General features: G+C 71.4%; 51 protein-coding genes and 1 pseudogene (2 of these 52 only partly in view). 33 read left to right on the plus strand and 19 right to left on the minus strand.

Translation table 11 applies throughout. From position 1 onward, the window contains the following. Positions 1 to 127 carry the final stretch of an RraA family protein gene (locus tag ACFV57_RS05590; RefSeq protein WP_385226000.1) on the plus strand. Its footprint begins 581 nt before the window's first position, so only the last 127 of its 708 coding nucleotides appear in the window; the start codon falls outside the window, past its left edge; the stop codon is at positions 125 to 127. Between the two features lie 53 nt (positions 128 to 180). Here ACFV57_RS05590 and ACFV57_RS05595 read toward each other — a convergent pair whose 3' ends face one another. The 5 genes and pseudogenes from ACFV57_RS05595 to ACFV57_RS05615 all read right to left on the minus strand — a co-directional run bounded on the left by ACFV57_RS05595 (position 181) and on the right by ACFV57_RS05615 (position 4,493). Next, on the minus strand, positions 181 to 624 hold the full coding sequence (locus ACFV57_RS05595; protein ID WP_385226002.1) for a hypothetical protein: 444 nt from the start codon (positions 622 to 624) through the stop codon (positions 181 to 183). A gap of 125 nt (positions 625 to 749) precedes the next feature. After that, entirely contained in the window at positions 750 to 1,454 is a 705-nt protein-coding gene (locus ACFV57_RS05600) for a transcriptional regulator (RefSeq protein ID WP_385226004.1), read from the minus strand. Positions 1,455 to 1,568: 114 nt separating this feature from the next. Beyond that, a pseudogene (locus ACFV57_RS05605) lies at positions 1,569 to 3,482 on the minus strand (beta-N-acetylglucosaminidase domain-containing protein); the annotation flags it as partial. 184 nt (positions 3,483 to 3,666) lie between these two features. Continuing rightward, on the minus strand, positions 3,667 to 3,843 hold the full coding sequence (locus ACFV57_RS05610; RefSeq protein WP_385226006.1) for a DUF6126 family protein: 177 nt from the start codon (positions 3,841 to 3,843) through the stop codon (positions 3,667 to 3,669). Positions 3,844 to 3,863: 20 nt separating this feature from the next. Beyond that, complete coding sequence (locus tag ACFV57_RS05615; RefSeq protein WP_385226008.1) at positions 3,864 to 4,493, minus strand: helix-turn-helix domain-containing protein; 630 nt, start codon at positions 4,491 to 4,493, stop codon at positions 3,864 to 3,866. A gap of 170 nt (positions 4,494 to 4,663) precedes the next feature. Here ACFV57_RS05615 and ACFV57_RS05620 point away from each other — a divergent pair, with 170 nt between their 5' ends. The 3 genes from ACFV57_RS05620 to ACFV57_RS05630 all read left to right on the plus strand — a co-directional run bounded on the left by ACFV57_RS05620 (position 4,664) and on the right by ACFV57_RS05630 (position 7,499). Next, on the plus strand, positions 4,664 to 5,104 hold the full coding sequence (locus tag ACFV57_RS05620) for a ribonuclease domain-containing protein (protein ID WP_385226010.1): 441 nt from the start codon (positions 4,664 to 4,666) through the stop codon (positions 5,102 to 5,104). Between the two features lie 387 nt (positions 5,105 to 5,491). Then, positions 5,492 to 6,160, plus strand: coding sequence for a bifunctional 4-hydroxy-2-oxoglutarate aldolase/2-dehydro-3-deoxy-phosphogluconate aldolase (locus tag ACFV57_RS05625; protein WP_385226012.1), 669 nt, complete (start codon positions 5,492 to 5,494; stop codon positions 6,158 to 6,160). Positions 6,161 to 6,302: 142 nt separating this feature from the next. After that, entirely contained in the window at positions 6,303 to 7,499 is a 1,197-nt protein-coding gene (locus tag ACFV57_RS05630) for a cytochrome P450 (RefSeq protein ID WP_385226014.1), read from the plus strand. Positions 7,500 to 7,560: 61 nt separating this feature from the next. Here the strand turns inward: ACFV57_RS05630 and ACFV57_RS05635 are convergent, their stop codons facing one another. Then, positions 7,561 to 8,019, minus strand: a complete 459-nt coding sequence (locus ACFV57_RS05635; protein ID WP_385226016.1) for a hypothetical protein — start codon at positions 8,017 to 8,019, stop codon at positions 7,561 to 7,563. 128 nt (positions 8,020 to 8,147) lie between these two features. Further along, positions 8,148 to 9,491, minus strand: a complete 1,344-nt coding sequence (locus tag ACFV57_RS05640; protein ID WP_385226018.1) for an MFS transporter — start codon at positions 9,489 to 9,491, stop codon at positions 8,148 to 8,150. Positions 9,492 to 9,599: 108 nt separating this feature from the next. Here ACFV57_RS05640 and ACFV57_RS05645 point away from each other — a divergent pair, with 108 nt between their 5' ends. The 13 genes from ACFV57_RS05645 to menC all read left to right on the plus strand — a co-directional run bounded on the left by ACFV57_RS05645 (position 9,600) and on the right by menC (position 23,237). Next, the gene (locus ACFV57_RS05645) at positions 9,600 to 10,499 is read left to right on the plus strand and encodes a LysR family transcriptional regulator (protein ID WP_385226020.1); all 900 of its coding nucleotides are present in this window, start codon (positions 9,600 to 9,602) and stop codon (positions 10,497 to 10,499) included. A 116-nt stretch (positions 10,500 to 10,615) separates the two neighbouring features. Further along, the gene (locus ACFV57_RS05650) at positions 10,616 to 11,452 is read left to right on the plus strand and encodes a transporter substrate-binding domain-containing protein (protein WP_385226022.1); all 837 of its coding nucleotides are present in this window, start codon (positions 10,616 to 10,618) and stop codon (positions 11,450 to 11,452) included. Between the two features lie 97 nt (positions 11,453 to 11,549). Next, complete coding sequence (locus ACFV57_RS05655; RefSeq protein ID WP_385226024.1) at positions 11,550 to 12,323, plus strand: GntR family transcriptional regulator; 774 nt, start codon at positions 11,550 to 11,552, stop codon at positions 12,321 to 12,323. A gap of 123 nt (positions 12,324 to 12,446) precedes the next feature. After that, the gene (locus ACFV57_RS05660) at positions 12,447 to 13,466 is read left to right on the plus strand and encodes a sugar ABC transporter substrate-binding protein (RefSeq protein WP_385226118.1); all 1,020 of its coding nucleotides are present in this window, start codon (positions 12,447 to 12,449) and stop codon (positions 13,464 to 13,466) included. Positions 13,467 to 13,590: 124 nt separating this feature from the next. After that, positions 13,591 to 14,604, plus strand: coding sequence for a sugar ABC transporter substrate-binding protein (locus ACFV57_RS05665; RefSeq protein WP_385226026.1), 1,014 nt, complete (start codon positions 13,591 to 13,593; stop codon positions 14,602 to 14,604). Beyond that, positions 14,601 to 15,671: an ABC transporter permease gene (locus ACFV57_RS05670; protein WP_385226028.1), complete on the plus strand. Its 1,071-nt coding sequence runs from the start codon at positions 14,601 to 14,603 to the stop codon at positions 15,669 to 15,671. The genes ACFV57_RS05665 and ACFV57_RS05670 overlap by 4 nt, the downstream gene beginning before the upstream one ends. Beyond that, positions 15,668 to 16,621 (plus strand): ATP-binding cassette domain-containing protein, encoded by a 954-nt coding sequence (locus ACFV57_RS05675; protein ID WP_385226030.1) that lies wholly within the window; start codon positions 15,668 to 15,670, stop codon positions 16,619 to 16,621. The genes ACFV57_RS05670 and ACFV57_RS05675 overlap by 4 nt, the downstream gene beginning before the upstream one ends. A 290-nt stretch (positions 16,622 to 16,911) precedes the next feature. Beyond that, positions 16,912 to 18,033, plus strand: a complete 1,122-nt coding sequence (locus tag ACFV57_RS05680) for an ROK family glucokinase (RefSeq protein WP_385226031.1) — start codon at positions 16,912 to 16,914, stop codon at positions 18,031 to 18,033. Further along, on the plus strand, positions 18,030 to 18,689 hold the full coding sequence (locus tag ACFV57_RS05685; RefSeq protein WP_385226033.1) for a hypothetical protein: 660 nt from the start codon (positions 18,030 to 18,032) through the stop codon (positions 18,687 to 18,689). Before ACFV57_RS05680 ends, ACFV57_RS05685 begins: the two co-directional genes overlap by 4 nt. 386 nt (positions 18,690 to 19,075) lie before the next feature. Beyond that, positions 19,076 to 20,098 carry a dipeptidase gene (locus ACFV57_RS05690; protein ID WP_385226035.1) on the plus strand — a complete coding sequence of 341 codons (1,023 nt, stop codon included), beginning with the start codon at positions 19,076 to 19,078 and terminating at the stop codon, positions 20,096 to 20,098. Between the two features lie 158 nt (positions 20,099 to 20,256). Next, positions 20,257 to 21,339, plus strand: coding sequence for a M20 family metallopeptidase (locus tag ACFV57_RS05695; protein ID WP_385226120.1), 1,083 nt, complete (start codon positions 20,257 to 20,259; stop codon positions 21,337 to 21,339). Continuing rightward, the gene (locus ACFV57_RS05700) at positions 21,336 to 22,103 is read left to right on the plus strand and encodes a GNAT family N-acetyltransferase (protein WP_385226037.1); all 768 of its coding nucleotides are present in this window, start codon (positions 21,336 to 21,338) and stop codon (positions 22,101 to 22,103) included. The genes ACFV57_RS05695 and ACFV57_RS05700 overlap by 4 nt, the downstream gene beginning before the upstream one ends. Positions 22,104 to 22,127: 24 nt before the next feature. Continuing rightward, positions 22,128 to 23,237, plus strand: coding sequence for an o-succinylbenzoate synthase (gene menC, locus ACFV57_RS05705; protein ID WP_385226039.1), 1,110 nt, complete (start codon positions 22,128 to 22,130; stop codon positions 23,235 to 23,237). 73 nt (positions 23,238 to 23,310) lie between these two features. On the opposite strand, the gene ACFV57_RS05710 is transcribed toward menC, so the two are convergent. Continuing rightward, positions 23,311 to 24,153: a helix-turn-helix transcriptional regulator gene (locus tag ACFV57_RS05710; protein WP_385226041.1), complete on the minus strand. Its 843-nt coding sequence runs from the start codon at positions 24,151 to 24,153 to the stop codon at positions 23,311 to 23,313. Between the two features lie 254 nt (positions 24,154 to 24,407). Between ACFV57_RS05710 and ACFV57_RS05715 the strand changes: the two genes are divergently transcribed. Next, entirely contained in the window at positions 24,408 to 25,313 is a 906-nt protein-coding gene (locus ACFV57_RS05715) for an NAD(P)H-binding protein (protein WP_385226043.1), read from the plus strand. 51 nt (positions 25,314 to 25,364) lie between these two features. Here the strand turns inward: ACFV57_RS05715 and aztA are convergent, their stop codons facing one another. Further along, positions 25,365 to 26,060, minus strand: coding sequence for a zinc ABC transporter ATP-binding protein AztA (aztA, locus tag ACFV57_RS05720; protein WP_385226045.1), 696 nt, complete (start codon positions 26,058 to 26,060; stop codon positions 25,365 to 25,367). Between the two features lie 57 nt (positions 26,061 to 26,117). On the opposite strand from aztA, the gene aztB reads away from it, so the two are divergent. From aztB to ACFV57_RS05745, 5 genes are all read left to right on the plus strand, one after another. After that, entirely contained in the window at positions 26,118 to 27,008 is an 891-nt protein-coding gene (gene aztB / locus ACFV57_RS05725) for a zinc ABC transporter permease AztB (protein ID WP_385226047.1), read from the plus strand. Then, complete coding sequence (locus tag ACFV57_RS05730) at positions 26,992 to 28,224, plus strand: hypothetical protein (protein ID WP_385226049.1); 1,233 nt, start codon at positions 26,992 to 26,994, stop codon at positions 28,222 to 28,224. Before aztB ends, ACFV57_RS05730 begins: the two co-directional genes overlap by 17 nt. Before the next feature lie 56 nt (positions 28,225 to 28,280). Further along, positions 28,281 to 29,174, plus strand: a complete 894-nt coding sequence (aztC, locus tag ACFV57_RS05735) for a zinc ABC transporter substrate-binding protein AztC (RefSeq protein ID WP_385226122.1) — start codon at positions 28,281 to 28,283, stop codon at positions 29,172 to 29,174. 67 nt (positions 29,175 to 29,241) lie between these two features. After that, on the plus strand, positions 29,242 to 30,429 hold the full coding sequence (gene aztD, locus ACFV57_RS05740) for a zinc metallochaperone AztD (RefSeq protein WP_385226051.1): 1,188 nt from the start codon (positions 29,242 to 29,244) through the stop codon (positions 30,427 to 30,429). 234 nt (positions 30,430 to 30,663) lie between these two features. Further along, positions 30,664 to 32,280 carry a PucR family transcriptional regulator gene (locus ACFV57_RS05745; protein ID WP_385226053.1) on the plus strand — a complete coding sequence of 539 codons (1,617 nt, stop codon included), beginning with the start codon at positions 30,664 to 30,666 and terminating at the stop codon, positions 32,278 to 32,280. 179 nt (positions 32,281 to 32,459) lie between these two features. Here the strand turns inward: ACFV57_RS05745 and ACFV57_RS05750 are convergent, their stop codons facing one another. The 3 genes from ACFV57_RS05750 to ACFV57_RS05760 form a co-directional block, all read right to left on the minus strand. Beyond that, positions 32,460 to 33,572, minus strand: a complete 1,113-nt coding sequence (locus ACFV57_RS05750) for a serine hydrolase domain-containing protein (protein WP_385226055.1) — start codon at positions 33,570 to 33,572, stop codon at positions 32,460 to 32,462. A gap of 1,255 nt (positions 33,573 to 34,827) precedes the next feature. Continuing rightward, positions 34,828 to 35,361, minus strand: coding sequence for a hypothetical protein (locus ACFV57_RS05755; protein ID WP_385226057.1), 534 nt, complete (start codon positions 35,359 to 35,361; stop codon positions 34,828 to 34,830). Positions 35,362 to 35,424: 63 nt separating this feature from the next. Beyond that, positions 35,425 to 36,114, minus strand: coding sequence for a helix-turn-helix domain-containing protein (locus tag ACFV57_RS05760; RefSeq protein WP_385226059.1), 690 nt, complete (start codon positions 36,112 to 36,114; stop codon positions 35,425 to 35,427). A gap of 284 nt (positions 36,115 to 36,398) precedes the next feature. On the opposite strand from ACFV57_RS05760, the gene ACFV57_RS05765 reads away from it, so the two are divergent. Beyond that, positions 36,399 to 37,094: an aldehyde dehydrogenase family protein gene (locus tag ACFV57_RS05765; protein ID WP_385226061.1), complete on the plus strand. Its 696-nt coding sequence runs from the start codon at positions 36,399 to 36,401 to the stop codon at positions 37,092 to 37,094. On the opposite strand, the gene ACFV57_RS05770 is transcribed toward ACFV57_RS05765, so the two are convergent. Continuing rightward, the gene (locus tag ACFV57_RS05770) at positions 36,995 to 38,251 is read right to left on the minus strand and encodes an alpha/beta hydrolase (protein ID WP_385226063.1); all 1,257 of its coding nucleotides are present in this window, start codon (positions 38,249 to 38,251) and stop codon (positions 36,995 to 36,997) included. The two genes, ACFV57_RS05765 and ACFV57_RS05770, sit on opposite strands and share 100 nt — an antisense overlap. A 122-nt stretch (positions 38,252 to 38,373) precedes the next feature. Between ACFV57_RS05770 and ACFV57_RS05775 the strand changes: the two genes are divergently transcribed. The 6 genes from ACFV57_RS05775 (at position 38,374) to ACFV57_RS05800 (ending at position 43,795) form a co-directional block, all read left to right on the plus strand. After that, positions 38,374 to 38,835, plus strand: coding sequence for a MarR family winged helix-turn-helix transcriptional regulator (locus ACFV57_RS05775; protein ID WP_385226065.1), 462 nt, complete (start codon positions 38,374 to 38,376; stop codon positions 38,833 to 38,835). A gap of 554 nt (positions 38,836 to 39,389) precedes the next feature. Beyond that, positions 39,390 to 40,883 (plus strand): ATP-binding protein, encoded by a 1,494-nt coding sequence (locus tag ACFV57_RS05780; protein WP_385226067.1) that lies wholly within the window; start codon positions 39,390 to 39,392, stop codon positions 40,881 to 40,883. A gap of 54 nt (positions 40,884 to 40,937) precedes the next feature. Further along, on the plus strand, positions 40,938 to 41,324 hold the full coding sequence (locus tag ACFV57_RS05785; RefSeq protein WP_385226124.1) for a roadblock/LC7 domain-containing protein: 387 nt from the start codon (positions 40,938 to 40,940) through the stop codon (positions 41,322 to 41,324). Next, positions 41,321 to 41,692 (plus strand): DUF742 domain-containing protein, encoded by a 372-nt coding sequence (locus tag ACFV57_RS05790; protein WP_385226069.1) that lies wholly within the window; start codon positions 41,321 to 41,323, stop codon positions 41,690 to 41,692. The genes ACFV57_RS05785 and ACFV57_RS05790 overlap by 4 nt, the downstream gene beginning before the upstream one ends. After that, positions 41,673 to 42,296 carry an ATP/GTP-binding protein gene (locus ACFV57_RS05795; RefSeq protein WP_385226071.1) on the plus strand — a complete coding sequence of 208 codons (624 nt, stop codon included), beginning with the start codon at positions 41,673 to 41,675 and terminating at the stop codon, positions 42,294 to 42,296. The genes ACFV57_RS05790 and ACFV57_RS05795 overlap by 20 nt, the downstream gene beginning before the upstream one ends. Beyond that, on the plus strand, positions 42,293 to 43,795 hold the full coding sequence (locus ACFV57_RS05800) for a cytochrome P450 (protein ID WP_385226073.1): 1,503 nt from the start codon (positions 42,293 to 42,295) through the stop codon (positions 43,793 to 43,795). Before ACFV57_RS05795 ends, ACFV57_RS05800 begins: the two co-directional genes overlap by 4 nt. 25 nt (positions 43,796 to 43,820) lie before the next feature. On the opposite strand, the gene ACFV57_RS05805 is transcribed toward ACFV57_RS05800, so the two are convergent. Then, positions 43,821 to 45,059 (minus strand): pyridoxal phosphate-dependent aminotransferase, encoded by a 1,239-nt coding sequence (locus ACFV57_RS05805; protein ID WP_385226075.1) that lies wholly within the window; start codon positions 45,057 to 45,059, stop codon positions 43,821 to 43,823. Positions 45,060 to 45,064: 5 nt separating this feature from the next. Further along, a complete protein-coding gene (locus ACFV57_RS05810) occupies positions 45,065 to 46,171 on the minus strand; it encodes a tryptophan dimethylallyltransferase family protein (RefSeq protein WP_385226077.1) in 1,107 nt (368 codons plus the stop codon). A 736-nt stretch (positions 46,172 to 46,907) separates the two neighbouring features. Between ACFV57_RS05810 and ACFV57_RS05815 the strand changes: the two genes are divergently transcribed. Next, the gene (locus ACFV57_RS05815; protein WP_385226079.1) at positions 46,908 to 47,552 is read left to right on the plus strand and encodes a hypothetical protein; all 645 of its coding nucleotides are present in this window, start codon (positions 46,908 to 46,910) and stop codon (positions 47,550 to 47,552) included. A gap of 71 nt (positions 47,553 to 47,623) precedes the next feature. Here ACFV57_RS05815 and ACFV57_RS05820 read toward each other — a convergent pair whose 3' ends face one another. Genes ACFV57_RS05820 through ACFV57_RS05830 form a run of 3 tightly spaced genes read right to left on the minus strand, consistent with a single transcriptional unit; the run spans position 47,624 to position 52,532 of the window. Next, positions 47,624 to 49,054, minus strand: a complete 1,431-nt coding sequence (locus ACFV57_RS05820; protein ID WP_385226081.1) for an MFS transporter — start codon at positions 49,052 to 49,054, stop codon at positions 47,624 to 47,626. Beyond that, entirely contained in the window at positions 49,051 to 51,063 is a 2,013-nt protein-coding gene (locus ACFV57_RS05825; RefSeq protein WP_385226083.1) for a PEP/pyruvate-binding domain-containing protein, read from the minus strand. Before ACFV57_RS05825 ends, ACFV57_RS05820 begins: the two co-directional genes overlap by 4 nt. Then, positions 51,060 to 52,532 carry an acetyl-CoA carboxylase biotin carboxylase subunit family protein gene (locus ACFV57_RS05830; RefSeq protein ID WP_385226085.1) on the minus strand — a complete coding sequence of 491 codons (1,473 nt, stop codon included), beginning with the start codon at positions 52,530 to 52,532 and terminating at the stop codon, positions 51,060 to 51,062. Before ACFV57_RS05830 ends, ACFV57_RS05825 begins: the two co-directional genes overlap by 4 nt. A gap of 402 nt (positions 52,533 to 52,934) precedes the next feature. Here ACFV57_RS05830 and ACFV57_RS05835 point away from each other — a divergent pair, with 402 nt between their 5' ends. Beyond that, positions 52,935 to 54,242, plus strand: a complete 1,308-nt coding sequence (locus ACFV57_RS05835; RefSeq protein ID WP_385226087.1) for a PAS domain S-box protein — start codon at positions 52,935 to 52,937, stop codon at positions 54,240 to 54,242. Positions 54,243 to 54,284: 42 nt separating this feature from the next. Here the strand turns inward: ACFV57_RS05835 and ACFV57_RS05840 are convergent, their stop codons facing one another. Then, positions 54,285 to 54,593, minus strand: coding sequence for an ArsR/SmtB family transcription factor (locus tag ACFV57_RS05840; RefSeq protein ID WP_385226126.1), 309 nt, complete (start codon positions 54,591 to 54,593; stop codon positions 54,285 to 54,287). Positions 54,594 to 54,654: 61 nt separating this feature from the next. Here ACFV57_RS05840 and ACFV57_RS05845 point away from each other — a divergent pair, with 61 nt between their 5' ends. Further along, positions 54,655 to 55,627, plus strand: partial view of a zinc-binding dehydrogenase gene (locus ACFV57_RS05845; RefSeq protein WP_385226089.1) — the 5' portion only. Its footprint extends 74 nt past the window's final position; 973 of the gene's 1,047 nt are visible here — the first part of the coding sequence; it begins with the start codon at positions 54,655 to 54,657; its stop codon lies off the right edge, out of view.

The raw sequence follows: 55,627 nt of genomic DNA on the forward strand, positions 1-55,627 counted from the left end.
CATCCGGGCCGGGGTGCCGCTGCGCCGGCAGCTGGACTTCGCCGCCTATCTCGCCGGGCGCCGGCAGAACCCCGCACTGACATTCCGCGACCATCTGCGCGCGGTGGGCGGGGCCGTTGAGGAATGACGGCTCCGCACGCGGGCGCCGGGAACACCAGCGGTGCGAAAGCGCCGCCGCCGCTAATTCTTCGGGCACAGATGGGTGTGCACGGCCTGCAGAATCTTCTCCGACTGCGCCGCGTCGAATTGCGTGGCCCCCGAGAAACGCTGCCGCGTCAGGTCCACCTGCTTGGCGTGGTCCTTCGGGAAGGAGTGGATCGAGCCGCAGGTGCTTCTGCCGCGGCTGACCGCGCGCTCCGGCTTGCCGTTCACGATGTCCCGGGAAATCGCGTCCAGGGCGGCTATGTAGCGCGCCTGTGTCGCGGCGTTCGGCTTCGGGGGAATTCCGAGGCGCTGCTCCGCGTCCTCGATGGCCTTGGACGGCGCCGCGTCCCCCGACGCGGTACCGGCGCCCGTGGCCGCGGCGGCCGGCCGGTTCTCGCTCTTGGCGCCGCCTCCGCACGCGGTGAGCCCCGCGGCGGCGACGAGAGCGGCGGACACGGCAATGGTGGTGCGGTGGTTCACGATTCTCCCCTGACCCGTGGACATGAGCGGTCATTCTGACAGGGAAAACGCCTGGTGCTAAGGGGCATTGGAAAAAATGAAGTTCCCTGTTCTCACAGGTGCCGCGGTGCGCCGGGCGCTGGCGGTCATTCCGCGAGGGCCGTCCAGAACATCAGCTCGTACGCCTGGAGCAGCCGGCCGTAACGGTGCGCGAGGCGGGGCGTCACCCGCGACGTGTCGAGGCCGTACCGGACGGCGGCGCGGGCGAGTGCGGTGAGTTCCGCGGCGGGTTCGGCGAAGAAGTCGAAGAACGCGCACGCCGCGCCGGGAAAGGCGTAGCGGGTACGCAGCGCGTGCGCGACGGTGGCGCAATATCCGCCCCAGGCCGCGAAGTTGGCGCTCAGGGCGATCACCACGTCGACGGGCTCGGCGTCCAGCGCCAGCCGCGCCACATACGACGGATACGCCTGGCACCCGGGCCGCGGCTCGTAGTCCCGTACGGCGCCGGCGCCGAGCCCGCAGGCGTCCGCGAGGCCGCCCAGCGCGCCGAGCGCCATCGACTCGCCCTCGGCCAGCGCCTCGAAGAAGGCCGTCACCGGCGGGTCGCCGTCGGCGCGCCGCGCCAGGTGGCGGAAGCTGCGCCGGTCCGAGGCGATGATCTGGTGCTGTTCGAGGGCCAGCACCGCGAACACCTCGCGCGGCGCCTCGCCCGCGGCGATCCGGGCGACCAGGGGATTGCCCGCCGCGCCGGGCGCCAGTTCGCGTACCGCGGACTCCAGGAGGTCTTCGGCGGTGGGCGCCCCGGGTGCTCCCGGCCTGCCCGAGGCGGACGCGTCGTTCTCACGGGCCATGATCGGGCCTCCCCGCGTGCGGTCTCGTGCGCACCGGCAAGTCTAGAGCGCCGCACGGCCCGTACGGGGAGGCCGACACGGTCAGCGCGAGGGGGACGCTCCCCGCGCACGGCCGTCCTGTTCGGCGATGGCGTCCGCGACGAAGGTGTCCACCACGCCGTTCGCGACGAGGACCGGCACGCGCTTGCCCTTCATGTCGACGTAGACGTGCGACTTCGCCTCCGCGACCAGCGCCGGGAGCTGTGCGCGCAGGCGCTGCGCCGTCGCCTCGTCGCCCGTACGGGACGCCTGGACCATGCGCAGTGCCGTGCGGGCCGCGTGGCCCCACGCGGCCGTCGCGTCGAGCCAGGGCTCGCTGTCGGCGACGAAGCCACGGTCGGGCAGGGAAGCGCGCAGTACGGCCGGTGCCTGCTGGAGTTCGCGCAGCGCCGCGTCCAGGCGCGCCGCGCTGCCGCCGTCCCGGAAGCGCCGTATCGCGGCGGCGAGCTCTGGGGACTGCTGGGGGTTGAGGGCGGAGCCGTAGTGGGCGTCGGCGAAGGCGCGCAGGGCCCGCTCGGTGCGCGGGCTGCCGCCGGACAGCTCCCGGAGCGCCGCGGTCCAGGAGGCGCGGGCGTCGTAGGCGTGGTCGTTCCAGGCGTAGTCGGCCACCGTGTACAGGGCGATCTTGGAGGCGGCGGGCTGGATCATGGGATTGGCCGTGATCCCGGCGAGCCGTCCGGGCAGTCCCCGCTCCCGCCCGCTGAACGGCCCGAGCAGCAGCCGGTCGGTGACGTAGTCGTTGACCGGATAGTTGTCCCAGGTGAGGATCGGGTGCCCGAAGACCTGCCGGGCCGCGTCCGCCTGCGCGTTGGTCATGACCGGCGCGATCACGCCCACCCCGGTCCACTCCACGAGCACGTCCGGGTCCAGCTTCGTGCGCAGTGCCGCCTTGTAGGGCGTCGCCCGCACGTCGTAGTACTCGGTCGGCACCATCTGGAGCCGCTGCGCCCCTTCGTCCCGGCGCGGGGCGACGAACTCCCGGTTCACCCGGTTGAGGAGGTGCGCCTGGGCGGCCCCGGCGGCGGCACCGCCCGTGCCGAAACGTTCCTTGTCCGCCGCGCAGTTCCAGTCCGTGTAACTGATGTCGTCCAGCGGCACCGCGAAGGTCCGTACACCGATGTCCCACAGCGCCTGGAACTTGCCGGTCAGCACCTTCAGGTCGGCGTCCGAGCCGTAGCAGACGGACAGGCCGGGGGAGAGCGCGTAGCTGAACTCCACATGGCGGGCCCGCGCGCGGTCCACCAGCTCCTTGATCTGCGCGAGCCGGTCCGCCGGATAGGGCGAGCGCCACTTCTCGCGCAGGTACGGGTCGTCCTTGGGCGAGTAGACGTAGGTGTTCATCTTGTGCGCGCCGTAGAAGTCGAGCTGGTCCAGGCGCGCGGCGTGGGACCAGGGGGTGCCGTAGAAGCCCTCGATGACGCCGCGCAGCGGGGTGGCGGGCCAGTCGCGTACGGCGGTGGCGCGGACCCGGGCGCCGGGGCGGTCGCGGCGCGGGAGCAGTTGGCGCAGCGTCTGGGCGGCGTAGTACGTGCCGGTGGCGTCCGCGCCGGCCAGCGCGATCCGTCCGCCGCCGACGGCGAGGGCGTACCCCTCGGCGGGCAGCCCGGCTGTGCCCCGCGCGCCGAGGTCCGCCAGGGTCCGCGCGGCGCCCGCGCCGTCCACGTACACGGTCAGGTTCCGGCCGCCGGGCGCCCGCGCCGCCCGTACGACCCGGTCGGCGCCCGCCCGTTCCAGCGCCCGTTCGACGACCTCCAGCGCCGGTCCGTCCGCCTGCGGTCCGGCCACGACGGTGACGGTCGGGGTGATGGTGACCCGGCCGCCCAGGGCACGGACGGACTGCGGGGCCGGGGTGATGGCGGCCCCGCCGGCCGCCGGTCTGTCCCGGCCGCCGCCGGGGCCGGTGGAGGCGGCGGCGGGCGGGATGGTCAGGGGGGCGACGGCCAGGGCCAGGGCGAGAGCGGCGGTGGCCGCGGTGCGCGTACGGTGCATCGTTCGGTCCTCCTCGGTACGACGAGGTGCGCGAAACCGGCGTGGTGCGCGAACCGGCGTGGTGCGTGTGCGCCGGGCGACAGCAGGGTTCACCCGGCACCGGCGGAGGACAATGGATTTTTGCGCCGGGTGGATGGACGTTCCGGCTCAGGGTGTACGAGTCGGCCCGCCCGTCACGGCCCCCTCAGCGGTTCTTCGCGATGATGAAGATGATGCTCATGAAGGCCAGCAGGACGTGGGTGGCCACGACGTAGATGAAGACGCGTACGTAGACGCCCCGCGGCGGTTTGTTCTCCACGTACTTCCGCGCGGGGGCGGGGGACGTCGCGGGGGCGGCCTGGGGGGTCGGGTCGTCGGACATGGCAGAGGTTCCTTCCTCGGTCACAGGCCGCGGCGCGGTGCGTTGTCGCCGAGGCACAGCTCGGCCGCGCCGCTCTGCAGCAGCGTGTGGACGAACAGCAGCTCCGTGCCCCCGCGTGTGGCGGCGGCGATGCGGTGCGGGGTCAGCGAGTCGAAGTGGGCCGCGTCGCCGGGGTCCAGGACGTGGGCCGTCTCGCCGAGCGTGAGCCGCAGCCGCCCCTTGAGGACGTACAGCCACTCCTCGCCCGGGTGCACCCGCACCAGGTCGCCCTGCGCGCGCTGCGGTACGTGCACCCGCAGCGCCTGCATGGCCCGCCCGGCGCCGCCCAGCGTCCAGTACGTCCAGCCGCCCGCCTCGGACGGCTCGGCGCGGCCGGCCCGCACGATCGGGTCCCGCTCCGGCGCCGTCTCGCCGAGCAGATCGGATACCGTTGTTCCGTACATCCGGGCCAGGGCCAGCAGCATCGGCAGCGACGGCTGGCGCTGGTTGGTCTCCAGCCGGGACAGGTGCGCGGGCGACAGTCCCACCCGCCGGGCGGCCGTCTCCAGCGTGAGGCCGGTACGGCGCCGCAGCTCGCGCAGCCGGGGCGCGACGGAGGGCAGCTCGTCGGGGAGGTCGCCCGGGGCGGGCCCGGCAGCGGTGTCGCTCATGTATCCGGTATAGCCAGCTTTCGCCTCTCGGGCAAAAGTTTTGCCTCACAGGCAAGTCACTGCTTCCGGGACATATCGCTCGCCCGTCCGTGCGCCCTCCGGTGAACTCGTGGGAAACATCCGCTCCTTGGCATTGACAGGTACCTGTCTACGCGCGTCATGCTGGGTCCATGAAGATCCCCCCACGCATCACCCGGTTCGGCGCCGTCGGCGCCCTCGCGTCGGCCCTGCTCGTCGGCGGGCCCGCCGTCGCCGCCACACCCACGACGGCCGCCGCCCCCGTGGCGCACACGGCCACCGCCCGCCCGGCCGCGCACGTCGCGTCGGTCGGCGACATCTGTTATTCGAAGCTGCCCTCGCAGGCCCACGACACCCTGCACCTGATCGCCAAGGGCGGCCCCTTCCCGTACCCGAAGGACGGGACGGTCTTCAGCAACCGGGAAGGCATCCTCCCCGCCCAGGGCAAGGGCTACTACCACGAGTACACCGTGAAGACGCCGGGCTCCCCGGACCGCGGGGCCCGGCGCATCGTGACCGGTGAGAAGAAGAACGAGGACTACTACACCGCCGACCACTACAAGTCGTTCGACCTGGTCGACCGGAGCTGCTGAAACGATCATCCGGTCGGCGCGGCGGAGGGCGGGGCGCTTCCCCGGCCTCCGCCGCCGCGTTTGGCGCCGCAGTGGCCGACATTCCCGGTCGGCGAGGGCCGGGGCGGCCCGGCCCGGAAGCCGTCACCGCCGGTGCCGCGGCCCTTCCGCCCGGTCGGTTCCCGGCGTTCGGCGGGCACCGGAACACACCCCCGCGAGAGGATTGTCAGTGGTCCCCGGTAGCGTTTCGGTAGAAACGACGAATGGGCGGGCAACGGTGGCAAAGGGACCAGGAGGTGGTCACCTGCGGCGCGGCACGGCCCAGGAGGCGCCGTGTGCCCGGCTGTTCCGCGGGGGCGCGGCGACGGGGTTTTCAGTCGATTGAGACAAGGAAGGCGGCGAACTGCCGTGTACCGCTGGGAGATCACCCGGGCCGCTCTGGCGCAGCGCGTTTTCGCCGTCGTCCGCAGCGAGACCTACGACGAGGCCAGCGCCACCGCCGACACCCTGCTGTCCGCCGGGATCACCAGCCTGGAGATATCCCTGACGACGCCGTTCGCGCTGGAGGCCGTCACCACCCTCAGCCGTGAGCTGGGCAACGACGCCGTCATCGGCGCCGGCACGGTCCTGGACGCCGTCTCGGCCCGGATGGCCGTGGACGCCGGCGCCCGCTTCCTGGTCTCGCCCAGCCTGGACGCCGAGGTCATCCGCACCGGCCACCGCTACGGCGTCCCGGTCTTCCCCGGCGTCGCCACCCCCACCGAGATGGTGCGCGCCCTGGAGCTGGGCGCCGACGCGCTCAAGCTCTTCCCCGCCTCCGCCCACCGCCCGGACTGGCTCCGCGACGTCCGCGCCGCACTGCCGCAGGCGCCGGTGCTACCGACCGGCGGCGTGACGGTGGACAGCGCGCCCGAGTGGATAGCCGCCGGCGCGGTGGCCGTGGGCATGGGCTCGGCGCTCTCGGAAGGCGACCGCGAGACGGTCGCCAAGCGCGCCACCGACCTGCTCGCCCGCCTCGCGGATGCCGCGCCGCAGCCGCCCGCCGGACCGGGGACGCCGGGCCTCTACGATCTCTGAGGCCGCCCCGCCCGCCCGGATACCGCAGGTGAAGCACTCCCCACGGATGACGTGGGGTCACCCGGCTCCTCCGTGGGGCCGATGCCGCCCGCCCGCGGTGTACGTACGGTGACGGAAATGCCTACGAGGGGCGGACAGGACCATGCCGGAAATCATCGACCTGGGCGCGTACGGCCCGGACTTCGTCACCGACCCGCATCCGTACTACGCCAAGCTGCGCGCCCAGGGCCCGGTCCACCGGGTCCGCATCCCCGAGTACATGGACGTGTGGCTCGTCGTCGGGCACGAGGAAGCGCGGGCCGCGCTGGCCGACCCCCGGCTGGCCAAGGACTGGTCCCACGCCGCCGCCCCCGTCCTGGGCCCCGAGGAGGACGAGTGGCAGCTGATGAACATGCTCGACGCCGACCCGCCACAGCACACCCGGCTGCGCAAGCTGGTGGCCCGGGAGTTCACCTCCCGCCGCGTCGAGGCGCTGCGCCCCCGCGTCCAGCAGATAACCGATGACCTTCTGGACGCCATGCTGGCCGCGCCCGAAGACCGCGCCGACCTCGTCGAGGCGCTCGCCTTCCCGCTCCCGATGACCGTGATCTGCGAACTGCTCGGCGTGCCCGACATCGAGCGGGACACCTTCCGCGTCTGGTCCAACGAGCTGGTCTCGCCGACCAGTCAGGAAGCGTCGATGGCGGCCGCCCGCGACATGGCCGCGTATCTGGACGTCCTGATCGAGGCCAAGCGGCAGTCGCCGGGCGAGGACCTGCTGAGCGCGCTGGTGCGCACCAGCGACGAGGACGGCGACCAGCTCTCCCGCCAGGAACTTGTCGGCATGGCCTTCCTGCTCCTGGTCGCGGGCCACGAGACCACCGTCAACCTGATAGCCAACGGCACACGCGCGCTGCTCCAGCACCCCGAGCAACTTTCCGCCCTGCGCGCCGACTTCTCCCTCCTGGACAACGCCGTGGAGGAAATGCTGCGCTACGACGGCCCCGTGGAGAACGCCACCTTCCGGTTCGCCGCCGAACCCGTCGAAATCGGCGGCACGGTCATCCCGGCCGGCGAGGTCGTTGTCGTCTCACTGGCGGCGGCGGGCCGGGACGCCGAGCGCTTCACGGCCCCCGACACCTTCGACATCACCCGCGAGACGCGCGGCCACATCGCCTTCGGCCACGGCATCCACTTCTGTCTCGGCGCCCCGCTCGCCCGTATGGAGGGCCGCATCGCGGTCCGCACCCTCCTGGAGCGCTGCCCCGACCTGGCGCTCGACGTCGAGAACGAGGCGCTGACCTGGCGCCCGGGGATGACGATCCGCGGCCCCCACCACCTGCCGGTGCGCTGGCGCTAGGTTGTGCTGTTCGCAAAGGTGCGGGGCCCGCGTGAGCGGCGGCCCCGCACCGGTGTGACCACTACTCCGTCGGGATCGGGCCCACGTACTCCAAGGTCCAGGTTTCCTGGAACTCGGGCTTCGGCGGTACGAGGGTGATCTGCGCGCCGCGGTGTCCGGCACGCAGGGCGAGCCCCTTGTCCGACAGGATCTTGACGCCGCCGATGACCTGGTCGAAGGAGAACTGCGACCACTCGGCGCGCGGCACGCTGTTGACGAAGACCTTGTCCTCGGGCACGACGAGGCCCGCGGCCGGGTGGTAGGCGAGGTGGATCACGTACGGCGATCCGGTCTGGGCTTCCTGCCCGGCCTCGAGGTGGTCGATGATCCACTCCTGCTCGATCGGGAGCGGGTTGAAGCGGTCGGTGATGACGGGAGCACCGTGCTTGACCGCGTACTCGGTGGCCGTCAGCAGGCTGCCGGGGCCGATGATGTGCGCGTGGATCTTGTACTTGCCGGGCTTGACCGGGATCGGAGCCATGGACGGATGTCCTCTCTCACGGAACGCGTGGAGCGACGACTGCACGCAACCAGCACAGGCTTCCCACCTTTGCCGCCCGGCACGCAGGGGCAAATGCAGCCAAGCCGACTACGGCGCGGACTGTTCGGTCACGGGTGCGAGCGCGGTGGTGCGCCACCGGGCGTACCGCCCCGGCATGCCCGCCGCGCCCGCCCTCCGGGCCGCAGCGGTGCACCGGCCGGGACGGTGAGCGCGATCAGTACCGCGACGGCGCCGAAGGCGCCACCGGCCCCCAGCCAGGGCGCGGCCAGGCCGACACCGGCCGAGCCGAGCCCGGTGCCGCCGTCGTAGGCCATGTTCCACGCGGTGCCCGCCGCGCCGCCGCCGTCCGGCCCCGACCGCCGGAACATGAGCACCAGGGTCTCGTTCTGCAGGGCGCCGTCCGCCAGCCCGAACAGCGCCACCATCGCGAGCGCCACCGGCACGGTGCCCTCCTGGCCGGCCGTCAGCGCGAGGACCGCGACGGCCGGCGCGCAGACCGCGGCGGCGGGCAGCACCAGCCGCCCCGGCCCCCGCCGGTCGCTCCACACCCCCGCCGCCCACCGGCCCGCGATCATCGCGACGAAGAGCACGAGCAGCGCGGTGGGCGCCAGGGCCGGGCGGGCCAGCACGAACGGCAGGAAGGATGTGAGCCCGCCGAGCGCGACCGAAGCGGCGGCCAGCAGGAGTGCCGGCCGGAGCAGCGGACCGTAGTTCCTGGCCACCGACGGCGCCACCGACGGCGCCACCGACGGCGCCACCGACGGCGCCACCGACGGCGCCGCCGAAGCGGGCCGGGACACCGGCCCGGGCTGCTCCGCGGGCGCCGCGGGCCGCCCGGACATCGCCAGCACCAGCGGCGCGGCCACCACGCTCAGCACGCCCGCCGCCGCGAAGACCGCGCCGAAATTCCCGTTCCCGGCGAGCCACGCCCCCAGCGGCAGAACGACCACCTGGGGCAGCCCCACCGCGACGCCGTACCAGCCGACGGCCCGTCCCCGCTGCTCCGGCGGCACCAGCTCGGCGACCAGTGCGCTGCCCGTCACCGCCACCACGCCGAAGCCCACCCCTCGTACGGCCGAGACCGCCAGCACCCACCCGAGCCCGGACGACAGCGCGTAGCCGAACGTCGGCAGCCCGAGCAGCAGGGCACCCGCGCACAGCAGGTGGCGCAGGGTGAAGCGCCGGGTCAGCCGCCCCATGCACAGCTGTACGGCCACGGTCGCCGCCATCGTGACGGCGGTCGCCGCGCCCGCCCCGCCCTCGCCCGCCGTGCCCCGCGCGGTCCACAGCGGGACGACGGTCAGCATGGGGGCGTAGTTGGCGAACGTGCCGAGGGTCGCCAGCAGCAGGAGCAGGAAGTCCCGCCCGGCCAGGCCCTGGGCGGGCCGTCGGGCGCGGCCTGCCGGACCGGGCCGCCGCCGGGACACGAAGAGGGAGGTGAACGCAGCCATGCCTGCCGTTCTACGGCCCCCGCGAGCATCGCGTCCAACGAACGCTTGTGATCCATCGCATCGCCGCAGCCGATCCGAGGCCGTCCGCCGGGCCCTACGATCCGGTTCATGGAGCTGAAGCACCTGACGACCTTCCTGGCCGTGGCCCGGCACCTGAGCTTCACCCGCGCCGCCCAGGAACTCGGTTATGTCCAGTCCAGCGTCACCGCCCAGATCAAGGCGCTGGAGAAGGACCTCGGCAGTCACCTCTTCGACCGGCTCGGCCGGCGCGTCACCCTCACCGACGCCGGGCGCGAACTGCGCGGTCACGCACGCAGGATGCTCGCGTACGCGGACGAGGCCCGGGAGGCCGTACGCGGCGCGGACGACCCGGACCAGGTCCGCGGCACCCTGCGCATCGCCGCCCCCGAGACGCTGTGCGCGTACCGCCTGCCGCCCGTACTGCGCACGCTCCAGGACCGATTCCCCCTGCTGCGCGTCGTCTTCGGCCCCGACAGCAGGACGACGCTGCTGACCAGTCTCCGCGACGGCACCCTGGACGCGGGATTCCTGCTGGAGGAGTCCGTGCGCGACCCGGTCGCGCTCGCCGAACGCCTCACGGACGAACCGATGGTCCTGGCCGCGCACCCCGGCCACCCGCTCGCCCGCCGCGCCCGGGTCCGTACCGCCGACCTGGCCGAACAGACCCTCCTGCTGATGGACCACACCTGCGCCCAGCGCGAGCTGATGGACCGGGAACTGCGGTCGGCGGGCATCCGGCCCGCCGTGATGGAGTTCCTGAGCGTGGAGGCACTCAAGCGCTGCGCGGCGGCCGGGCTCGGTGTGGCGCTGCTGCCCGCCGTCGCGGTGGCGGACGAGACGGCGCGCGGCGAGGTGGCCGTGCTGCCGTGGACGTACCGGCCCGCGCTCGGCGTCCACCTCGTACGGCACCGGGAGCGCCACCCGACCGCCGTCCTCACCGCCCTCGCCGGTATCGCCCGCGAACACTGGGCCCCTGACGCGGGGTGACGGCCCGTCGGCCGTCCCACCAGCCGGTCACGCCCTTCACTCCCGTCCCGCCCTCTGCCACGCTGACGGCCCGGTCCGCCCGTTGCCCACGCCCCGCCGCGTACAGGAGCCGCCCCATGCGCCGCGCCGCCGCCCTCTCCGTCCTGACCTGCGCACTCGCCCTCACCGCCGCCGCACCGACGACCGCCCCGGTGGCCCGCCCCGACCGGCCGTCCGCCGCCGCGCACCCCTCGGCGCGTCCCGCCACCCTCCTCGACACCGTTCCCCGCCGTGGCATCCTCCGCGTCTGCACCACCGGCGACTACCGCCCCTTCACCCACCGCGACCCGGCGACCGGGGCGTACAGCGGTGTGGACATCTCCATGGCGCGCGATCTGGCCGAGAGCCTGGACGCCGAGCCGCGGTACGTGGCCACGACCTGGGCGAAACTGGTCGGCGACCTGGCGGCGGGGCGCTGCGACATCGCCATGGGCGGTGTGTCGATCACGCTTTCGCGTGCCCGCGAGGCGGCCTTCAGCGAGCCCACCCGCACCGACGGCAAGACGCCCATCGTGCGCTGCGCGGACCAGGACAAGTACCGCACCCTGCGGCAGATCGACCGGCCGGGCACCACCGTCGTCGTCAACCCCGGCGGCACCAACGAGCAGTTCACCCGCTCCGTCATCAAGCACGCGACCATCAAGCCGCACCCCGACAACACCACCGTCTTCGACGAGATCATCGCCGGCCGCGCGGACGTGATGATGACGGACGCGAGCGAGACCCGCTACCAGTCCACGATCCATCCCGAACTGTGCGCGGTCCATCCGGACCGGCCCTTCACCTTCTCCGAGAAGGCCTACGCCGTACCGCGCGCCGACACCGAGTTCAAGGAGTACGTCGACCAGTGGGTCCACCTGGCGACACACGACGGCACGTACAAGAAGTACGAGGACGCCTGGATGACCAGGTGATCCACGGGACGGGTACGTACCAGGCCTGGTGGTGATTGTCCGGACAATGTGACCTCCGGACTTCCCGTCATCTTCTCCGCCGGTTACGCTCCCAGCCGTGGGGAAACGCGATACAGACTCCGAGGGCGCCGAGAGCCCCGTCCAGTTCAGCGTGGACCGGAGCAGCCCGGTCCCGCTGTACTTCCAGCTGTCCCAGCAGCTGGAGGCGGCCATCGAGACCGGCAGGCTGGCCCCGGGCAGCCTGCTCGGCAACGAGATCGAGCTGGCCGGGCGCCTCGGGCTGTCCCGGCCGACCGTCCGCCAGGCCATCCAGTCGCTGGTGGACAAGGGGCTGCTGGTGCGGCGCCGCGGCATCGGCACGCAGGTCGTGCACAGCCAGGTCAAGCGCCCCCTGGAGCTGAGCAGCCTCTACGACGACCTGGAGGCAGCCGGGCAGAAGCCCGCCACCCGCGTGCTCCTCAACACCACCACCGAGGCCACCGCCGAGATCGCCGCCGCGCTCGGCGTCGCGGAGGGCGCCGAGGTCGCGCTCGTGGAGCGGCTGCGGCTCACGCACGGTGAGCCCGTCGCCCACCTGCGCAACCACCTCCCCGTCGGACTCCTCGACCTCGGTACCGCACAGCTGGAGGAGACCGGCCTGTACCGCCTGATGCGGGCGGCCGGCATCACGCTGCACAGCGCCCGCCAGACCGTCGGCGCGCGCGCCGCGACGGCCGAGGAGGGCGGGCGGCTCGGCGAGCCCGAGGGGGCCCCGCTGCTGACGATGCAGCGTACGACCTTCGACGACACCGGCCGCGCGGTCGAGTTCGGCTCGCACGTCTACCGGGCCTCGCGGTACGCCTTCGACTTCCAGCTGCTCGTACGGCCCTGAGGCCGCCGCGCCGGCCCCGGGTCGGGTCAGAATGTTCTGACAAAGTATTGACGGGGCTCGGCGCCCGCCGCTAGAACTCCTCCAGCCGCAGTCGGGCGGCGCGGGAGAGAGGGCGGTCCCATGATGCGTACCGTGCGCAAGACCCGTACCACCGAGCGCCGCGCCACCGGCACCGCGGCGGCCGTCGGCATGGTCCTCGCGCTCGCCGCGGGATGCAGCGGCTCCGGTGGCAAGGAGGCGCAGGACAAGGCGAGCGCCCCCGGAGGCCGGCCCGTCGACACGCCCCGTAGCACCATCGGCATGGTCAGCCACTCGGGCGAGGGCGACACCTTCTGGGACATCGTGCGCAACGGCGCCGAGCAGGCCGCCGCCAAGGACAACGTGAAATTCCTGTACGCCAACGACAAGGAGGGCGGCAGGCAGGCCGAGCTGGTGCAGTCCTACCTCGACCAGAAGGTCGACGGGCTGATCGTCACCCTCGCCAAGCCGCAGGCGCTGGCGGCCGTCGTCCGCAAGGCCGTCGCCCAGGGCGTCCCGGTCATCACGATCAACTCCGGCGGACAGTTCTCGGCCGCGTACGGCGCCCTGACCCACATCGGGCAGGACGAGACCGTCGCGGGCCGCGCCGTCGGCGAGGAGCTGAACCGGCGGGGCCGGAAGAAGGCGCTGTGCGTCGTCCACGAGCAGGGCAACGTCTCCCTGGAGGACCGCTGCGCCGGGGTCCGCGCGAGCTTCTCGGGCCGGGTGGAGAACCTGAACGTCGACGGGACGAACGCGCCGGCCTCCCGGTCCTCCGTACAGGCCGGGCTCCAGTCGGACCGCGGCATCGACTCCGTCGTCACCCTCGGCGCGCCGATGGCCGCGATCGCCGTCAAGGCCCGCGACGAGGCCGGCAGCACGGCGCGGATCGGGACCTTCGACCTGAATCCGTCGGTGGTCGGGCTCCTCAAGAAGAAGGACATCGACTTCGCCGTGGACCAGCAGCCCTACCTTCAGGGGTACGAGGCGGTGGACCTGCTGTGGCTGCACCGGGCCAACGGCAACGTCCTCGGCGGCGGCAAGCCGGTGCTGACCGGCCCGGCGATCGTCACCGGCAAGGACGTACCGAAGCTGGTGGAGTACACCGGGCGCGGGACCCGATGACCTCACGCGGAACAGGCGTAACGGATACTTGGGCGGCCGGGACCGATCATTTTCGGCCCAAACCCGGCACAGCGCCCACGGCGCACAGTGACAGCAACGACAGCAACGAGAAGGGCACGACCTCGTGGCAAGGGTTCGGACAGGGGTACGCGCGGTGACCGCGGTGCTGGCAGCGGTGGTCGCCGCGTCCCTGGCGGGGTGCAGCAGCACCGGCGGCAAGCGCGCCGAGGAAGCACGCGCCGCCCAGACCGCCGGCGGCAAGGCGGCCGTCAACACCCCCAGGTGGACCTTCGCGATGGTCACCCACTCGGGCGATGGCGACACCTTCTGGGACATCGTGCAGAACGGCGCCCAGCAGGCCGCCCTCAAGGACAACATCAAGTTCGTCTACGGGCACGACAAGGAGGCACAGCGGCAGAGCCAGCTGGTGCAGTCCTACATCGACCAGAAGGTGGACGGGCTGATCGTCACGCTCGCCAAGCCCGACGCCATGAAGGACGTGGTCGCGCGGGCCGAGAAGGCCGGTATCCCGGTGATCACCGTGAACTCCGGGGCCGAGGCGTCCAAGGCGTTCGGCGCCCTGACCCACGTCGGCCAGGACGAGACCGTGGCCGGTGAGGCCGTCGGCGAGGAGCTGAACGAGCGGGGCCGCAAGAAGGCGCTGTGCGTCCTGCACGAGCAGGGCAACGTCGGCCACGAGCAGCGCTGCGACGGCGCGAAGAAGACCTTCAAGGGCGAGATGCAGAAGCTGTACGTGGAGGGCACCAACATGCCCGACGTCCAGTCCACCATCGAGGCCAAGCTCCAGTCGGACCGCGGCATCGACTCCGTGGTGACCCTGGGCGCGCCGTTCGCGCCGACCGCCGTCAAGGCCAGGGAGCAGGCCGGCAGCGACGCCGAGATCGACACCTTCGACCTGAACGCCAAGGTCGCCGACGGCCTCAAGGACGGCTCCCTCGGCTTCGCCGTCGACCAGCAGCCCTACCTCCAGGGCTACCAGGCCGTCGACCTGCTGTGGCTCTACAAGTACAACGCCGACGTCCTCGGTGGCGGCAAGCCGGTCTTCACCGGACCCCAGGTGATCACCAAGAAGGACGCGGCGGCCCTGCAGGAGTACACGAAGCGGGGGACCCGATGAGCACCGCGGACACACCCGTGCGGGACAGCGGGCCGCAGCCCGGCGGCGGGCCGGACGAACGGCTGGTGCACCGGTCACCGGCGCGCCGCCTGATGAGCCGCCCCGAGCTGGGCGCGGTGGTCGGCGCCGTGGCGGTCTTCCTCTTCTTCTCCTTCGCCGCCGACACCTTCCTCCAGGCGTCCAGCCTCTCGACCGTGCTGTACGCGTCGTCGACGATCGGCATCATGGCCGTGCCGGTGGCGCTGCTGATGATCGGCGGCGAGTTCGACCTGTCGGCCGGTGTCATGGTCGTCAGCTCGGCGCTCGTCTCGTCGATGTTCAGCTATCAGATGACGGCGAACGTCTGGGTGGGCGTCGGGGTGTCGTTGCTGGTCACCCTGGCCATCGGGGTCTTCAACGGCTTCCTTTTGACCCGCACGAAGCTGCCCAGCTTCATCATCACGCTCGGTACGTTCTTCATGCTGACCGGCCTCAACCTGGGCTTCACCAAGCTGATCAGCGGCACCGTCTCGACGAAGTCCATCGCCGACATGGAGGGCTTCGACTCCGCCCGCACCCTCTTCGCGTCCCACCTGAGCCTCGGCGGCGTGGACATCCAGGTCACGATCCTGTGGTGGATCGGCCTGGTCGCGCTCGCCACCTGGATTCTGCTGCGCACCCGCGTCGGCAACTGGATCTTCGCGGTGGGCGGCGGCGCGGACGCCGCGCGGGCGGTCGGCGTCCCGGTCACCAAGACCAAGATCGGCCTGTACATGGGCGTGGCGCTGGCGGCCTGGATCTCCGGGCAGCACCTGCTGTTCTCGTACGACGCGATCCAGTCGGGCGACGGCGTCGGCAACGAGTTCCTCTACATCATCGCGGCCGCGGTCGGCGGCTGCCTGATGACCGGCGGCTACGGCTCGGCGATCGGCGCCGCCGTCGGCGCCTTCATCTTCGGCATGGCCAGCAAGGGCATCGTGTACGCGCAGTGGAACCCGGACTGGTACAAGTTCTTCCTCGGGGCGATGCTGCTGCTGGCCACGCTCCTGAACGCATGGGTCCGCAAGCGGGCGGAGGCGACGAAATGAGCACCCCGGACGAATCCCCGGACACAGCCCCGGACGGGACTCCGGACACCCAGGAGAGCGCGGCGGGTGCCGGGGGCGCCGAGCGCGCGGACACGCCGGAGGCCGCACCGGCCGCGGACGCCCCGCCCGCGGCGGACGCCGCCCCGCCCCTCGCGGAGCTGACCGACGTCAGCAAGTTCTACGGCAACATCAAGGCGCTCGAAGGCGTCTCGCTGGAGGTGCACGCGGGCGAGATCACCTGTGTGCTCGGTGACAACGGCGCCGGCAAGTCCACCCTCATCAAGATCATCGCGGGGCTGCACCAGCACGACGCGGGCAGCTTCGCGATCGAGGGCGAGCAGACCCGGCTGACCTCCCCGCGCGAGGCACTGGACCGCGGCATCGCCACCGTCTACCAGGACCTCGCCGTGGTCCCCCTGATGCCGGTCTGGCGCAACTTCTTCCTCGGCTCCGAGCCCACCAAGGGCGCCGGCCCCTTCAAGCGGCTCGACGTCCAGCTGATGCGCGAGACCACCCGCGCCGAGCTGCTGCGCATGGGCATCGACCTGCGCGACGTGGACCAGCCCATCGGCACCCTCTCCGGCGGCGAGCGGCAGTGCGTGGCCATCGCCCGCGCCGTCTACTTCGGCGCGAAGGTGCTGGTCCTGGACGAGCCCACGGCGGCGCTCGGCGTCAAGCAGTCCGGCGTCGTCCTGAAGTACGTCGCGGCCGCGCGGGACGCCGGGCTCGGCGTGGTGTTGATCACCCACAACCCGCACCACGCCTACCTCGTCGGCAACCGTTTCGTCCTCCTCAAGCGGGGCACGATGGCGGGCCGCCACACCAGGTCCGAGATCGGCCTGGACGAGCTGACGCGCCAGATGGCGGGCGGCAGCGAGCTGGAACAGCTCAGCCACGAACTGGCCCGCGCGCCCGAGCCCAGCCACCTCGGCGGCCACCCCACGCACTGAGCGGACGGCGGCCCGCGGGCGGCGGCGCGGGTTCCGGCGGGCCCGCGCCGCCATGCGCCGCATACCGCTGTTAGGGCACAATCGCACCGGACCGTGCACGTCACCGCCGCCGGCACGGCTCCGCGCACCCGGGGCCCGGCTCCGGGAGCGCGCCCGTACCCGTACGGCACCGAACGAGCACGACACCGGACCATGCACGCCCGAGGCCCCGGCCTCCCGACACCCGCAGGGACGAGACGACTCTTGCGAGCACGCAGCCGCCGCCACCGCAACGGCGAAGAGGTGGGTCGATGAGCACGTACCGGGACCGGGTGCACCGAGGATCGGCCAGAGCGACCGTGCTGCGCACGGTGGGCACCCGCGAGCGGCGCTCCCACCTGAGCGCGCCCCGCGTACCGACCGTCGGCATCGACATCGGCGGGACGAAGGTGATGGCCGGCGTCGTCGACGCGGACGGCGTGATCCTGGAGAAGGTCCGTACCGAGACCCCCGACAAGTCCAAGAGCCCCAAGGTCGTCGAGGACGTCATCACCGAACTGGTGCTGGACCTCTCCGACCGGCACGATGTGCACGCGGTGGGCATCGGCGCGGCCGGCTGGGTCGACGCCGAGCGCAGCACCGTCCTGTTCGCCCCCCACCTGAACTGGCGCAACGAGCCGCTGCGGGACCGCCTCGCGGGCCGCCTGGCGGTCCCCGTCATGGTCGACAACGACGCCAACACGGCCGCCTGGGCCGAGTGGCGCTTCGGCGCGGGCCGCGGCGAGGACCACCTCGTCATGATCACGCTCGGTACCGGCATCGGCGGCGCGATCCTGGAGGACGGGGCGGTCAAGCGCGGCAAGTACGGCGTGGCCGGCGAGTTCGGCCATATGCAGGTGGTGCCGGCCGGGCACCGCTGTCCGTGCGGCAACCGCGGCTGCTGGGAGCAGTACAGCTCCGGCAACGCGCTGGTCCGCGAGGCCCGCGAGCTGGCCGCCGCGGACTCCCCGGTCGCGTACAACATCATCGACCGGGTCGGCGGCCGCATCCCCGACATCACCGGCCCGCTCATCACCGAGCTGGCCCGCGAGGGCGACGCCATGTGCGTCGAACTGCTCCAGGACATCGGCCAGTGGCTGGGTGTCGGCATCGCCAACCTGGCCGCCGCGCTGGACCCCTCCTGCTTCGTGATCGGCGGCGGCGTCAGCGCCGCCGACGACCTGCTCATCGGCCCCGCCCGGGACGCCTTCCGGCGGACCCTGACCGGCCGCGGCTACCGCCCCGAGGCCCGTATCGCCAAGGCTCAGCTGGGCCCCGAGGCCGGCATGGTCGGCGCCGCCGACCTGGCGCGCCTGGTGGCCCGCCGCTTCCGGCGCGCCAACCGCCGGCGCGTGGAACGCTATGAGCGCTACGAACGATCGGGCCGGCGATGACGGAGGCGGCCGACCCAGCCATGACCGAGGACCACGACCCGGCCCGGCACGAACCGGGGCAGGCCGCCCGCGAGGCGCCGGAACGCCCGGAGCCGCCCACCGCGCCCGTGACCGGGTCCGGCGCGTCCGCGCGCCCCCCGGCGAGCCGGCGCCGCCGCTGGCTGACCGCGCTGGTGATCTTCCTGCTGATCGCCATTCCGGCGGGGTACATCGTCATCTCCGCCGAGCAGAGCCGCGACAGCGGCCAGAGCAAGGAGGAGGAGGCCGCCGCCACCGGCCTCTACAACGACTACCCCTCCAAGGTGCAGCAGCGCATCTACAACGTCCCGGTCCCCGCCGGGTCCACGCCGGTCTACTACTACGAGGCCAACGCCTGGCACCGCAGCTCCCTCTACGTCCAGTTCCGTACCAACGAATGGGGCCTGGAGCACTACCTGAAGTGGGCCGGGGCCAGCCGCGACGCCCTCAAGGACGGGGAGATCACCATCACCGGGTCGCAGGCGGCGAAGGTCGGCTGGGACCTGAGCGGCGGCCAGTGGGCCGGCACGTCCGTCAAGGCCGGGGACCCGCACCCGAGCCAGAACATCACCGTGAACTTCGACGAACCGGAGCACCCGGTGGTCTACGTCGTCTCCACGGTCGCCTTCAAGCGCTGAGGACCGCCCCGCCCGTCGGGCGGCAGGCGCAGTACCGCGAGCAGGCGGGCCGGCGGCAGCGCGTCGGCGAAACCGCCAACCGGCCGTGGAGACCGCGCCCGCCGCCGAAGACGAGGCGCGCCGCCGCCGGACCTTTCGCCCGCTGAATTCATCCGTCGTACGACGAGTACCTTCCCGTGCCCCCTCCCGGCCCGCCGAGATGCAGGCCGGGCGGCACCCTGCAACCGCGCCGCGGCCGGGATTTGTCCGTACGTCCAAGGAGTGGCCCGCCGGTTCGTTTTCCCGGACCAAGAAACCGGAGACCGCCGTGCGTACCGTGCGACGCGGCGGCCCGTCACGCGGGCCGCCGCGCCACGTCCGCCGCCTGCCACGCGAAAGGCTCCGTCGTGTCCTTGGACCTGCACCGCCGCGCCATCGTCGCCGACGCCCACAACGACCTCCTCATGGCCGTGGTCGCGCGCTCCCCGGAACGCTGGGGCGGCTTCTTCCGGGACCGGTGGCTGCCGCAGCTGCGCGAGGGCGGCATCGACATCCAGGTCCTGCCGGTGTTCATCGACGACCAGTACCGCCCCGAGGGGGCGCTCCGGCAAACCCTCCGCATGATCGAGTGCGCCCATGTCCTCGCCGAGGCCAACGCCGATCAGGTCGCGCTGTGCGCGGACGGCGCCGACATCGACGAGGCCCTCGCCGAGAACAAGATCGCCCTGGTGCTCGCCCTGGAGAGCGCGCCGGGCATCGACGCCTCCGTCGAACTGATCCCCACCCTCTTCCGGCTCGGCGTACGCATCGCCTCGATCGCCCACTGGGGACGCACCCCGCTCGCGGACGGCAGCCGGGAGGACGCCACCGGCAGCCGGCTGACCGCCCCCGGCGTCCAGGCGCTGCGCGAGATGGAACGCCTGGGCATGCTCTTCGACATCTCCCACCTGGGGGCCGCCGGCGTCTCCCACGTCCTGGAGCTCGCCACCCGCCCGCTGATCGCCACCCATTCCTGCGCCCGTGCCCTGCGCGATCACCACCGCAACCTCACCGACGACCAGATCCGCGGCGTGGCCGGCACCGGCGGCATCGTGTGCGTGAACTTCGTCCCGGACTTCCTCACCGACGACGAGGCGAAGGTGGGCGTCGACCGGGTCGTCGACCACATCGAGCACATCGTCTCCGTGGCCGGGATCGACCACGTCGGCCTCGGCTCGGACTTCCTGCGCGAGGTGGTGGCGGACGTCACCCCGCCCTGCTGCGAGAACGCCGACGACGAGGACCCGCGGTTCGACTTCGCCGACCTGGCGGGCCCGGCCGACATGCCCCTGGTCACCGAGGCGATGGTCCGCCGGGGGATGCCCGAGGCGGACATCGTGAAGGTGCTCGGCCAGAACATGCGACGGCTCATGAGCAAGCACCTCGCCTGACGCCGCCCCAGCAAGACCCGATCGCGGGCACCGCGGGCCAGGCCTCATCCGCCACACCGGCCTGCCGGACGATCCCACACCTGACGGAGGACTCACCCGTGCCGCACGACCCAGCACGCCCATCCGCGCCGACGGACGCCACACCGGCCCTGGCCGCCATGCTCACCGACCTCGAAGAGCTCGTCACCTGCGAGTCCTACTCGGCCGACTTCGCGGCCGTGGCCCGCAGCGGCCGGGTGGTCGCCGAGCAGGGCCGCCGGCTGCTCGGCGCCACGCCCCGGACGCTGGTCCTCGAAGGCGTCACCCACGTGCAGTGGACCTTCGGAACGCCGCGCGTCCTGCTGCTGGGCCATCACGACACCGTCTGGCCGACCGGCTCCCTCAAGGACCACCCCTGGTCGGTGGAGCAGGGGATCGTCCGCGGCCCCGGAGTCTTCGACATGAAGGCCGGCCTGGTCCAGATGTTCCACGCCCTCGCCGCACTGCCCTCCCTCGACGGCCTCTGCGTCCTGGTCACCGGCGACGAGGAGACCGGCTCGGCCACCTCCCGTACGCTCATCGAGGACATCGCACGCCAGTGCTCGGCCACGCTCGTCCTGGAGCCCTCGGCCCCCGGCGGAGCCCTGAAGACCGGCCGCAAGGGCGTATCCCTCTACGACATCACCGTCCGCGGCCGCGCGGCACACGCCGGACTGGAGCCGGAGAAGGGCGTCAACGCGGCCACCGAACTCGCCCATCAGATCCTGGCCCTGAAAGGTGTCGCCGACACCGTCACGGCCGCCACCGGGCCCGGTACGAGCGTCACTCCCACCTTGCTGCGGGCCGGCACATCGGACAACACCGTGCCCGCGAAGGCCGAGCTGAACGTGGACGTCCGCGTGCCGAACGCCGCGGCGCAGGAGGCGGTCGACCAGCTCATCAGGGCCCTGGAGCCGCGGGTGCCCGGCGCCCGCCTGCAGATCGACGGCGGCCCCAACCGGCCGCCCCTGGACCCCGACGCGTCCCGGAAGCTGTTCGCCCTGGCCACCGAACAGGCCGCCCGGCTCGGCCTGGGCCCGCTGCGCCAGGCGGCTGTCGGCGGCGCCTCCGACGGCAACTACACCGCCGGGGTCGGCTGCCCCACCCTCGACGGCCTCGGCGCGGTCGGCGACGGCGCGCACGCCGACCACGAGCACGTCATCGCCGCCGCCATGCCGGCCCGCAGCCGGCTCCTGGCCCACCTCCTCGGAGCGCTGCGATGAAGGAAGCCACCATCCGGGAACTCCACCTCATGGAGGACCTCGACGCCGTCAGCCTCCTCTACGCCGACATCTGGGGCACCGAGCCCGACAAGTCACCCATCTCCGCCGAGGTCATGCGGGCCCTCTCCCACGCCGGCAACTACGTGGCCGGGGCGTACGAGGACGGCCGGCTGGTCGGGGCGTCCGTCGCCTTCTTCGGCGAACCCGTGGGCACCAGCCTGCACTCCCACATCACCGGCGCCGTCATGGGGCGGGGCGTGGGCCTCGCCCTCAAGCTGCACCAGCGGCAGTGGGCGATCGCCCGCGGCCTGCGGCGCATCACCTGGACCTACGACCCGCTCATCCGCCGCAACGCCTACTTCAACCTGGTCAAACTCGGCGCCCGGCCGGAGCAGTACCTGACCTCCTTCTACGGCCCGATGGACGACGTCATCAACGGCGGCGACGAGTCCGACCGGGTCGTGGCCGCCTGGGACCTCACCGCGCCCGCCCCGCCCGAGACGACCGAGCTGCCCCCCGGCGCCGCGCACGGCCTCCGTGACCACGAAGGCCGCCCGGAGCCCGGCCCGACCGACGCCGAAACCGTACTCATCGACCTGCCCGACGACATCGAGGCCCTGCGCCGCACCGACCCCGGCGCCGCCCAGGCCTGGCGCCGGGCCGTCCGGCAGACCCTGGGCGGCCTGCTCGCGGAAGGCGCCCGCGTCGTCGGCCTCCACGAACGGCGCCGCTACGTGGTCCAACGCCCCACCATCCACGCCTGACCACCCGCAGAGGAGCCACCAGCAGTGAAGACGAAGATCTCCGGCATCGAGCTGCGCCGGATCGCGATGCCGCTCGTCGCCCCGTTCCGTACCTCCTTCGGCGTCGAGACCAGCCGCGATGTGCTGCTGGTCCGTGTCGTCACCTCGGACGGCGAGGGCTGGGCCGAGTGCGCGGCCATGTCCGAGCCCCGCTACTGCTCCGAGTACGTCGACGGCGCTGTGGACGTCCTGTGCAACTTCCTCATCCCCGCCTTGCCGAAGGACGGCGTGGACCCGCACACGGTGGGCCGGGTCCTGGAGCCCTTCACCGGCCACCGCATGGCGAAGTCCGCGCTGGAGACGGCGGTGCTGGACGCCCTGCTCCGCGGCGCCGGCGAGTCCTTCGGCTCCCACCTGGGCGCCGCCCGCGACCGGGTGCCCTGCGGCGTCTCGGTCGGGATCATGGATTCGGTGCCCGAACTCCTCGACGCCGTGGCCGGATACCTCGACGAGGGCTACGTCCGGATCAAGCTGAAGATCGAGCCCGGCTGGGACGTCGAGCCCGTACGCGCGGTACGCGAGCGCTTCGGCGACGACCTGCTCCTCCAGGTCGACGCCAACGCCGCGTACACCCTGGTGGACGCCCGGCAGCTGGCCGAACTCGACAACTTCGGCCTCCTGCTGATCGAACAGCCGCTGGCCAACGACGACCTGGTCCAGCACGCCGCACTGGCGAAGCTGCTGCGCACCCCGATCTGCCTGGACGAATCCATCGAGTCCGCCACCGACGCCGCGGCGGCCATCTCCCTCGGCGCCTGCTCCATCATCAACATCAAGCCGGCCCGGGTCGGGGGCTATCTCGAAGCCCGCCGCATCCATGACCTGGCCCGTGCCCACGGCATCTCCGTCTGGTGCGGCGGCATGCTGGAGACCGGCATCGGCCGCGCCGCCAACGTCGCCCTGGCCGCCCTGCCCGGCTTCACCCTCCCCGGCGACACCTCCGGCTCCCGCCGCTACTTCGCCACCGACATCACGGAGCCCTTCGTCCTCACCGACGGCCACCTCCAGGTCCCCACCGGCCCCGGCCTCGGCGTCGAGCCCCTGCCCGACGTACTCAACGAGGTCACCACCTCCACCGAATGGATTTCCCTGTAGCCGCACATCGGCCCGCGGACCCGGGGCGTCGGGGGCCGAGTGATCGCGGCCCTCGATCGGACAACGCGCCCTCTTACAGGCGGAGCAGGGCGTTCGAGGTCGCGTCGTCCGCCGGATGGAAGGCCCAGATCCGGTGGCCTTCGCTTCCCGGCAATTCCAGGACATGCTGGTCGAGCGCGAGCGATCCGGCCCTCGGATGCCGAAAACGTTTGTGGTCCATCGCCTTCTCGTAAAGATGGTGCTCGCCCCAGGCGGATCGGAAGACATCGCTGTACGCGGTCAGCTCGTCCAGGAGCTGTCCCAGCCGCACCGATCCCGTTTCCGATCCGGCCTGTGCGCGTAGGGCCGCCACCATGCAGCGGGCGACTTCGGGCCACTCGGTGAAGAATGTCCGGGCCCCCGGGGCGAGGAACACCAGGCGGGCGTAATTGTCCCGGGGCTCCAATCCCTCGTGGAGGAGACCGCCGAGTGTGTTGCCGCCCACGATGTCGAGCCACCGGTTCACCAGCAGGGCGGGCACCGTCATGGAGCCGAGCAGCCGGTGCACGGCCTCAAGGCGACCCGTTTCCATGCCGGCCCTTACCCCGCCCTTGGCGGCGGAACTCCCCTCGGCGGCGGAATTCCCCGTGACGGAGAGTTCTCGCAGGTGACGTGCTGCCACGGCGTCCAGCAGCAATGCCTTGCACAGGCCCTCCACCACCGCGCGGGACGGCCGGCGTTCCCTTCCCTGTTCGAGACGTACGTAATAGTCGGTGCTGATCCCGGCGAGGAACGCCACTTCGTCCCGCCGCAGCCCCGGCACCTGACGCTGCGCTCCCGCGGCCAGCCGGTGCTGTTCGGGCCGTATCCGATTCCGTCTGGCGCGCAGGAATTCCGCCAGCGGTTCGCCCGCGTCGTGGTCCCTGGAAACCTTCATGCCACCAGCTTAAGGACGAGACGTTTTCCCCCGGGCAGGAACCGACCGGCGGCTGCGTTTGCGGGGTGGGTGCAGCACTCCTACCCGCCCGGTTCTCCGGATGGCTAACGTGCCGAACGCCTACCGAATGGCCTGGACATCTGCCGGACACCGGCCCCGCCTCCCTGCCCGCCCCCGGAAAAGCGCCAGGGCACCGGGCGATCGCGGCCGGCCTCCGGCACCAGCACAGCACGCCAAGGGAAAGAGAATCATCGATGTTCGTCATTACCGGCGCCAGTGGCCGCACCGGACGGGCCGCCGCCGAGTACCTGCTCACGGCCGGACACCGCGTCCGGGCCGTCGGCCGTTCGGCCCGGCGGCTCGCCGACCTTGCCGCGCGGGGCGCCGAGGTGCGGCAGGCCGACCCGACCGACCCCGTGGCACTCGCGGACGCCTTCCGCGGCGCGGACGGAATCTACGCGGTGATCCAGCCCAACTACATCCCCGACCACCCCGACTTCGGCGCCTTCCAGGACCAGGTGGCGGCCTCCCTGACCAGGGCGGTCGCCGAGTCCGGCGTGCGGCGCGTCGTCGGGCTCAGCAGCTGGGGAGCCCAACACGCCGAAGGTACCGGGCCGGTCAGGGGACTCCACCGCTTCGAGCGGCGCCTCTCGGCCGTCCCCGAGGCCGACACGCTGTGGCTGCGAGCCGGCTATTTCATGGAAAACCTGCTGGACCACATCGGCACGGCCAGGACCCACCACCGCATCAGCGCCCCCTTCGAGCCCGGCGTACCCCTGCCCTTCGTCACCACCCGCGACATCGGGGCCCGGGCAGGGGAGGAACTGGCCACCGGAACCTGGCACGGTACGGAGGTCCTGGAACTCCAGGGCGAACGCGACGTGACCATGCGCGAGGCCGCGAGCGTGATCGCGAACGCGGTGCGTGCGGACGACTTCACCTATGTGCAGACCAGCATCGCCGACTTCCACGCCGAACTCCTCGGCAAAGGCGTGTCCGTCGACGTCGCGGACATGATGGCCGAGGTCGGCGTATCCGTGAACTCCCGGCACACGCGGATGCAACAGCCGCGTACCGCCCGCACGTCCACGCCCACCTCCATCGAACGGTTCATCGAGGAAGAATTCGCTCCCCGATACCGCGCGGCCGTATCGGACTGAGGGCCCCGGCGGCCTCGCACCCCCCAACAAGTGCATTCATCGCGGGAGTTGTCAGGACAGCCCCCAGAACTGTCGCAGCGCGCCGTCCGTGAGCATCTCCCGTGGCCTCCCTTCCCCGACGTTCCGGCCGTCCCGCAGCAGGACGCAGTGATCGGACTCCCTGGCGGCGGTCAGGTCATGCGTGGCGTGGACGACCGTCACCCCGTCGGCGGCGACCTCGCGGAGTACGGTCGCGATGCTGCCCCGGGCGGTCACGTCCAGCCCGGTCGTCGGCTCGTCCAGCAGGATGAGACCGGCCTCCTGCGCCAGCCCCTGGGCCACCAGGGCGCGCTGCCGCTGGCCTCCCGACAGCTCACCGAGCTGCCGGGAGGCCAGGTCGCCGATGCCCAGCCGCTCCATGCTGGCGTCGACCACGTCGCGGTCCCCGGCGGTGAGCCGCCGCCAGGCACCCCGGTGGGCCCAGCGGCCCATGGTCACCGTCTCGCGGACGGTGAGCGGCAGCGCGTCGGAGACGGCGCTGCGCTGTACGACGAAGCACGGCCGGGAAGGGTGGCTCCGCTCGATGGTGCCGGCGGTGGGCGGGTGCACACCGGCCAGCACGCTCAGCAAGGTCGACTTCCCCGAACCGTTCGGCCCGACGACGGCCGTGATCGCCGACTTCGGTACGGAAGCGGTGAGTTGGCGCAGGACCGGGCGGCGGGCGTACCCGGCGGTGACGTTGCGGAGCGAGACCTCGCAGGTGCTCATGGAGCCGGACCCTCCTTGTGTTGAAATGAAAACCATTTCCATTGTAGCCTGCTGCGCATGGAGTGGTTGACCGGCCCGTTCGAAGTGGCCTTTGTTCAGCGGGCGCTGTGGAGTGGGATTCTGGTCTCCTTGATCTGCGCCACCACCGGCACCTGGGTCGTGCTGCGAGGCATGACCTTTCTCGGCGACGCCATGTCGCACGGGATGCTGCCCGGAGTGGCGATCGCCTCGCTCTGCGGCGGCAATCTGCTCATCGGCGCCGCGGTGAGCGCCGGTGTGATGGCCTGCGGAGTGACGGTTCTCGGACGCTCGCGGCGCCTCACCCAGGACACCGGCATCGGCCTGCTGTTCGTCGGCATGCTGTCGCTGGGCGTGATCATTGTTTCGCGGTCCCAGTCGTTCGCCGTGGACCTCACCGGGTTCCTCTTCGGCGACGTGCTGGCGGTACGCGAGCAGGACCTGGTGAATCTCGGTGTCGCGCTGTGCGTGGCCACGCTGGTCTCGGTGTTGGGATACCGGTCCTTCCTGGCCCTCGTCTTCGACGAGCGAAAGGCCCACACCCTCGGACTGCGTCCCCGATTGGCGCACGGATTGCTGCTGGGGCTCGTCACTCTCGCGATCGTCACGTCCTTCCACGTGGTCGGCACGCTGCTGGTGTTCGGGCTCCTGATCGCCCCGCCCGCGGCGGCGTTGCCGTGGGCGCAGCGGGTCCCGTGGGTGATGTGCGGAGCCGCCCTGTTCGGTATCGGCGCGACGTTCCTCGGACTGCTGCTGTCCTGGCATCTCCGGACGGCGGCAGGGGCGACCATCGCGGCCGTCGCGGTTCTGCTGTTCCTTCTCTCCGCGCTCGCCGCCGGCTTCCGGCGTCGCCGGGTCAGGAATCCGCAACCGCTCTCGGCACTCGAAAGTGAAGGGAATACAGACACCTGTCATGGCCTGGAATCATAAGAAGGGCGCGCCCGCGTACGGGGCTTCCCTGGCGCTGGGACTTTTGCTCACGGGATGTTCCGGCGGCGGGGGAGGGGCGGGAGAGCAGAGCGACAAGAAGCCCTCGGCCTCCTCTGCGCCGCACGGGTACATCGAGGGAGCACAGGAAACGGCCGAGCAGCAGTCCCGTCTCGTACTCGCCGACGGCGCGAGCGGCGCTCTGAAGGTGCTCGACCTCATCGACGGGAAGACCCGGCCGCTGGGGAAGGCGAACGGCTCCCGGCTGGTCACCGACGGCCGGTTCGCTTACGCCGCTTCGGACACCGGCGCGCACATATTCGACAGCGGTGCCTGGATGGTCGATCACGGGGACCATGTGCACTACTACCGTGCCACGATGCGCGAAGTCGGCGCGCTCCGGGGAAACAAGCCGCAACACATCTACAGCAGTCCGTCCTCGACGGCCGTCACCTTCGCCGACGGAAAGGCCCGGTTGCTGGACCACGCGCGGATGGAAAAGGGCGACATCGGCACCACCGTCACCATCGAGGACGCCGACGCGGGCCCCGTCGTCCCCTTCAAGGAAAACGTGCTCGTCCCGACCGGCGGCCCCGGAGACGAGACCGTGGTGGAGGTGCGTGACCGGAAGGGGAACAAGAAGTCGGCGCTGAAGGCGAAGTGTGCACAACTCCGTGGCGCCGCGGTGACCCGGACCGGTGTCGTCTTCGGGTGCGCCGACGGGGCGCTGTTCGTTTCCGAGAAGAACGGAGAGGCGCGCGGCGAGAAAATACCCTTCGGGCAGAGCGTCCCCGACGGTGAACGTCCTGCCTCCTTCCGGCACCGGTCGCTCGGCTCCACGCTGACGGCCACGGCGGGAGACCGGGGCGTGTGGGTGCTGAACGTGCCCGAACGCGAGTGGAAACTCGTGGAGACCGGGCCGGTGACAGCCGTCAACAGTGCGGGGGAGGGGGCGCCGCTCCTGGCGCTGAAGGACACCGGCGTACTGGAAGCGTATGACGTGTCGAGCGGCAAGAAGATCGCCGGCAGGAAGCTCGTCTCCCGGATGCCCGACGCGAAGGAAGCGCGTCCGGTGATCGAGGTCGATGCCGGCCGCGCCTATGTCAACGACGTGGCGGACAAGAAGATCCACGAAATCGACTTCAACGACGACCTCCGTGAGGCCCGGTCCTTCTCCGTGGACTTCGCGCCGTCCGCCATGGTGGAGACGGGGCGGTGAGCGCACTCACGCGGGCCCCTCTGCGGCGTGGGCGCGGCGCTGCGGCGGCCGTCGTCCTGTGCGTCTGCGCCGTGCTCGCCGGCGTGGCGGGGTGCTCCGGTACGGCGGACAAGCGCCCCACCGTCGTGGTCACCACCAACATCCTGGGTGATATCACCCGGCAGATCGTCGGCGACGAGGCCGACGTGACCGTGCTCATGAAGCCGAATGCCGATCCGCACTCCTTCGGGATCTCGGCCGCCGAGGCCGCCCAGATCGAGCGGGCGGACCTGGTCGTCTACAACGGCCTGGGGCTGGAGGAGAACGTGCTGCGCCACGTCACCGCCGCCGGGGAATCGGGCGTCGCGACGCTCGCCGTCGGCGAGGCGGTGGACCCGCTCACGTACCGGAGCGACGAGAGCGCGGGACATCCCGATCCGCATTTCTGGACCGATCCGTACCGGGTGCGGAAAGCAGTCCGCGTCATCGGTGAAAAGGTGGCCGCGGAAGTCGGCGGGATCGACAAGAAGGCCCTGGCGTCGCGGACCCGTGCGTACGAGGAGAAGGTCCGGCGCCTTGCCGAGCAGATGAAGAAACGTTTCGACGGGATACCGCGGGAACGGCGCAAACTGGTGACCAACCACCACGTGTTCGGTTACCTGGCTCAGCGGTACGGATTCGACGTGGTGGGAGCGGTGATTCCGAGCGGCACCACGCTGGCCTCGCCCAGCGCCGCCGACATGAAGAACCTGGCCACGACGATCGAGAAGGCGGGCGTCAAGGCGATCTTCGTGGACTCCTCCCAGCCGGACCGTCTGGCGCGCGTCCTCGAACGGGAGAGCCATGTCGACGTCGCGGTGATTCCCCTGTTCTCCGAGTCCCTGACGGAAAACGGGAAGGGCGCCGCCACGTACCTGGAGATGATGCAGTCGAATTCCGAAGCCATAGAGCGAGGGCTGACGAAGCGTTAGGCGCCGGCCGAGGATTGCGCCGGTGCGTCGAACAGCGCCGGCGGGCAAAGAAAAGGAAAGAAGACCGATGGTGGGAAGTTCACGTACGAAGAGAGCCGCGGCCGCGACCGCGCTGCTCGCCGCCTCCGTCCTCATGGCGGCGTGCGGCGGCGGACCCGGGAGCGCGTCTTCGGAAAGCAAGGGCAAGCAGTCGGCCGCGAAGGTGAAGGACCCTCTCGTCGTCACCCACGACGGCGGGATATACGTACTCGACGGCGAATCCCTCAAGGTGGTCCGGGATGTGCCGCTGCCGGGTTACAACCGGGTGAATCCGGCGGGTGACGACAGGCACATCATGGTGTCCACCCCACAGGGTTTCCGGGTTCTCGACGCGAGCCGGCAGAACATGACGGACATCCGCTTCGACGGCGCGAAGCCCGGGCACGTGGTGCGGCACGGCGGCAAGACGGTGCTGTTCGCCGACGGTACGGGAAAGGCCACGATCTTCGACCCGGCCGGCCTGGGCAAGGGCAGACCCGAGACGCGGACCTACACCGCTCCCGCTCCGCACCACGGGGTCGCGGTCGAGCTGAAGAACGGGGAGCTCGTCACCACGCTCGGCACGGAGAAGGCCCGTACGGGCATCGTCGTGCTCGACCGGAACCGCAAGGAGATCACGCGGAACGAGAAGTGCCCCGCGGTGCACGGTGAAGCGACCGCGAAGGGCGAGGCGGTGGTCATCGGCTGCGAGGACGGTGTGCTGATCTACCGGAACGGGAAGATCACCAAGGTCGACAGCCCCACCGCGTACGGACGGATCGGCCACCAGAAGGGGAGCGAGGACTCGCCCGTCGTTCTCGGTGACTACAAGCAGAATCCGGAAGCCGAACTCGAACGGCCCGAGAAGGTGTCGTTGATCGACACCGAGACCGGCCGGCTGAAGCTCGTGGACCTGGGCACCAGCTACAGTGCCAAGTCCCTCGCCCGGGGCCCGCGGAGCGAGGCCCTGGTACTGGGCACGGACGGGAGTATCCACGTCATCGATCCGGAGTCCGGCGAGGTGACCGCGACCATCCCCGTGATCGGTAAATGGACCGAGCCGATGGACTGGCAGCAGCCCCGGCCCGAGATCTTCGTACGCGGCGGGACGGCCTTCGTCACCGACCCCGGGAACAAATCGATCCACGCCGTGGACCTGAAGTCCGGGAAGAAGGCGACGACCGGCACCTTCGAGAAGAAGCCCAACGAGATCACCGGAGTCGACGCCGCACACTGAACCGGGGGCGGCACCGGCCGGCGGTCGCCCCCACCTGCCCGTACCGCGGCTCGCCGGCACGTCGCCGACGGTGTATCCGGCGGAGCCGGCGAGCGGCCCTCAGTTGTGGAAACGGACAACCGGAACGTACGTTCCTGTGGGGATCGGCCAGTTTATCGGGTGCTTCCAGGAAGCAATCTGGGCTGTCCGGGCAGCAGCCCGGTCCGATCCGGGCCGATGCGGTAAGGAGCACCTATGGACGCCTGTACGCTCGGCGACCTGATCGACATCGTCGGCAGCCCACCGCTGCGGCTGCACACCGCACCCGCCGGATTCGCCACCCCCGTCACCGAGGCACTGCTGTACGACGTGCACGCCCCGCTGCCACGCGCGCCCGGCGCCCTGCTGCTCGCGGTCGGCGTACGGGCCGCGGCGGCCGGGCCGCTGGTGCGGGCCGCGGCGGAGGCCGGGATGACCGGGGTCGTGGTGCGGGGCACGGTCGGGCCGCCGGTCAGCGAGGCCGAGGCACACGGCATGGCGCTGCTGGCGATCGACGAGGACGCGGCCTGGCACCACGTACACCTGATGCTGGCGTCGGCGATCGGCGCCCGGTCCGCGCACGACGCCGGACTGGGGGACCTGTTCGCGCTGGCCGACGCCATCGCGGCGGCGACCGGCGGGGCGACGGCGGTGGAGGACCCGCGCCAGCGGATTCTGGCCTACTCCACCGTGCCGGGCCAGCCGGTGGACGAGGACCGCCGCCAGGGCATCCTCGGCCTTCAGGTGCCGGGCAGTGTGGACAACTCGGAACAGGTCCGGCTGGTGTTCGCCTCGGACGGGCCGGTGCGGCTGCCCCCGCTGACGGCGGGCGATCTGCCGCGGCTCGCCGTCGCGGTGCGGGCCAGTGGCGAGACCCTCGGCTCGGTGTGGGTGATCGACAGCGGCACGCTCGCCACGGACGCCGAGGAGACCCTGGCCCAGGGCGCGTCCACGGCGGCACTGCTCCTGCTGCGCGCCCGCGCGTCCCAGGAACTGGCCCGCCACCAGAACACCGACCTGCTGCGCCGGCTCCTGGACGGCTCGGCCGACGCCTCGGCGGCCACACACCGCCTGGGGTGGAACGCGGTGCGCGTGGCCGCGTTCGTGCTGGACTTCGCCGCGAGCGTTCCCGACGCCGAGCGGACCTCGCTCAGGCTGCTGGACGTCGTACGCCTGCAGTGCGAGGCGCGCTACGGGCGGCACGCGTGCGTGCTCCTGGACGGGGTGGTGTACGCGTTGCTGCCGGCGCCAGGGGAGAACGGCGGAGCGCGCGGGCCGCAGGAACAGAAGACGGTCGACCAGCGGCACCGGCAGCTGGCGGAGGACATCGTGCGCCGGGCGGGGCGGTCGCTGCGGGTGCCCGTACGGGCGGCGCTCGGCGAGGTGGCGCCGGACCTCGGCGGAGTGGCGGACTCGCGCGCGGACGCCGACCTGGTCCTGCGGCTGCTGCACGACGCCCTGCCGGTGGCCACGGTCGACGAGGTACGTCCCCGGGTGACGCTGCTCCGGCTCTCCGAAGTCATGCAGAAGCAGCGGGGGTTGAAGGCGGGCGCCTGGCGGCGGGTGCTGGCGGCGGACGCCGAGCACGGCACCGACTACGCCCGCACCCTGGTGTCCTGGTTCGACGCGGGCTGCGACGTGGCAGGCGCGGCGAAACTGCTCTCCGTCCATCCCAACACCTGCCGCTACCGCCTGAAGCAGGCCGGCCGGCAGCTCGGGATCAACCTTGAGGACCCCGACGAGCGACTGGTCCTCTGGCTGCAGCTGAGGGCCCTGGCGGGGCTCAGCGGTGCCACCGGAGCCGGGTCCGCGGTCGCTCCGCACACTCCTTGAGGTTGGGGAGAACGAAAAGGAGGCGCGGGCAGGGGAAAAGAGACGCGAGCGTAAGCGATCGCGCGGGAGCGGAATGCGGACCGACGCGCGGAAACGGAAGAAAGATCCCGGCGCAAGCGGCGCACGCCGGGATCGGTTCACCTGGGCAGCACCTTCCGTCCTGCCCAGGTGATTCCTCGTCAGCGGAGGTCGCGGATGAGGTTGCCCATGATGGCGTCCACCTTGTCCGAGTCGAACGATTCCGAGCCGATCAGCAGGGTCACGGCCCGCTTGCCGTCATCGGTGACCGCGTTCCGGAGTTTGTGGCCGCTCTCCATGTGGCCGCTGTGGCCCCAGGTGACGAAACCCGGGCTGGTTTCGTAGCGCTCGACACCCAGGCCGTAGCGTTCGCCCGCCGAGATGTCCGGGACGGTGCGCTTCATTTCGGCGAGCTGGGGCGGGGCCAGCAGTTTCCCGGCCATCAGCGCGGACCAGAACGTGGTCGTGTCGGCACCGTTGGAGATCAGCGCACCGGACGCGCCGGCCCCGGAGGTGTTCCATTCCGTCCGGTCCAGCAGCGTCCCGTCCCGGTCCACATAGCCCCGCAGGTCCGGCTTGGGGAGCGTGGTCCGGTCACCGGGCCAGTAGGTCGCGCGCAGCCCGAGGGGCTTGATGATCCGCTGCTCGATCTCGGTGCCGATACCGCGCCCGGTGACCTCCGTGACGATCATGCCGGCCAGGTTGTAGTTGGTGTTGGAGTAGGAGAAGTCGGAGGAGTTCGCGTCGTCGGGCGGGGGCAGGGTCAGTGCCTGCCGGACCGTCTCCAGGGGCTCCATGTGCTCCCAGCGGTGCGCTTCCAGGTCGTCCCACGCGTCCAGGTAGTCGGGCAGGCCGCTGGTGTGCTGCAGAAGCTGCCGGACGGTGATGTTGCGCCCGTCGTAGTGCTCGGTACGGATGAGACCGGGCAGATAGTCGTCCACGGTGTCATCGAGCTTGATCTTGCCTTCGCCGACGAGCTGCAGCACGACCGTGGCCACCCAGGTCTTGGTGTTGCTGGCAAGACGGCTGTGCTCGTTGCCGACGACTTTCCGGCCCGTCTTGAGGTCGGCGAGGCCGATACCGCCGTTCCAGACGCCGCAGTGCGGGCTTTTCACCGTCACACTGATTCCGGAGGCGCCGATGCCTTCGAGCGCCTTGAGCGCTGTCCGGACGGGCTTGCTGTCACACTGCGGTGTGGAGGCCGCCGCGGCAGGTGCCGTCACCAGCGAAGCTGTGAATGTCAGGGCCACGATGGCACTCGTCCCGTTTCGCATGATGTCTCCTTGTGTATTACAGATGCGTGCAGCGTCTATTCGGTTCCGCTTCGTGCCGCGGGAAGCATCATCGGGCCGCTGCCTGCGACGAGGCCGGGGCGAATACGGCCGCCGGGGCCGCCCGTCGCACGCTCGCCGGATCACACACGTGCTGGATGTCCATGCGGACAGCGTTGCTTCCGTCCCGGCCTGGTGCATGCGATGCAAGTCCAGAAATTGCGCACATGTTTTGTGCGTCCGGCCAAAGGGGCGAGGGCGCTTGATACGGGGGCGCTCAGCTTCGGGTAACCGCTTGGACCATGCGTGTGGGACGGGCCGAACTTTTCGGCTGGGGGGCCAAGTTGAGGAGTCGGTAGGGGGCCTTCGCATCGCCGTCGCTGGGGCGACGATGCCTTCGCCGTCCCCCGCCGCGAGCGGCGGGGGACCCTTACCGTCCCTTGCAACCAATGCGGTGGCACGGACGTGCCGCATAGTCTCTTCAGCTCGATGCGTACCGGCCGTGCTGCGGCACACGAGATTTGCCGAAACCAGGCCGGTGTCGTCTGGATCATCGTGCGGAGCAGAGAAGGGTGCCCGCCCGGTGGTGTCCGGCGAGTAGATGTCGGGCGGTCTTCTCCTGGCCGGTGGCGATGACCCGCCACTGTTCGGGGCGGTTGATGCGACCTTCGACGGTGTTGTGCTGCTAGTCGGCATCGCGGCCGCATGAGGCGGCCTGCCACCCTGACCGCCTCTCGCAGTCGGCGGTCTCGCTGACCGGCCGGGACAGGGAGGACGGCCCGGACGCCGCATCAAGCGACCGCGCCGATCACCTCACGCTGCCCCCGCCATCGCCCACCCCGCTTCGGCATCCGACCCGAAAGCAACGGCCCAACCCGTGCCCACCGAACGCCGACCAACGGTCTGCGCAGAGCGGACTTTGGCGTTGCGAAGATGGTCGAGGCGTGGCTGGATGGAGTGTGCCTCTGCGCGTGAAACTGCATGAAGCGGAGCTGTGCGCTGCGGATCTACGCAGCCGAGGGGATAGGGGTTCTGTGCTCAGTGCAGCCGGACAAAACCACCAGATTTCCTGTGCGTTGGGCAACCGAGCCAAAGGTCGAAATGGGCATGGCATCGTGCGGTCCGGAAACCACGTACTGCACCGGCCCCGGCCGCTCGTATTGAGTGGCCGGGGCCGGCGTTGGAGATGGGTCAGAGTTTTCGCCGTCGCTGTTCGGTCGGCGGACAGACGTTGCTTCCTCTGGATCTCAAGGATTCGTCAGGAAGTCTTCTTGAAAAGGAACTTCTGCGCCGTTTCCGCGGACACCGGAAGGTAGATTCCGTCCGCGGCTCCCTCGCCGTTGGCGCGGAATTCAACACCGGCCCGGATTCCGGGTCCTGTGTTGAGTATGACCTTGATCTCCTGGTCTGCAGCGGAAGATTCCTTCTTCGGCATGGACCACGTTCCGCTCCCGCCGAGCGTGTCCGTCGGGGTTCCGTCCGGCGCGAAGCGTGCGGGCACCTTCACTCCGGTCGCCGTTCCGTCCTCGCGCAGGGTCAGCTGGGCCCCTTGAGAGCCGGTCCAGGAGCCGACGACGTCACTGCGCTTCGCCGTACCCGACTTCATTCCCTCGATGACGGCGAAGAGCAGAAACCCCCCGGCTACGAGTGCCAGTACGGACGCCGCAATCGCCAGCGGTACTATCTTTTTCATCGAATGATCGCGTCTTCTTCCCAGTACACTTCCTGTACCTTTGTTCGGAATGGCCCACCAATGGTGTCCGCTATGCCTGTCATTGGCATTCCGATCCATTTCTCGACGAAGGGCCTGTATTTCCCCGGTGGATGCAGGAGGGAGTTGATTGTCGTCCTGTTCTCAATCCGAATCCCCAGTCTTGTCTTTCCCGTCTTCGGGTCTCGTGAGTGCGAAGCGGGCACTGCGTGTCCTGCATTCGTGAATCAGCTCGTGCAGCCGGGGGTCGTCCGGGAAGGTGCCCTGTGCGGCGCGGAGGTCGGCCACGAGACCGGCTTCCATGGCGCCGCGGCCCCCCTCCGGCCGGACGGGCCAACGTCCGGGGACGGGCTCGGGCAGAAAGGTGTCGAGCACCAGATTGCGCCGGTCCGCGGGGATGCGTACGGGGTCTCCGAGCAGCGAGGACCACAGCGGGGTCCAGGTGATCAGTGTCCAGTCCGCGGCGAAGACGGCCAGTGCCTGATCGGCGAGGGCGGCGAGCAGGCGCTGAACGCTGGGCGGGATGTGCGTCGAGACGCGCCCGGTCCCCGGCAGCGGGAGACGCGCGAGGCGGTAGAGGTGCTGCCGTTCGGACGCCTCCAGGTGCAGCGCACGGGCCAGCGCCTCGGCGACCTGCTCGGAGGGCCGGGTGGCGCGTCCCTGCTCCAGGCGGACGAGGTAGTCCACGGGGAGCCCGGCGAGTGCGGCCAGCTCCTCGCGTCGCAGTCCCGCGGCACGGCGCCGACCGGTGGCGGGCAGGCCCACGTAGGCCGGTGCGAGCCGGTCGCGCCATCGGCGCAGCGCCGTACCCAGCTGGTTGCGTTCCTTGGTCACTTCTGCAGTATTGCCGCCGGTCCCGGGACGTTCGACACCACCGGCTGGTCCCGGACCGCGGAGCCCCGGGCCCGGGCGCTGTACGAACTGGCCGACCGGCTCGCCGAACGCGTCCCCGCCATGAGCCGGACCCTCGCCCAGGAGAACGGCAAACTGCTCGCCCGGACGACCTGGGAGGTATCGCTCTCCGTCGACTGGCTGCGCTACGGCGCCGCCTCCGCGCTCACCCGGATCGCCGGCCGGGCGGCCGAACCCGAGCCGGGCACCACTCGACCCCGGAGGCGATGGGAGTCGCCGGCCTCATCGCACCGTGGAACTCGCCGGTGATCCTGCTGGTACGCGCCCTCGGGCCGGCGATCGGCGCGGGCTGTACGACGGTGGTGAAGATGCCCGGGCAGACCGCTGTGACCAACGCGCTCTTCGCCGAGGCCGTCGCCGCCACGCGGTCCCTGCCCGCGGGTGTCGTCAACATCCTCACCGAGGCGGGCAACGAGGTGGCGCCGCTCCTGGTCGGGTCACCCGACGTCGACGTGCTCAGCTACACCGGCAGTACGCGTGTCGGACGCGCCATCGCCGCCGCGGCCGCGCCGACGCTCAAGCGCGCCAACTTCGAACTGGGCGGCAAGACCCCGCTGCTCGTCTTCGACGACGCCGACCTGGACGTCGTGGTGCCGTACCTGGTGACGAGCTGCATCCTGATGAACGGGGAGTTCTGCTGCACCGGCTCGCGTGTGCTCGCTCAGCGCGGTATCGCCGATGAGCTGCGCACCCGGCTGGCCGCCGGGCTGGAGGCGGTCGAGGTCGGGCCCGCGGAAGACCCTTCCAGCCAGATGGGGCCGCTGACCACCGTGCGTGTGGCCCGCCCCAGGAACGCGCGGCCTCAGGACCGGCGGGCCCTGTCGAGCGAGGCCGGGGCGGCGCCGAGCCACCAGTCGGGGTCGGCGGTGCCGTCGGCAGTGGTGCCGTCGCGGCGTACGTAGTGCCGTACGTCCCTCCCGGGCTCCTGCAGCGCGCCGTTCAGGGCGCGTTCGAGCCACTCGGCGCCGAACCGGAAGACCTCGGCGGCGACCCCGCCCAGGGGGTGGAACTCGTTCTCGTAGACGCGCATCTCCTTGGGGGCCCGGATGCGCTCGTACGTGGCCAGCGCCTGGTCCAGCTGCGTCAGTTCGTCGAATTCGCCGATGCCGACCAGCACCGGCCGCGTGAGGCGGGTGACGAGGTCGCCCAGCGGCATCCGCGAGGCGAGCTCCCGCTCGAAGCGCTCCTCGTCGCCGAAGCCGGACATGTACATGTAGTTGTGCTTGAAGGTGGGCTGGGCGCGGTCGAAGATCGTGTCGAAGTCGCCGGTGACGCCCTCGAAGGTGGCGAGCGCGGCCAGGCGCGGGTCCGCGGCCGCCGCTCGCAGGCCCCAGTAGCCGCTCATGCTGATGCCGAACATGCCGATGCGCTCGGCGTCGACCTCCGGCAGGGCGGCGAGGTGGTCGAGGTAGCGGCTGATGGCCCGCTCGTAGTTGGTCAGGTCGACCGTGAGGCCGTTGGCGCGGGTCTCTCCCTGGCCGGGGCCTTCGATGGAGAGGGCCACGACGCCGTGCGACGTGTAGTAGCGCTCGGCCGCGTGGATGTAGTCCTCCTTGATCATGTCCATTCCCGGACCGAGGATCACCGCCGGGGCGTTGCGCACCGGTCCCGCCGGCAGATGCAGCAGCGCGTAGAGGCGCTGCCCCTCGAAGTCCAGCACCACGCGGCGCACCCGGTTCTCGCGCAGGCTGCCGAGGCGGGCGACGCAGTGGTCGGTGTGTTCGCGGAAGGCGGCCTTGCGGGGGTCGTCCGCGTCGAAGACGGAGTACTGGGCGCGGCCCCACATCACGGCGGCGCGCAGGTAGAGGTCGGCGGCGGTGCGCGCGAACCCCTCCCGCTCGTGGTGGGCGGCGCGCTGCTCGGCCTGGCCGGCGACGGTCGCCCAGGCCTTGGGGAGCATGGCGCCGCTCTTGACGAGCGCAAAGACCTTGTCGAAGTCGGTGTGGTCGTGGCCGAGCTGCTCCATGGTGCCCTTGGCCTCGGGGTGCAGGGCGTCGAAGCCGCCCTGGGCCAGGGCGAGGTCCAGGCTCCAGCTCTGGCCGGTGGAACGTGCGGTCATCAGGCCGTCCTCCTCTGTGGTGCTATGGCGTCCAACATCGAGGGTAAGTACTTATCCTCGATCCATTAAGTACTTACCTTAAGATGTGTGTCAACCGCAGCCCCGTCCGAGAGAGACACGCCATGCCCCCTCGCCACCCCCGGCCCGACTCCGAGCGCGAGCACGCCTTGGACGAGCTGTCCCGCGCCGCCTACAGCCTCAGTGCGGCCGACGCCCGACTGCGGGGGCGTGCCACCCGCACGCCCGGCGCGCTTTCCCTCACCCACGCACGCGCCCTGCGGATGCTCGCCCAGAACGGCCCTCTCTCCATCCGTGAACTGGCCGCCGCCACGGAGACCACGCCTCCCGGCGCCACCCAGCTGGTCAACGGGCTCGTCGCCGCCGGTTACGTCACCCGCGAGCAGACTCCGGGCCGTAAGGCCGTCTCGGTCGCCCTCACCGCCGCCGGCCGGGACCGCCACGACGAGAGGCAGGCGGCTCTGCGGCAGGCCCTGGACACCGCCCTCGCCGATTACGACGCGGCTGCCCTCGACTCGGCGGCGGAGGTGCTGCGACAGCTGTCGGCCATCTATGACCGCCTCTGACCAGGGCCGCCCCTGGCCGTGACCGCCTCTGACCGCGACGGCCCCTGAAGCCGTCGACCGCTTGTGCGATGCCCGTGCGCCTTTCTCCGGCGTGCGGGCGTTTTCGCGTGCGGTGGCATCCGTGATCAAAGAGTGGAGTCGCGCAGGTGGATACGGGTATTCCTCTCGTCGCCGGCACGCCTCTTCGGGGCGTCGGCGATTCCGGTGAATGGCCGACGCCAAACGATTCTTCAGAATTTCGTACGTGAGTACATTCATGTGTTATATGCACATGCCCCGCAGAGCCATTCGGGCCCCGCTATGCTCACTGCCGCGCAGCGAGTCGTGACGACTGCGGCATGTCTTCCGCAGCCGTCGTGATGTCGCCGCCGCGCGAGGACTCCGGGCATCCTGGAGCCCGGCCCCGCGCGTGGCACGTCGGCTCGGCGTGCACTGCGGAAATTGATCGGTGTGTGCGAACCGGCGGTCGCCCATTGCGTTTTCGCTGCTTTTCCGACGTCCGTGAATTCCGTGTACGAAGCCTTGTCCCTTCCCTTAGTGCTCAAAGGATGCCGATGGTTCGTGCTGATTCGTCACCCGGAAGGCCAGGGCCGGCCTCCCCCGCAATGTGGCTGCTGCCACCCGTGGTCCTGGCCATATGCGCGGCCGTGGCTGTTCCGCTGATGCCTTCGGCGGCCCGCGCCGACGCCGCCTGGATCGGCGTCCTGTTGACCGTGGCCGCGGGCATCGCAACCGCGAGGGCGGCGCGCCGGGGCCGTGCGATCGACCAGCTGCGCAGCCAGTACGCCGAGCGGGAGGCCGCCCTGCAACGGCAGTTGGCCGAGCAGGAGGCCGAGACGGCGCGGCTGGCCAAGGAGACCCTGCCCGCGGCCATGGCGCGGCTCCAGCAAGGCATTTCGGTCGAGGAAGTGCTGCGCTGCACCGGTCAGGTCTCGCGCGTGAGCCCCCGGTTCGAAGCCTCGCACCACGCGGTGCTGCGCTACGTCCTGGAGACCGTGGAGGCCGAGGAGGACCTGCGTGACTCCGCCCGGCGGGCCTTCGTCAACATCGCCCGCCGCGTCCAGGCCATCGTGCACCAACAGGCACTGGAACTGCGCGAGATGGAGGACCGGCACGGCCAGGACCCGCAGGTCTTCGGCGACTTGCTGCACCTCGACCACCGGACCGCGCTGATCGGCCGGCTGGCGGACAGTATCGCCGTCCTCGGCGGCGCCCGGCCGGGGCGTCAGTGGCAGAAGGACATCCCGCTGTTCAACGTGTTGCGCGGTGCCATGTCCCGGATCACCGACTACCAGCGCGTCGATCTGCACTCGGTGGCCGACGTCGGTGTCCTCGGCCGCGCGGCCGAACCCCTGATCCACGCCGTGGCCGAGCTGCTGGACAACGCCACCCGCTACTCCCCGCCCCAGACCCGCGTCCACCTGACCGCGTCCGAGGTCCAGTCCGGTGTCGCCGTCGAGATCGAGGACGCCGGACTCGGCCTCACCGACGAGGCCCGTATCCGCGCCGAGCGGGCCCTGGCGCAGCACGCCACCAGCGGGCTGGACCTCGACGACCTGGGGGAGTCGCCACGGCTCGGCCTGGCCGTGGTCGGCCGGCTGTCCCACACCAACCACTTCAAGGTCTCCCTGCGCGTGTCCGCGTACGGCGGCGTGCGCGTGGTCCTGGTCGTACCGCCGGAACTGATCACCGTGACCCCGGCGCCCGGCGGAGCTTTGGCCAAGGCACCCAGCCTGCCGCCGCCCCGCCGCCCCAGCGGCCCGAAGCACCGTGCCGAGGCGGCCGCCGAGGAGCCGGTGCCCACCGACGCCCCGCGCACCGCCAACGGGCTTCCGCAGCGCAGGCGGCGTACCCGCTCCGTGATCCCGTCCGTGCGCCCGCCGCAGTCGGCCCCTTCCGCCGCCCCCCGCCCCCCGGCGTCGGCCGGCCAGCCGCCGCCGGCCGGGTTGTGGATGTCGGCCTTCCTCGGCGGTGACTCCGACGCGTCTTCGGGCGGGCCCCCGGCGCACCGCCCGCACGGGCCGGGCGACGAAGAGCCCGAGCAGTGACCGAGCCAGCAGATAAGGATGAGTGAGCAAGTGGCGACAAAGCAGCGGCTCAACATGGACTGGATGCTGAAGGAGCTGGCGTCCAGCGTCCCGCAGACCCGTAATGTCGTGGTGCTGTCCTCGGACGGTTTGTGCATGGCGCAGTTCGGTACGGACAATGACACCGCTGACCGCCTCGCCGCCGCCTGTGCCGGACTGCAGAGCCTGTCGGCGGCCATCGCCTCGGAGTTCCCGCGGGGCGACGGTCGGATGAAACTCGTCGTCGTCGAGGTCGACGGCGGCTTCTTCTACCTGATGGCGGCCGGCGCCGGAGCCTATCTGGCGGTGCTGGCCGACGACGACGTGGACGCCGGCCTCATGGGGCAGCGGATGCGGGATCTGGTCGCCCGGATCGGCCAGCATCTCACCAGCCCGCCGCGGGCCGACCGGCAGGCCCCATGAGCGATCCGCAGCAGGAACAGCATCGGGCCTGGGAAGAGGGCGGCCCCGAGCGGCTCTACGTCATCACGTCCGGCCGGAACCTGCCCGACCGGCACTCTCCCCTGGACATGGTCACGCTGATCGTCAGCCGCGGCGAAGCCGGTCCGGGCATGCAGCCCGAACTCGCCGCCATCGTCCGGATATGCGGCTACCCGCTGTCCGTCGCCGAGATCTCCGCGTATCTCCATCTGCCGGTCAGCGTGATCACCGTACTGCTCACGGACCTCCTGGCGAGCGGCCATGTCGAAGCCCGCGCGTCGGTCCCGGCCAAGTCGCTGCCCGACATCGAACTCTTGGAGGCGGTGATGCATGGACTACAGAATCTCTGAACCCGTCGTCGGCCCCCGGTGCGAGGACACCTTGCCGGCCTCGGTCACCACAGCGGTGAAGGTGGTGATCGTCGGCGGCTTCGGGGTCGGGAAGACGACCCTGGTCGGATCGGTCAGCGAGATCAAGCCGCTCACCACCGAGGAGGTCATGACGCAGGCCGGTGCCGGAGTGGACGACATCGCCGGGGTCGAGCGCAAGAACGAGACCACCGTGGCGATGGACTTCGGCCGGATCACCCTCAGCGACGAGCTGGTGCTCTATGTCTTCGGCACCCCGGGCCAGCAGCGGTTCTGGTTCCTGTGGAACGGGCTCTTCGAAGGAGCGCTGGGCGCCGTGGTCCTGATCGACACCCGGCGGCTGGAGGACAGCTTCGACGTGATGGGCCGCCTGGAGGAACGCGGAGTGCCCTTCATCGTCGCCATCAACGCCTTCCCCGACGCCCCGTCCTACCCGGCGTCCGAACTCCGGGAGGCCCTGGACATCCCCGACGGGGTACCGGTGATCGACTGCGATGCCCGCGAACGCGTTTCCAGCCGCGACGGCCTGCTGACCCTCATGCGCTACCTGTACGCCCTCACCACCACGAACCCGGAGCCACGGTGACCTCCTCTCCCCACGAACAGCCCCGCACCGCGTGGGCACCCACGCCGCCTCCGGAGTGCCCGGCACACGCCCGGTTCGGCGCCACGGACCAACTGGCGCGGCTCTTCGGCCCCGAGGCGGCCGAGGACCCCATGGGTCTGTACGAGCGCCTGCGCGCCCGGCACGGGGCCGTCGCGCCCGTTCTGCTGGACGGCGACCTCCCGGCCTGGCTCGTCCTCGGTTACCGCGAGATCCTCGAAGTCGCCGGCACCCCCGCCCGGTTCAGCCGCGACTCCCGTATCTGGCGCTGGTTCAGGGAAGGGCGGGTGCCGCCGGACTCCCCGCTGCTCCCGATGATCGCCTGGCAGCCGGTCTGCCTGTTCCTGGACGGCGACGAGCGCACCCGGCTGCGCCTGGCGGTCACCGACAGCCTGGAGCGCTTCAACCGCCGTGGGATCCGACGGCACATCACCCGCTTCACGCACGAACTGATCGACGGTTTCGCCGAGCGCGGGGAAGCGGACCTGGCCGAGGAGTTCTGCGAGCACCTGCCCATGCTCGTCCTGACGCAGCTCCTGGGCATGCCCGACGAGTACGGGCCGCGGCTGGTCACGGCCAGCCGGGACATGGTGGCGGGCACCGAGACCTCGGTGGCCAGCAACGCGTTCATCGTGGAGACCCTCTCGGAGCTCGTACGGCGCAAGCGCGGCAGCCGCGGCCACGACGTCACGTCCTGGCTGCTCGAACACTCCTCGGGGCTGACCGACGAGGAGGTGTGGAACCATCTGCGGGTCATCCTCATCGCCGCCAACGAAACCACGGTCAACCTCCTCAAGAGCACCCTGCGGGTGGTGCTGACCGACCCCCGGTGCCACGCGTCGCTGGCCGGCGGACAGATGACCCTGCCCGACGTGGTGGAGCAGGTGCTGTGGAGCGAACCGCCCCTCATGACCATCCCCGGCCGCTGGGCCGCCGTGGACACGGAGATCGGCGGGCAGAAGGTCGAGGCGGGGGACATGCTGCTGCTCGGCCTGGCCGCCGGGAACCACGACCCGGCCGTCCGCCCGGACCCCTCGGTGCCGCTGCACGGGAACCGCTCGCATCTCGCCTTCAGCAGCGGTCCCCAGGAGTGCCCCGGCCAGAACATCGGCCGCGCCATCGCCGACACCGGCATCGACGCCCTGCTGGCGAGGCTGCCCGACGTACGGCTGCGCATCCCCGAGGAGCAACTGAGCTGGACCTCGGGGTGGATGACACGGCACCTGTCCAGCCTTCCGGTGGCGTTCGCCGCGCACCGGCCTCCGGGCCCCGCCGCGGAGGCGGACCCGGCCCGTACCGCCGCGAAGCCCGAGCGCCGTCTGCGGACCGCCGCGCAGAGCGGGTGGCCCGCCGCGGTCAGCGGTCCGGGGGCCGCTGCCGAGCCTGTCGTGCCGTTCCCGTCGGTGGTGTCCCCGCCGGCCCCGGTCCGCAGGAGGCGTACATCCTGGTGGGGCTCGTTGAAGGCATGGCTGCGAGGCTGATGCCGCCCGGTGGGGCGATGGCGCCCTACCGCGCTGTCCCGGTGGTCTGGAGTGCGCCCGGGCCACCGGTGACGAGCTCTTCGACGGCTCCGGCGACGCGGTGCAGTGCCTCCTCCATGACCGCCCGGGAAGTGGCGTAGCTGATGCGGATATTGCCCTCGGCGGCCGGACCGAACCACTCCGGGGTACCGGGCACCACCGCCACCCGGGCGCGGGACAGGAGGAATTCGCCCATCGCCCGGCTGCTCATGCCTAGGCGGGACACGTCAGGGAACAGGACGTACGTTCCGTCCGGGCGGCTGCAGGAGATTCCCGGGATCGCGTTCAACCGGTCCACGCAGTAATCCCGTACCTCCCGTAAATGCCTGAGGAAGGCGTCCCTCCAGGGCCAGCCGTGGCGTAACGCGGCCAGGGCTCCGGCCTGGGTGAAGGGGGGCATGCTGTACGTGGCGCCGAGACGCTGGAAGGTGAGCCGCAGGGCGTCCGCGTCCCGCAGGGTCGGGGCGATGACGAATCCCATCCGCAGTCCCGGCAGCGCGAACGTTTTGGAGAGTCCGGTCACCGTGTAGACGCGATGGCTGCTCCCGGTGTCCAGGCTCGCCATGCTGATGTGTGTCGCGGGCGGGTACACGATCTCGCTCCACACCTCGTCGGAGAGGATCGGGACGCGGTGCCTGCCCGCCGCCTCGGCCACCGCCCGGAGGGTCGCCTCGGTGAAGACCGTGCCCAGCGGGTTGTGCGGATTGCACATACAGATCAGGGCGGTGCGCGAAGTGATGAGAGAGGCGAGCCGGTCCGGGTCCAGCCGCCCCGTGCCCTTGTCCATCGGGCAGTGGACCCGCCGGGCCCCCGCGGCATCGACGGCCTGGCCGAAGAGCAGGTCGACCGGGTCCAGCAGTATGCATTCGTCGCCCTTCCCGCACAGGAGCCGCACCACGCCCCAGAGCGCGGCCGCGGTGCCCGGGGCCGGCACCACGCGACCGGGATGATTGCCGATCCCGTAACGGATCTCGGCGACGTCGGAGAAGGCCTCCTGGAGTTCACCGCATTCCATGGGCGACGCGTAGGGGAAATAGCCGTCGACAACGGCGGAGAGCACGGCCTCCGTGACCACCGAGGGCCCGGGGAAGTCGGGCTCGGCCGCCGTCAGCGGGATGACGCCGGGCGGATACGCGCCCCAGCGAAGGGGCGAGCGCCGCCGCAACAGGCCGGGCCTCACCCGCGTGTCGTCGAACAGCGGCCGGTGCGCGTCGTACGGCGACATGGCGTTCACCCTCGTTGATAGCGGGCGGGCGGATACCGGTCGTAGAGCTCCGGGGACCAGTACGTGGTCAGCCGGGGGCGGCCGCGCCGCATACGTACCGATGCGTACGTGTGGATGCCGCGGCCGGCGGAGAGCGGTCGCCGGGCCAGGTGTTTGAGCAGCGCCTGATAGCCGCCGGCGGGAAGCCCCATGTCACCCAGGACCGAGCGGACGCGGTCCCGGACGGTCCGGTCGCTCGCCGTGTGCAGCCACAGCGGGACGTACAGCGTCGCGGACACCGGCGTGACCCCGCCGGTCGTCGTGAACGTCAGGTTGCTGACAAGCGGTTGGGGCCGTACCGCACTGTCGCTGCCGGTCAGCCGGCGGCAGAATTCCCCCAGGAATCCCGCCTCGTGCTGAAGCGATATCTCCATTCGGGCGTCCAGCTCCGCCGGGGAGGCACCATAGTGACGGAAATACACCTTCACACGTGAGTCGGGGCCGTCGGCCAGATCGAGACCGAAGTAGACGATCCTGTCGAGGTCGAATCCCCGGCCGGCGTATTCCCCCACCGCCTCCCACGCCTTTGCGAACCCCAGGCGGTCCAGCGCCTCGCGCGTCCGCTCGACGCCGGTCATGCCTTCGCCGGCGTACGGATTGAGGTAGACCTTGAACTCGGGCCCACCGCTCGGCGCGAGGGAGGCGGCGTGCATCATGGCGAAGCCGGTCGGGTCCGCGTCCGGCAGGAACAGATCGGTTACGTTCGCCAGCCGGTCGCCGGCGGCGCCGAAATCCCGGATCAGCCCACGGGTGAGAGCGAGCGCCGCGGTTTGTGCGGACGACGTGTCCGGCCGGTCCGGAAGGGCCTCCACCAGCACCCGGAGCTGCGTGCCTTCCTTCGAAAAGGCCGCCGAGAACTCGATCGGCGAACCGTCGGCGCACACGTCGGAGTGCCAGCCGGGACGCTTCCCTATCCGCCTCGCCCCCCACGGCGAGAGCATCGTGCGCAGCACCCTCGTCCCCTGCTCGACATTCATGCCCGCGCTGCCGAGAAGTCGTGCGGCAGTGGTGACTCCGTAGTCCAGGAACGTGGCGCTCGCGGAAACCTGTGGAACCGACCGCAGAGATGACATGGAAATTCCTCCCCTACCTCTTGCCCGGTCTCGCCGTACCGCACGCTTGCTCCGTCGGCCGATCGGCCAGTACCAATAGGGTGAGAAGCTCCTGACTGCCGTCTCATAAGGGATCAGTGAATGTGATCGGCCGTCCCCGCCCCCGGCATTCGTATGCGCGCCGGGCCGTGCCCCGGATACCGTGCAATACCTCCGTCGGCCGCGGCCGTTTCCCTGAACCCGGGGTGCTTTCACCATCAACGATGTTCCCTCCGGCCGCCACCGGCGCACGCGGAGCGTGCGCGGCGTTCGCCACGCGTCGGCGTGCGCCCCCGACTGACGGTTGCGCACTCCGGCGCGCGGGAGACAGCGTTGCCGTGGGGGGCCGCTACGCACGCCGGTGCTGGTTCCGGGGCGGGGTGGCCGGGGAGGCGTGCCACGAGGGCCCGGCGGGTCTCGGGGGGTGCGCCGACGAATTCCAGACGTTCATGATTCAGGTGCGGCTCGGCTTCCTCGGCCGACCCGGGGCGCTCTGAGTGTGGCCGTCTCCCGTGAGGACGCGGCCGATGTGCGCGGTGGTGTGCCGGCGAGTGGCGTGTGCTGTTCAGGGGTATGGCGGGAAGCAGCGATGACGGGGGAGAAGAGGCTCTCTTCCGGGGGCGCGAGGGGCCGTAGGGGTGCTTCGTGCGTCTGTTCGTCACGCACCTGACGTGGGGCGTGTCTGTGTGGCGCGTCGAAGAGAGAGGCACCGAACGCCATGCAGAGAACCTCCTTCCGTGGCTCCCTCCGTATCGGTCTCGTGTTGTCGGCCGCCGCTGTGGCGTCGGTCGTGCTGGGTACCGCGGCGAGCGCGGCCGTGCCGGCGGACGTGTCGCACGGCGTTCCGGCCGGGGCGCGGACACCTTCGGCGCGCGGCTGTGCCATCGTCTACTTCGATCTCGGCGAGACTCTGGTGCACACGGCCGCGGACTCCGGCATCGGCTATCTGCCGGGTGCGGCCGCGTACCTGCGCGCGTTGCGGGAGCGGCACATCAAGGTCGGGCTGATCACCAACGTGCCGTCCTCGTGGGGCAAGACGGATGCCGAGCGCGCCGCCGCCCTGAAGAAGGAGGTCGACGGCGCGTGGAAGGGACCCGTCCCGTTCGCCTGGGAGGACTTCGGCGACCGGATTCTCACTCCGCGTACCGAGGCGGAGCGTAAGCCGGCGCCGGTCCTCTGGAAGCGTGCCAAGGCCGCGGCGCACGGCTGCCGCCTCGTCTACGAGGGGGAGACCGCCGAGGAGACGTACGTGGCGGCTTCGCTCGGTTACGTGGCCTATCGGGTCGGACAGCCCTTCCGTCCCGCCTACCTACCGGTCCGGGTGATCGAGTGCCTGGCGTACGGCTCCCGCGGGCGCGCCTGAACAGTTGCGTCTGCGCCCGTACGTACGCCCGCACGCCCGTGCCCCGAGGTGGGCGCGGGCGTGCGGCCGTTCTACACGGCGGCTTTGGGATGCGCGTCCGGCGCGCCGGACGCCGCGCCTCCCGGATGCCGTCGACGGGAGTCCGGGACTTCTGCCGCCTCAGGGTTCGGCTGCTCCGCCGCCTCCAGAGCCGCAGCCCCCTCCGTCATCCCCTCCGCGCTGCGCCGCGTCCTCGTGCTCCGCAACACCAGTTGGAAGGCGCCGAGCAGCACCGCGGTCGCCAGGGCGCTGTGCCAGAGCAGGGCGTCCAGGTGGCCTGCGGAGAGGTAGGCGCCCACGGCCACGGCCGCCAGCGCGCACACCGCGCGGTCCACGATCGACTCGACCGACAGCAGCGTCGCCCGTGGGGCACCGGCAGGTACGGCATCGTTGACCAGCTTGCGCTGGACGGGATAGGCGAAGCCGGCCGCGGCGGCGAACACGCAGAGGAGAGCGACGACCGTCCAGGACCCGCCGAGGGTGATGCCCGCCAGGGTGCCCGCGAGGACGAGGCTGAGGACGGAGACCCAGGCCACCGGTGTCAGGCGGCGGCCCAGCCACTGGGGGCGCGCCGAGCCCACGGCCTCCGCCACCGTCATGGCGGCGAGCACCCCGCCGTGCGCGGACTCGCCGATGCCGTGGTCGAGGAGGATCGGCTGGAAGAGGTTGACCTGGCAGATCCTGGACAGGGTGAACACGGCCACGCCCTGGACCATGACCAGCGCCAGCCACGGCGAGGAGGCGACGCAGCGCAGCGCTGCCTTCGCGTCGCCCAGCGAGGTGCCGCGCCCGCCCCGTGGCGCCCGGGGCTTTCCGGTCCGGCCCGGCGGGGCCGTACCGCGATTCCTGGCGGGCGTCGCGGCTCGGGGCAGGGCGATGACGCAGATCAGGGACCCCGCCGCGCTCAGGGCGCTCAGGAGGTACGGGGCCGGGTGGACGAGGACCATCAGCGGCCCGACCAGGGGCCAGCACAGGATCTTCGCGGCGAGCCCGAGTGCCCGGGCGGTCCCCTCCGCCTTGAGGTAGTGCTCCTCGCACCGCTCGGCGCGCAGCCCGTCGTACAGGTAGGCGCTGGCCGCGCCCGAGGTGAGGGAGCGGCCGGCGGCGATGGCGAGGAAGTGGACGAGGAAGCCGGAGTACGAGGAGCTGACCACCGGGGCGAGGTTCGCGGCCGTCATCACGACGGCGCCGGCCCGCAGGCAGTTGCGGGTGCCGATCCGGTCGGCGATCAGCCCGGTCGGTATCTCGAAGAGGCAGAAGGCCACGTAGTAGATGCTCTGGATGCCGAAGATCTGCCCGTCGGAGAGGCCGGCGTCCTTCTGGTAGGCGTAGAACACCGGCATCCACCACAGCAGGTTGAACAGCAGCTGGAAGCCGTAGTTGAGCCGGATGATACGGCGGGCGGTGCCGGTCAGGGGCGTGGCCGCGGGCCGCGCCGCGGAGCGCGGGAGGCGGGGGCTCACAGCGCGTAGGGGCGGATCTGGACCAGGCGGAAGTCGCCCTGGTCGGTCAGCAGCCACTCGATGTCCAGAGGGTCGTCCACCTCGGGGGCGCTGAAGTGGGACTGCAGCAGCCGGCCGGTCAGGGACAGGTCGGCGAGCCGGGCCCGGGTGGCGGCGGGCAGGCCCTCGCTCCAGGAACCGAGGGCGACGGTGCGCCCGCCGCCCTCGACGGTGTTGTAGAGGTACTGCTGCGGCAGCACCTCGCCCTCGACGACCTGTTCGGGCGAGCCGGGTGAACAGTTGAGGTAGACGTTGCGGAAGTCCTCGCGCCGCGTGGGGTCGCAGGTCACCAGGACGCCGCCGAGTGCGGCGGGGACGTACTCCTGGATGATCACGCCCATGTAGGTGTCGTCCAGGGATATGCCCACCTGGTGCCGCAGCCGCACACTGCGCGGCGAGAGCAGGGAGGCCCACACCTGCCGCACGGCGTCGAGGAGTTCGCCGGTGCCGCGGACGGTGGTGACGGAGTCGTAGACCCCCGCCGCGGAGAAGCCCGGCAGGTCCTCGGCGTTGGAGGAGGAGCGCACCACGAGACGGCCGCCCGCGGCGAGCGGGGCGGGGAAGGACCGGGTGATCTCCCCGGCGACGGCGTCGGGCATCGCGGTGTGCCGGATCAGGTGCTGGAGCTGGAGGCAGAGCGGGTCGAGGACGCTCATGGCGTCGAGTTCGAGCGCCATCTTCAGCTTGCCGATGCCCTGCTGGAGCGCGGGGGAGGAGGTGAGGAAGCGGTGCATGAGGGAGAAGGGCAGGGCCACACCCTCGGGGGCCTCGACGGTGGCGGCCACGAAGGAGGACGCGGCGGCGCGGAGTTCGGTGGCGGAGGGCGCGTCCAGGCCGAGCCGGGCCGCGAGGTGCCCGTACAGGTTCTTACGGGGCGGGCGGGGGCGGCCGTGGAACGCGGTGAGATCGGCCGTGCGGCTGTCGAGCACGTGGTGCAGCTCACCGAGGTTGGCCGCCTTGGTGCCGTAGCGGTCCCGGTCGGCGCTGCGCAGCCGGTGCAGGGAGAGTACGGGTGTGTCCTCCAGGAGCGGTCGTTCCAGGCGGATGCGCTGCTGGTGCCAGGCCGGGGCCCGCAGCTCGGGGGCCTGCTCCAGCCGCTCCAGGGCGATCTCGTCCTCGCGGACCCGGTAGCGGACCCAGGCCCCGTCCAAACCGTCCTTCTCGACGAGCTGTTCCAGGTCGCGCACGATCGCGTTGGGGATGCCCCATCCGGAGGCGAGGACGTTGGTGTGGGACAGCGGGGTGATGGGCGCGGTGTTGATGAACCCGGCCACCCGCTGCACGCCGTCCGGCAGGCAGGGCATGGCGACGATGTCCGACCAGCCGAGCCCGCCCGCCGCCGCCTCGTATTCCGCCACGGTCTTGAAGCAGCGCAGCCGGCCGGTGGCCTCCCCGGCGTTGAGCGGCACGCGGACCCTGGAGCCGAAGAGTTCGTGACCGAGGATGCGCGGCACCCGCTGCTCACTGACCGCGGCCAGCGCCTCCTCCTGCCCGTGGTTGGCGGGCTTGAGCAGGAGCGGCAGCCTGCCGTCGACGCGCTCCCGGACGAAGGTGTGGAAGAACTCCAGCAACTCCCCGTGCATGGTGTCGGCCTCGGTCGTCTCCAGCACGAGGAAGGTGCGCTCGCGGCCCTCCCGGTCCTCGTCGGTGTGCAGGGACAGCACCCCGAGCAGGAAGCGGCGCTCGGGGTCCATGTAGACGGACGCGTTGAACTCGTCCAGTCGGGCATCGAGTTCGGAGAGTTCCATGCCGAGGACACGGGTGGCGATGTAGTTCACGTGGAAGGGGTGGGCGGCCGTGTCGAGCAGGTGCCAGGTGGCCTCGGCACGGTCGACGACGACCTTCAGGTACGGGTGGCCTGCCAGGACCCCGGACAGCGTACGGAACAGCGGCAGTGAGAGGTTCTCGCCGACGACCGTGCGGTCGGTCGTGGGGTCCGCGACGCCGACGGGGAGCGGAGTGGTGGTCATACGGCGACTCCCTCGGACGGTACGGCCGACCGGACGCTCGGGCGGGCGGGGGACGTTGACGGTTCGGCCATGGACGGGGGCCGGGCGGCCGGAGGCGCGGACCGCGGCGCGGCGGGCACGGCGGACGGCAGCACGTCGGGCAGCGCGTCCACCAGAGCCGTGAAGTCGCGGAGCACGGTGCGCGCGTCGGCGGCGGAGAGCAGGCACAGGGCCGCCATCGTGTTGGCGCCGCCGGCGGGGTCGTAGACCGGCACGGCGCTGCCGTCCGGCAGGGAACTCTCCGGCACCACCGAGAGCGTGCTGCCCTCGCTCAGCGCGACGGCCTCCCGCACCACGGGGAAGTCCCACAGCCTGCGGTCCCGCCAGGCCGCGCCGTGGCCGTCCACCGCGAGGACGACGAGGGAACCCGCGGCGCCCCGTGCCTGCTCCGGGCCGAGGACCCGCTCGGGCCAGGCGACCGGACGGCCCAGAAGGTGGTCCACGAGCATGCCGACGACGTCGAGCCCGAACACCTCCTCGATCTGCGGGACGGTCATCGCGCCGCCGAACCGGGCGGCCGTCTCGATCAGCCACATGCGCCCGTCGGCGCCGAGCTTGATCTCGGTGTGGGTGCCGCAGTCGCGCAGGCCGAGGGCGTCGACGGCCTCCCGGGCGAGGTCGACGACGCGGTCCTGGAGGTCCGCGGGAAGCGACGCGGGGGTGATGCCGGCCCGCTCGGTGAACGGCCGCACCGTCGGCATCCGGCCGCTGACGCAGACCGGCCGGAAGACGCCGCCGGTCACCACGCCCTCGACGCTGACGTAGTCGCCCCAGCCGGGCTCGTCGAACCAGCTCGCGGTGTCGCCGGTCACGATCTCCTCGACCACGAAGTGTCCCGCCGCCTCGGCCACATGAAGTTCGGCGAAGCCCAGCCGGGCGGACCGGGCCATGGTCTCGCGCGAGCGCCGCCAGGCGGTGTCGGCCTCCTGCGGGGAGCCGATGATCTGGTGGGCGGTGGAACCGGCGCTCCAGGCCGCCTTGAGCAGCAGGGGAGCGGTCAGGTCGGTGACGGCCTCGTGGAGGTCCGCCAGTGTGGCGACGGGGCGGAACGCGGGCTGCGGCAGGCCGTGCCGATGCCAGGTGTGCCGCATCATCCGCTTGTCGCGGGCGAGCGCGGAGGCGTCCCCCGCCCCGGCGAGACCGAGCGCCTCACACGCCTCGGCGACGGCCACGACCGCGTACTCGGAGAAGGTGAGAACCGCGTCCGCGCCGACGGCTTCGGCGCGCGCGACGATCAACGAGACCAGGTCGGACCGCTCCGCGTCGGCGGGCAGCACGACCGAGGCGCACAGCCGCTCCGCGGACGCGGCGACCGACGCCGGAAGCGCGCTGAGCGCCAGCAGGTGCACGTCCGCTCGCGCGGCTGCCCGGGACAGGACATGGCCGAGCGGCGGACCGCCCTTGGCGTGCACCAACAGCACCGTGCTCACGGAAATTCGTCTCCCATCACTTGTCTGTTCGCTCGTCTGCCCGGGGCGTCGGGCGTCCGTCCGGGGCGTCGGGCCGTGGCCTGGCCCCGCTGCCCGGCCCGGCGCCGCCCGTCGACCGAGGCCGGGACACGGTGACGCAACCCGCGTAGAACACGTCGGGTAACCGGTGGCACACACAAGGGAATCAGAAGGCGGGTGCCGGAAGTGCCGCCGGAGGCGGGCGCCAATCAGGCAAATGCCAAAGTCGTGGACATCGTTGGAGTGCGGACGAAGCATGTGGATCACCTATGGCCAGCCGCCCCGGCGGCGCGCTCACGTATCGCAGTCGGCCGATAACCGAGCATGGCCGGACCCCGCACGGGATAGGCATCGCCATGTCACTTCCCGCCACCCGGTGTGAACATGGACGGAAAGGCCGTCGTGGACGATCCCGGTCTCAGAGCACTGCTGGAGCACCTCCCCGTGTCCTGGTGGGAGGCCGACGAGCAGGGGCGCGTCAAGGAGCGGGGCGGCGGGGCCTTCGCCGACCTGCCCACCGCGCAGCGCTTCCTGGACCGCGCGCGCCGAGAGCTGTCCGCTCCGGGAGGCGACCTCCAAGACGGCCACCCCCTGGTCCGGTTCGACGGCCGGACCTTCAACGTGCGACGGCCCCAGGACGGGAGCCGGGGCTGGACGCGCGGGTTCGCGATGGAGGCCGGTGCGCAGCCCGCGGGTGACCGGCCGTACGCCGCTTTCGCGGACTTCGCCGACTTCGCGCCCGCCGCGGCCTTCCTCCGCGACCGCGACGGCCGCTACTTATGGGCCAATCACGCCTACGCGCACCTCTACGGCACCACGCCGGAGCGGGTCGTCGGCAGCCGTATCGAGGACCTCGACACCCCGTCCGACGCCGCCCAGTTCCGGGCCCTGGACCAGGAGATCCTCAGCCGCGGCAAGCCGGTCCGCCACCACCTGCGCTATCACCGCTCGGACGGCAGCACGGGGCAGGCGGCCGGCCACCGCTTCCCGGTCCAGGAGCACGGCCGGACCTGCGTGGCCGGGATCTATGTCGACATCACCGACCACGTCCGCGCGACGAGCCAGCGCCAGGAGGCCGAGGAGAATCTGCGCGCGCTGCGGGATTACAGCGGTCTGCCCTGTGCGCTGCTCTCGGTCGGCGGCCGTATCGAACAGGCGGGTACGGCCGCCGCCGAACTGTTTCGGACACGCCTGTCCGACCTCGTCGGCCGCCGTGCGCACACCCTGCTCGCCGCCACGCCCGACCTCCGCCCCCTGCGGCGCGCCTGGGAGGGGCTGATCACCCGCCGCATCAGGCGGGCGGAGACCTCCGCCGTCCTCCTGGACGCCGAGGGGCGCCAGCGCCGCGCGCGGCTCCACCTGTCCACGGTGAGCGGGCCCGTCGGCCGTGTCGCGCACGTGTGGGCCGTCGTCACCGACCAGAGCATCGCCCACGAGGCCCACCCGCCGCTCACCGCCGCCCAGATCCGCATACTGTCCCTCCTTGCCGGCGGCAGCACCAACGGCGAGATCGCCACCTCGCTGAAGCTCTCCCGGCAGGCGGTCGACTACCACCTCAGCCGGCTCCGGGACCTGCTGGGCGCCGAGACCAGGCCCGCCCTCGTAGCCCGTGCCTACGTCCTGGGCATCCTCGCCCCTCGCGCCTGGCCGCCGCGCACGGCCGCGACCCGCGACCCGCTCGGCTCGCGCTGAGACGCACGGGCCGCGCCCGTGGCGGGATCGGACCGAACGGATCTAGAACACGTCGCGCAGGGTCTCCAGGAGGCGGGCGATGTTCGCCTCGTCGCGGCGGTAGTAGGTCCACTTGCCCCGCCGGGTGGCGACGACCAGTCCCGCTTGCCGCAGTGTCGCGAGGTACTGCGAGGTGGTTGACTGCCCCAGGCCCGCACGCTGCTGGATGTCGGTCACGCAGACGCCGATCTCGACGTCGTCGGGCTCCTGGCCGGGGAAGCTCATCGGCTCCTTGAGCCACACCAGCATCTGGCGGCGGGCCGGGTTGGACAGGGCCCGGAACACAGTCAGCAACTCCGCCTCCGAGAACACCCGGCGATCGTAACCCATGTACATATTGACGATTCGCGATATCTAAATCTATGGTCGCGGCATGCCGACTTCGATGCGCGTGATGGAACTCGTCCGCTTCGGTGCCGCGGAGGCCGCGTTCGCCGCCCGAGAGCTGCCCCGGTCCACTCCCGGACCCGGTCAGGTGCTGGTACGCGTGCTGGCCACGTCCGTGAACCCGCTCGACCTGCAGACCCGGCGCGGCGACTACCGCGACCAGGTGACGCTGCCCGCGGTGATCGGCAACGACGTGTCCGGCGTGGTGGCCGGGACCGGCCCCGGGGCGGACGACTTCCGGCCCGGCGACGAGGTCTGGTATCTGGCACCGATTTTCGCCGGACCGGGAACCTACGCCGAGTTCCACGTGGTCGACCAGGCCCTGGTCGCCCGCAAGCCCGCCCGGTTGTCGCACGTCGAGGCCGCCGGACTCGCGCTCGTCGGCGCGACGGCGTGGGAGGCGCTGGTCGAACGCGCCGGGATACGGGCCGGGGAACGGGTCCTGGTGCACGGCGGAGCGGGCGGGGTCGGCTCGGCCGCCATCCAGGTCGCCGGCGCGCTGGGAGCCGAGGTGGTGACCACCGCGCGGGCGAGGGATCACGAGTTCGTCACCGGACTGGGAGCCGGCCTCGCGATCGACTTCTCGGCCGGAGACTACGTCCCGCGGGTCCGCGCGCTGGGCCGAGTGGACGTCGTGCTGGACACGGTGGGCGGGGACACCCTCGCCCGCAGCCCGGAGGTCCTCACCGACCGGGGCCGCGTGGTGTCCATCGTGGACACCCCCGAACCGCAGAACCTGCTCGCCGCGTGGGGCGTGAACGCGACCTACCACTTCCTCTTCGTCAGCCCCGGCCGGGCCAAGCTCACGGCCCTCGGCCAACTGGTCGACCGGGGCGAACTCCGACCGGATATCGGCGCCGTGCTACCGCTGGCCGACATCGCACGGGCGCACACACTGCTGGAAGGCGGCTCCGCCGGCGAGGGCCGCGGACGCCCACGAGGCAAGATCGCCCTCGCTG

The organism is Streptomyces sp. NPDC059788 (assembly GCF_042732265.1).
GTDB lineage: Bacteria > Actinomycetota > Actinomycetes > Streptomycetales > Streptomycetaceae > Streptomyces.

What these genes read in the sequence shown, in the direction of transcription:
- ACFV57_RS05750 (WP_385226055.1), bottom strand. Translation starts at nt 33,572, where the DNA reads ATGCGAAACGGGACGAGTGCCATCGTGGCCCTGACATTCACAGCTTCG.
- ACFV57_RS05675 (WP_385226030.1), top strand. Translation starts at nt 15,668, where the DNA reads ATGAGCACCCCGGACGAATCCCCGGACACAGCCCCGGACGGGACTCCG.
- ACFV57_RS05695 (WP_385226120.1), top strand. Translation starts at nt 20,257, where the DNA reads ATGCTCACCGACCTCGAAGAGCTCGTCACCTGCGAGTCCTACTCGGCC.
- ACFV57_RS05730 (WP_385226049.1), top strand. Translation starts at nt 26,992, where the DNA reads ATGGCCTGGAATCATAAGAAGGGCGCGCCCGCGTACGGGGCTTCCCTG.
- ACFV57_RS05680 (WP_385226031.1), top strand. Translation starts at nt 16,912, where the DNA reads ATGAGCACGTACCGGGACCGGGTGCACCGAGGATCGGCCAGAGCGACC.
- ACFV57_RS05780 (WP_385226067.1), top strand. Translation starts at nt 39,390, where the DNA reads ATGGTTCGTGCTGATTCGTCACCCGGAAGGCCAGGGCCGGCCTCCCCC.
- ACFV57_RS05635 (WP_385226016.1), bottom strand. Translation starts at nt 8,019, where the DNA reads ATGGCTCCGATCCCGGTCAAGCCCGGCAAGTACAAGATCCACGCGCAC.
- ACFV57_RS05835 (WP_385226087.1), top strand. Translation starts at nt 52,935, where the DNA reads ATGGACGGAAAGGCCGTCGTGGACGATCCCGGTCTCAGAGCACTGCTG.
- ACFV57_RS05825 (WP_385226083.1), bottom strand. Translation starts at nt 51,063, where the DNA reads ATGACCACCACTCCGCTCCCCGTCGGCGTCGCGGACCCCACGACCGAC.
- ACFV57_RS05765 (WP_385226061.1), top strand. Translation starts at nt 36,399, where the DNA reads ATGGGAGTCGCCGGCCTCATCGCACCGTGGAACTCGCCGGTGATCCTG.
- ACFV57_RS05710 (WP_385226041.1), bottom strand. Translation starts at nt 24,153, where the DNA reads ATGAAGGTTTCCAGGGACCACGACGCGGGCGAACCGCTGGCGGAATTC.
- ACFV57_RS05755 (WP_385226057.1), bottom strand. Translation starts at nt 35,361, where the DNA reads ATGGATCGGAATGCCAATGACAGGCATAGCGGACACCATTGGTGGGCC.
- ACFV57_RS05715 (WP_385226043.1), top strand. Translation starts at nt 24,408, where the DNA reads ATGTTCGTCATTACCGGCGCCAGTGGCCGCACCGGACGGGCCGCCGCC.
- ACFV57_RS05815 (WP_385226079.1), top strand. Translation starts at nt 46,908, where the DNA reads ATGCAGAGAACCTCCTTCCGTGGCTCCCTCCGTATCGGTCTCGTGTTG.
- ACFV57_RS05660 (WP_385226118.1), top strand. Translation starts at nt 12,447, where the DNA reads ATGCGTACCGTGCGCAAGACCCGTACCACCGAGCGCCGCGCCACCGGC.
- ACFV57_RS05615 (WP_385226008.1), bottom strand. Translation starts at nt 4,493, where the DNA reads ATGAGCGACACCGCTGCCGGGCCCGCCCCGGGCGACCTCCCCGACGAG.
- ACFV57_RS05700 (WP_385226037.1), top strand. Translation starts at nt 21,336, where the DNA reads ATGAAGGAAGCCACCATCCGGGAACTCCACCTCATGGAGGACCTCGAC.
- ACFV57_RS05610 (WP_385226006.1), bottom strand. Translation starts at nt 3,843, where the DNA reads ATGTCCGACGACCCGACCCCCCAGGCCGCCCCCGCGACGTCCCCCGCC.
- ACFV57_RS05620 (WP_385226010.1), top strand. Translation starts at nt 4,664, where the DNA reads ATGAAGATCCCCCCACGCATCACCCGGTTCGGCGCCGTCGGCGCCCTC.
- ACFV57_RS05785 (WP_385226124.1), top strand. Translation starts at nt 40,938, where the DNA reads ATGGACTGGATGCTGAAGGAGCTGGCGTCCAGCGTCCCGCAGACCCGT.
- ACFV57_RS05745 (WP_385226053.1), top strand. Translation starts at nt 30,664, where the DNA reads ATGGACGCCTGTACGCTCGGCGACCTGATCGACATCGTCGGCAGCCCA.
- ACFV57_RS05770 (WP_385226063.1), bottom strand. Translation starts at nt 38,251, where the DNA reads ATGACCGCACGTTCCACCGGCCAGAGCTGGAGCCTGGACCTCGCCCTG.
- ACFV57_RS05645 (WP_385226020.1), top strand. Translation starts at nt 9,600, where the DNA reads ATGGAGCTGAAGCACCTGACGACCTTCCTGGCCGTGGCCCGGCACCTG.
- ACFV57_RS05805 (WP_385226075.1), bottom strand. Translation starts at nt 45,059, where the DNA reads ATGTCGCCGTACGACGCGCACCGGCCGCTGTTCGACGACACGCGGGTG.
- aztA (WP_385226045.1), bottom strand. Translation starts at nt 26,060, where the DNA reads ATGAGCACCTGCGAGGTCTCGCTCCGCAACGTCACCGCCGGGTACGCC.
- ACFV57_RS05795 (WP_385226071.1), top strand. Translation starts at nt 41,673, where the DNA reads ATGGACTACAGAATCTCTGAACCCGTCGTCGGCCCCCGGTGCGAGGAC.
- ACFV57_RS05790 (WP_385226069.1), top strand. Translation starts at nt 41,321, where the DNA reads ATGAGCGATCCGCAGCAGGAACAGCATCGGGCCTGGGAAGAGGGCGGC.
- ACFV57_RS05810 (WP_385226077.1), bottom strand. Translation starts at nt 46,171, where the DNA reads ATGTCATCTCTGCGGTCGGTTCCACAGGTTTCCGCGAGCGCCACGTTC.
- ACFV57_RS05775 (WP_385226065.1), top strand. Translation starts at nt 38,374, where the DNA reads ATGCCCCCTCGCCACCCCCGGCCCGACTCCGAGCGCGAGCACGCCTTG.
- aztB (WP_385226047.1), top strand. Translation starts at nt 26,118, where the DNA reads ATGGAGTGGTTGACCGGCCCGTTCGAAGTGGCCTTTGTTCAGCGGGCG.
- ACFV57_RS05685 (WP_385226033.1), top strand. Translation starts at nt 18,030, where the DNA reads ATGACGGAGGCGGCCGACCCAGCCATGACCGAGGACCACGACCCGGCC.
- aztD (WP_385226051.1), top strand. Translation starts at nt 29,242, where the DNA reads ATGGTGGGAAGTTCACGTACGAAGAGAGCCGCGGCCGCGACCGCGCTG.
- ACFV57_RS05640 (WP_385226018.1), bottom strand. Translation starts at nt 9,491, where the DNA reads ATGGCTGCGTTCACCTCCCTCTTCGTGTCCCGGCGGCGGCCCGGTCCG.
- ACFV57_RS05630 (WP_385226014.1), top strand. Translation starts at nt 6,303, where the DNA reads ATGCCGGAAATCATCGACCTGGGCGCGTACGGCCCGGACTTCGTCACC.
- ACFV57_RS05600 (WP_385226004.1), bottom strand. Translation starts at nt 1,454, where the DNA reads ATGGCCCGTGAGAACGACGCGTCCGCCTCGGGCAGGCCGGGAGCACCC.
- ACFV57_RS05670 (WP_385226028.1), top strand. Translation starts at nt 14,601, where the DNA reads ATGAGCACCGCGGACACACCCGTGCGGGACAGCGGGCCGCAGCCCGGC.
- ACFV57_RS05650 (WP_385226022.1), top strand. Translation starts at nt 10,616, where the DNA reads ATGCGCCGCGCCGCCGCCCTCTCCGTCCTGACCTGCGCACTCGCCCTC.